53 protein-coding genes and 1 pseudogene (1 of these 54 running past the window's edge) are annotated in these 57671 nt (G+C 38.2%); 15 read left to right on the top strand and 39 right to left on the bottom strand.

Going from position 1 to position 57671, the window contains the following annotated elements; translation table 11 throughout:
- A protein-coding gene (locus RTR43_RS02740) for a hydrogenase small subunit (protein WP_312469482.1) crosses the window boundary here: on the bottom strand, positions 1-470 show its 5' portion. Its footprint begins 379 nt before the window's first position; 470 of the gene's 849 nt are visible here — the first part of the coding sequence; the start codon lies at positions 468-470; its stop codon lies beyond the left edge, outside the window.
- A gap of 497 nt (positions 471-967) precedes the next feature.
- On the opposite strand from RTR43_RS02740, the gene RTR43_RS02735 reads away from it, so the two are divergent.
- Both RTR43_RS02735 and RTR43_RS02730 read left to right on the top strand, forming a co-directional pair.
- Positions 968-1444 carry a hypothetical protein gene (locus tag RTR43_RS02735; protein ID WP_312469481.1) on the top strand — a complete coding sequence of 159 codons (477 nt, stop codon included), beginning with the start codon at positions 968-970 and terminating at the stop codon, positions 1442-1444.
- A gap of 28 nt (positions 1445-1472) precedes the next feature.
- Positions 1473-1970, top strand: coding sequence for a hypothetical protein (locus tag RTR43_RS02730; protein WP_312469480.1), 498 nt, complete (start codon positions 1473-1475; stop codon positions 1968-1970).
- Positions 1971-2027: 57 nt separating this feature from the next.
- Here the strand turns inward: RTR43_RS02730 and ftsZ are convergent, their stop codons facing one another.
- The 3 genes from ftsZ to RTR43_RS02715 form a co-directional block, all read right to left on the bottom strand.
- The gene (gene ftsZ / locus RTR43_RS02725) at positions 2028-3248 is read right to left on the bottom strand and encodes a cell division protein FtsZ (protein ID WP_312469478.1); all 1221 of its coding nucleotides are present in this window, start codon (positions 3246-3248) and stop codon (positions 2028-2030) included.
- Between the two features lie 202 nt (positions 3249-3450).
- A complete protein-coding gene (locus RTR43_RS02720) occupies positions 3451-4761 on the bottom strand; it encodes a DUF4139 domain-containing protein (protein ID WP_312469477.1) in 1311 nt (436 codons plus the stop codon).
- Positions 4762-4986: 225 nt separating this feature from the next.
- Positions 4987-6528: a DHA2 family efflux MFS transporter permease subunit gene (locus tag RTR43_RS02715; RefSeq protein ID WP_312469475.1), complete on the bottom strand. Its 1542-nt coding sequence runs from the start codon at positions 6526-6528 to the stop codon at positions 4987-4989.
- Positions 6529-7077: 549 nt separating this feature from the next.
- Here RTR43_RS02715 and RTR43_RS02710 point away from each other — a divergent pair.
- Positions 7078-7761, top strand: a complete 684-nt coding sequence (locus RTR43_RS02710) for a YdeI/OmpD-associated family protein (RefSeq protein WP_312469474.1) — start codon at positions 7078-7080, stop codon at positions 7759-7761.
- A 124-nt stretch (positions 7762-7885) separates the two neighbouring features.
- Here RTR43_RS02710 and RTR43_RS02705 read toward each other — a convergent pair whose 3' ends face one another.
- Positions 7886-9043: a glycerate kinase gene (locus RTR43_RS02705; protein ID WP_312469473.1), complete on the bottom strand. Its 1158-nt coding sequence runs from the start codon at positions 9041-9043 to the stop codon at positions 7886-7888.
- 234 nt (positions 9044-9277) lie between these two features.
- On the opposite strand from RTR43_RS02705, the gene RTR43_RS02700 reads away from it, so the two are divergent.
- Both RTR43_RS02700 and pabB read left to right on the top strand, forming a co-directional pair.
- Positions 9278-9901: an anthranilate synthase component II gene (locus RTR43_RS02700; RefSeq protein ID WP_312469472.1), complete on the top strand. Its 624-nt coding sequence runs from the start codon at positions 9278-9280 to the stop codon at positions 9899-9901.
- Entirely contained in the window at positions 9870-11612 is a 1743-nt protein-coding gene (gene pabB, locus RTR43_RS02695) for an aminodeoxychorismate synthase component I (RefSeq protein ID WP_312469470.1), read from the top strand. The genes RTR43_RS02700 and pabB overlap by 32 nt, the downstream gene beginning before the upstream one ends.
- 191 nt (positions 11613-11803) lie before the next feature.
- Here pabB and RTR43_RS02690 read toward each other — a convergent pair whose 3' ends face one another.
- The gene (locus tag RTR43_RS02690) at positions 11804-12628 is read right to left on the bottom strand and encodes a formate/nitrite transporter family protein (RefSeq protein WP_312469468.1); all 825 of its coding nucleotides are present in this window, start codon (positions 12626-12628) and stop codon (positions 11804-11806) included.
- A 450-nt stretch (positions 12629-13078) separates the two neighbouring features.
- Between RTR43_RS02690 and RTR43_RS02685 the strand changes: the two genes are divergently transcribed.
- From RTR43_RS02685 to RTR43_RS02675, 3 genes are all read left to right on the top strand, one after another.
- The gene (locus RTR43_RS02685) at positions 13079-13915 is read left to right on the top strand and encodes an SDR family oxidoreductase (RefSeq protein WP_312469467.1); all 837 of its coding nucleotides are present in this window, start codon (positions 13079-13081) and stop codon (positions 13913-13915) included.
- Positions 13916-14315: 400 nt separating this feature from the next.
- Positions 14316-15704 carry a TldD/PmbA family protein gene (locus RTR43_RS02680; RefSeq protein ID WP_312469466.1) on the top strand — a complete coding sequence of 463 codons (1389 nt, stop codon included), beginning with the start codon at positions 14316-14318 and terminating at the stop codon, positions 15702-15704.
- Positions 15705-15710: 6 nt separating this feature from the next.
- On the top strand, positions 15711-17051 hold the full coding sequence (locus RTR43_RS02675; protein ID WP_312469601.1) for a TldD/PmbA family protein: 1341 nt from the start codon (positions 15711-15713) through the stop codon (positions 17049-17051).
- 289 nt (positions 17052-17340) lie between these two features.
- On the opposite strand, the gene ftsH is transcribed toward RTR43_RS02675, so the two are convergent.
- The 26 genes and pseudogenes from ftsH to RTR43_RS02545 all read right to left on the bottom strand — a co-directional run bounded on the left by ftsH (position 17341) and on the right by RTR43_RS02545 (position 42912).
- Positions 17341-19164 carry an ATP-dependent zinc metalloprotease FtsH gene (ftsH, locus tag RTR43_RS02670; protein ID WP_312469465.1) on the bottom strand — a complete coding sequence of 608 codons (1824 nt, stop codon included), beginning with the start codon at positions 19162-19164 and terminating at the stop codon, positions 17341-17343.
- 80 nt (positions 19165-19244) lie between these two features.
- Positions 19245-19850, bottom strand: a complete 606-nt coding sequence (locus RTR43_RS02665) for a TetR/AcrR family transcriptional regulator (RefSeq protein ID WP_312469464.1) — start codon at positions 19848-19850, stop codon at positions 19245-19247.
- A gap of 236 nt (positions 19851-20086) precedes the next feature.
- The gene (locus tag RTR43_RS02660) at positions 20087-20848 is read right to left on the bottom strand and encodes an NAD-dependent protein deacylase (RefSeq protein ID WP_312469463.1); all 762 of its coding nucleotides are present in this window, start codon (positions 20846-20848) and stop codon (positions 20087-20089) included.
- Positions 20849-20912: 64 nt separating this feature from the next.
- A complete protein-coding gene (locus RTR43_RS02655) occupies positions 20913-22031 on the bottom strand; it encodes an NAD(P)/FAD-dependent oxidoreductase (protein ID WP_312469462.1) in 1119 nt (372 codons plus the stop codon).
- A 352-nt stretch (positions 22032-22383) separates the two neighbouring features.
- Complete coding sequence (locus RTR43_RS02650) at positions 22384-22878, bottom strand: aminodeoxychorismate lyase (RefSeq protein ID WP_312469460.1); 495 nt, start codon at positions 22876-22878, stop codon at positions 22384-22386.
- On the bottom strand, positions 22868-23251 hold the full coding sequence (locus RTR43_RS02645; RefSeq protein WP_312469459.1) for a hypothetical protein: 384 nt from the start codon (positions 23249-23251) through the stop codon (positions 22868-22870). The genes RTR43_RS02650 and RTR43_RS02645 overlap by 11 nt, the downstream gene beginning before the upstream one ends.
- Before the next feature lie 419 nt (positions 23252-23670).
- Complete coding sequence (gene mdh, locus RTR43_RS02640) at positions 23671-24621, bottom strand: malate dehydrogenase (protein WP_312469457.1); 951 nt, start codon at positions 24619-24621, stop codon at positions 23671-23673.
- A gap of 55 nt (positions 24622-24676) precedes the next feature.
- On the bottom strand, positions 24677-25084 hold the full coding sequence (locus RTR43_RS02635) for a BMC domain-containing protein (protein ID WP_312469456.1): 408 nt from the start codon (positions 25082-25084) through the stop codon (positions 24677-24679).
- Positions 25077-25367 carry a EutN/CcmL family microcompartment protein gene (locus RTR43_RS02630; RefSeq protein WP_248734125.1) on the bottom strand — a complete coding sequence of 97 codons (291 nt, stop codon included), beginning with the start codon at positions 25365-25367 and terminating at the stop codon, positions 25077-25079. Before RTR43_RS02630 ends, RTR43_RS02635 begins: the two co-directional genes overlap by 8 nt.
- A gap of 18 nt (positions 25368-25385) precedes the next feature.
- On the bottom strand, positions 25386-26045 hold the full coding sequence (locus tag RTR43_RS02625; RefSeq protein ID WP_312469455.1) for a hypothetical protein: 660 nt from the start codon (positions 26043-26045) through the stop codon (positions 25386-25388).
- The gene (locus tag RTR43_RS02620; RefSeq protein ID WP_312469453.1) at positions 26042-26695 is read right to left on the bottom strand and encodes a phosphate propanoyltransferase; all 654 of its coding nucleotides are present in this window, start codon (positions 26693-26695) and stop codon (positions 26042-26044) included. The genes RTR43_RS02625 and RTR43_RS02620 overlap by 4 nt, the downstream gene beginning before the upstream one ends.
- A 33-nt stretch (positions 26696-26728) precedes the next feature.
- Positions 26729-27022, bottom strand: coding sequence for a BMC domain-containing protein (locus RTR43_RS02615; protein WP_312469451.1), 294 nt, complete (start codon positions 27020-27022; stop codon positions 26729-26731).
- 17 nt (positions 27023-27039) lie between these two features.
- The gene (locus RTR43_RS02610) at positions 27040-28560 is read right to left on the bottom strand and encodes an acetaldehyde dehydrogenase (acetylating) (RefSeq protein ID WP_312469450.1); all 1521 of its coding nucleotides are present in this window, start codon (positions 28558-28560) and stop codon (positions 27040-27042) included.
- 30 nt (positions 28561-28590) lie between these two features.
- A complete protein-coding gene (eutL, locus tag RTR43_RS02605; RefSeq protein WP_312469449.1) occupies positions 28591-29241 on the bottom strand; it encodes an ethanolamine utilization microcompartment protein EutL in 651 nt (216 codons plus the stop codon).
- A gap of 12 nt (positions 29242-29253) precedes the next feature.
- Positions 29254-30288 carry an ethanolamine ammonia-lyase subunit EutC gene (eutC, locus tag RTR43_RS02600; protein WP_312469448.1) on the bottom strand — a complete coding sequence of 345 codons (1035 nt, stop codon included), beginning with the start codon at positions 30286-30288 and terminating at the stop codon, positions 29254-29256.
- Between the two features lie 12 nt (positions 30289-30300).
- Positions 30301-31665, bottom strand: coding sequence for an ethanolamine ammonia-lyase subunit EutB (locus RTR43_RS02595; protein ID WP_312469447.1), 1365 nt, complete (start codon positions 31663-31665; stop codon positions 30301-30303).
- A gap of 18 nt (positions 31666-31683) precedes the next feature.
- Positions 31684-33129, bottom strand: coding sequence for an ethanolamine ammonia-lyase reactivating factor EutA (locus RTR43_RS02590; protein ID WP_312469599.1), 1446 nt, complete (start codon positions 33127-33129; stop codon positions 31684-31686).
- A 181-nt stretch (positions 33130-33310) separates the two neighbouring features.
- Positions 33311-33811, bottom strand: coding sequence for a EutP/PduV family microcompartment system protein (locus tag RTR43_RS02585; RefSeq protein ID WP_312469446.1), 501 nt, complete (start codon positions 33809-33811; stop codon positions 33311-33313).
- A 15-nt stretch (positions 33812-33826) separates the two neighbouring features.
- Positions 33827-34168 carry an ethanolamine utilization microcompartment protein EutS gene (gene eutS, locus RTR43_RS02580; protein ID WP_248734133.1) on the bottom strand — a complete coding sequence of 114 codons (342 nt, stop codon included), beginning with the start codon at positions 34166-34168 and terminating at the stop codon, positions 33827-33829.
- A gap of 31 nt (positions 34169-34199) precedes the next feature.
- Positions 34200-35459 carry an ethanolamine utilization protein EutH gene (gene eutH, locus RTR43_RS02575; protein ID WP_312469440.1) on the bottom strand — a complete coding sequence of 420 codons (1260 nt, stop codon included), beginning with the start codon at positions 35457-35459 and terminating at the stop codon, positions 34200-34202.
- A gap of 262 nt (positions 35460-35721) precedes the next feature.
- The gene (locus tag RTR43_RS02570; RefSeq protein ID WP_312469438.1) at positions 35722-36294 is read right to left on the bottom strand and encodes an ANTAR domain-containing response regulator; all 573 of its coding nucleotides are present in this window, start codon (positions 36292-36294) and stop codon (positions 35722-35724) included.
- Complete coding sequence (locus RTR43_RS02565; protein ID WP_312469437.1) at positions 36291-37724, bottom strand: histidine kinase N-terminal domain-containing protein; 1434 nt, start codon at positions 37722-37724, stop codon at positions 36291-36293. The genes RTR43_RS02570 and RTR43_RS02565 overlap by 4 nt, the downstream gene beginning before the upstream one ends.
- Positions 37725-37854: 130 nt before the next feature.
- Positions 37855-38055, bottom strand: a pseudogene (gene eutB / locus RTR43_RS02560) (ethanolamine ammonia-lyase subunit EutB); the annotation flags it as partial.
- Positions 38056-38437: 382 nt separating this feature from the next.
- Complete coding sequence (locus RTR43_RS02555; protein ID WP_312469436.1) at positions 38438-39400, bottom strand: carbohydrate kinase family protein; 963 nt, start codon at positions 39398-39400, stop codon at positions 38438-38440.
- 530 nt (positions 39401-39930) lie between these two features.
- Entirely contained in the window at positions 39931-42534 is a 2604-nt protein-coding gene (gene adhE, locus RTR43_RS02550) for a bifunctional acetaldehyde-CoA/alcohol dehydrogenase (protein WP_312469434.1), read from the bottom strand.
- Between the two features lie 150 nt (positions 42535-42684).
- Positions 42685-42912, bottom strand: coding sequence for a hypothetical protein (locus RTR43_RS02545; RefSeq protein ID WP_312469433.1), 228 nt, complete (start codon positions 42910-42912; stop codon positions 42685-42687).
- Positions 42913-43511: 599 nt separating this feature from the next.
- Between RTR43_RS02545 and RTR43_RS02540 the strand changes: the two genes are divergently transcribed.
- The 3 genes from RTR43_RS02540 (at position 43512) to RTR43_RS02530 (ending at position 48171) form a co-directional block, all read left to right on the top strand.
- Entirely contained in the window at positions 43512-44522 is a 1011-nt protein-coding gene (locus tag RTR43_RS02540) for a 2-oxoacid:acceptor oxidoreductase family protein (protein ID WP_312469432.1), read from the top strand.
- 18 nt (positions 44523-44540) lie between these two features.
- Positions 44541-46853: a thiamine pyrophosphate-dependent enzyme gene (locus RTR43_RS02535; protein WP_312469431.1), complete on the top strand. Its 2313-nt coding sequence runs from the start codon at positions 44541-44543 to the stop codon at positions 46851-46853.
- Positions 46854-47316: 463 nt separating this feature from the next.
- Positions 47317-48171 (top strand): aldo/keto reductase, encoded by an 855-nt coding sequence (locus RTR43_RS02530; RefSeq protein WP_312469429.1) that lies wholly within the window; start codon positions 47317-47319, stop codon positions 48169-48171.
- 523 nt (positions 48172-48694) lie between these two features.
- Here RTR43_RS02530 and RTR43_RS02525 read toward each other — a convergent pair.
- The gene (locus RTR43_RS02525) at positions 48695-49030 is read right to left on the bottom strand and encodes a hypothetical protein (RefSeq protein WP_396954524.1); all 336 of its coding nucleotides are present in this window, start codon (positions 49028-49030) and stop codon (positions 48695-48697) included.
- A gap of 180 nt (positions 49031-49210) precedes the next feature.
- A complete protein-coding gene (locus RTR43_RS02520; RefSeq protein ID WP_312469426.1) occupies positions 49211-49369 on the bottom strand; it encodes a hypothetical protein in 159 nt (52 codons plus the stop codon).
- Positions 49370-49779: 410 nt separating this feature from the next.
- On the opposite strand from RTR43_RS02520, the gene RTR43_RS02515 reads away from it, so the two are divergent.
- A complete protein-coding gene (locus RTR43_RS02515; protein ID WP_312469424.1) occupies positions 49780-50100 on the top strand; it encodes a hypothetical protein in 321 nt (106 codons plus the stop codon).
- 344 nt (positions 50101-50444) lie between these two features.
- Here the strand turns inward: RTR43_RS02515 and RTR43_RS02510 are convergent, their stop codons facing one another.
- The 5 genes from RTR43_RS02510 to RTR43_RS02490 all read right to left on the bottom strand — a co-directional run bounded on the left by RTR43_RS02510 (position 50445) and on the right by RTR43_RS02490 (position 54079).
- Positions 50445-50948 (bottom strand): hypothetical protein, encoded by a 504-nt coding sequence (locus RTR43_RS02510; protein ID WP_312469423.1) that lies wholly within the window; start codon positions 50946-50948, stop codon positions 50445-50447.
- Positions 50949-51452: 504 nt separating this feature from the next.
- Positions 51453-51626: a hypothetical protein gene (locus RTR43_RS02505; RefSeq protein ID WP_312469422.1), complete on the bottom strand. Its 174-nt coding sequence runs from the start codon at positions 51624-51626 to the stop codon at positions 51453-51455.
- Between the two features lie 358 nt (positions 51627-51984).
- Entirely contained in the window at positions 51985-52395 is a 411-nt protein-coding gene (locus tag RTR43_RS02500; RefSeq protein WP_312469421.1) for a hypothetical protein, read from the bottom strand.
- Between the two features lie 257 nt (positions 52396-52652).
- Complete coding sequence (locus RTR43_RS02495) at positions 52653-53213, bottom strand: class I SAM-dependent methyltransferase (RefSeq protein ID WP_312469419.1); 561 nt, start codon at positions 53211-53213, stop codon at positions 52653-52655.
- Positions 53214-53278: 65 nt separating this feature from the next.
- The gene (locus RTR43_RS02490) at positions 53279-54079 is read right to left on the bottom strand and encodes an RQC-minor-1 family DNA-binding protein (RefSeq protein WP_312469418.1); all 801 of its coding nucleotides are present in this window, start codon (positions 54077-54079) and stop codon (positions 53279-53281) included.
- 283 nt (positions 54080-54362) lie between these two features.
- On the opposite strand from RTR43_RS02490, the gene kynU reads away from it, so the two are divergent.
- From kynU to kynB, 3 genes are all read left to right on the top strand, one after another.
- Positions 54363-55652, top strand: coding sequence for a kynureninase (gene kynU, locus RTR43_RS02485; protein ID WP_312469416.1), 1290 nt, complete (start codon positions 54363-54365; stop codon positions 55650-55652).
- Positions 55653-55922: 270 nt separating this feature from the next.
- A complete protein-coding gene (gene kynA, locus RTR43_RS02480) occupies positions 55923-56780 on the top strand; it encodes a tryptophan 2,3-dioxygenase (protein WP_312469414.1) in 858 nt (285 codons plus the stop codon).
- Positions 56781-56824: 44 nt separating this feature from the next.
- On the top strand, positions 56825-57451 hold the full coding sequence (gene kynB / locus RTR43_RS02475; protein ID WP_312469413.1) for an arylformamidase: 627 nt from the start codon (positions 56825-56827) through the stop codon (positions 57449-57451).
- The last annotated feature ends 220 nt before the right edge of the window (positions 57452-57671 follow it).

Here is a 57671-nt window from a genome sequence, read left to right as displayed (position 1 = left end):
ACATCTTCTGGAAGAACAGCCCTGATATCTACTGCATTTGTTGGATTAACACCTGCGGCAGGAATTCCACCCCAAGCAGAACAGCTTCCAAAAGCAATTACAGCTTTTGCATTTTTGGCAGCCTCGCTGATTTCATCGCGGACGGATTTACCTGCAATCATTAGGAATTCATCACTTCCGGGTATACCTCCCTCAACCGCAAGTACATATTCCCCCTGATACTTTGCAAAAATCGACTCCTTATGTTCTTCAGCTTGGTACCCACTTGCCACTGAGAGAAGTTCACTATACTCTAAGGAGATAAAATTTAGAATCGTATCCAATGTTGTTGGTTCAAAGGAACGGGTAAAAGCTTCTTTACAGCCTGTACAATCGAGAGCGCTTATCCAAATAACAGGAAGACGTTTGTCCGTTTTATCGAGCATATCTTCTGTAACGTTGATTGCTTCTAACCAATTGTATGTAGACATAGTTTTAATCTCCTTCATCGGGAATGTCTTTTTCGGATATATTGTTCAGCATTTCACAAATAGGCATTTATGCCAATCTCTTGTCCATGTTTCAAGTACCCATATCTGAAGTGTATTACTTAAATTAAGCTTTTGTCCATGTGTTTTAAAAACGTTTAAAAAATGTTCTTTAAACTGTTTTTAGCGTGTAAATGTAGAAATTAAGATGGTGTAAAAGGAAAAGAAAAGTATTTTGTCATTAATTAATGTTTACATCCAGGTGTGTTAAGGAGTTTATTAAATCATCCTTTCACAGTTTTCTTAATCCACTGCTTCCATCTTCCCTACTCGTTGCTTCAATTTTTATTTATTCTTCTATTAAGCTATCCATTTCGTGGGCTTAAACAAAACATTTGGTATGAGGACAGACTCTCATTGAATATTTTTAACTATGGCTAAATTCACTTAAAAAACATATAAAAAAATCTTCAAATGCAAAGGGGGGGCCAATTACAATTATGGGGATAGCCCACTATCTTGATCCCATTGAGATAGCGTTAGACAAAGGAATGGCAGCCAAAGAAGTCGTTTGCTCTATTACAACAGGATTTCGATCGATTCCATCCTTACGAAATGCACCAGGCCTTAATCCCTACCATGCTACTGTTGCGGATATAGGCTACGGATTTGATGCAGTACGCGGAACGATTCAACGGCTCCGTAATGGCGAATCCATTTCTCTTGTAAAAGAAATGCTTGTATTTGACCTTGATACACTGCGAATTAGTGAACAACAACTAAAACCAAATTTTTACCTAGTTGCAAAAGAGGCAGATGCAAAAACCCTCTATTTGATTAACACAAGTCAGAACCTCCACCAGGAAATGGCTGATAGGATCAACGAAGCCATCAAATATGGTAAGGTCTTCCTTGGAGCTGAATGGGTAACGATACTTAACCGGGTCCAAACCGTGCAAGCAATCCCTCGTCTATAGTAAATTTTAGGAAAGGGAGTGAATCACTATGCCGCAAATGAGTGAAGCTGAACAACAGCATTTGTTAGATTGGTGGACAGCCACGAAGTCTGGTACATTAGTGGTTCAACGGTTAGTTTCATTAATAACAGAACTGAGGTTACACCCTGAATCAAGTCGTGCTGATGGGATGATCCTATTTTATCGGGCTGCGTCAGAGATATCATACGGTTATGCAGGGATGCGGGGGTGTATCCGTCGAGCCTTTACAAATGAATATTCTGACTTTCTCAGGAACAATATGGTGAGGTGCCACGGCTTTGCCCAGAAATTTTCTGTTGATACGAAGGTACTCCTTGAACGTGTCGCCAAACAAATAACTGGACAAAACGCGTTACAATTAGTAGACCGTATTCGCGAGACATTAATCGAAAATGACGTACAGTTAAAGGAAATCGAGGAAAAAGCTAATTTTTTTTTTGGGAAAGATACCTTCCTTTCCATGCAAAAGAAGGTAATGCAATCTATCACACTACCAAATAAATAGTAGTGAAAAAAGGCTACCAAGTAGTCCTTGGCAGCCTAGAGCTTGAAATAAAAGTAATTATTTTGATCTTCTATTACGATTTCGCAAGAAGGTAGGGATTTCCAGAGAATTATCTGGCTGTTCCGAATCGCGGGCAGTCAAACCCATCAACCCTTTTGGCTTGTTCCATTGCAGACTATTATCAGACACCTGTTCCTCCAACGCTTGCCGCTGCCGGCCATAATGAACACTTGGTTCCCCAGAAATAATCCTTTCACGACTTGAGTTAGCTTGTGAGTTTGGACTTGACTTTCCTTCCCTTGAAGAAGGAGAAGATGAACTTTCCTTGTCTGTGAAGCCAGTGGCAATGACTGTAATCATAATTTCATCTTTTAAGCTTTCGTTAATAATGGAACCGAAAATCATGTTTAAATCCTTGTCTGCAGCAGATGCCACAATATCTGCTGCCTCTTGTACTTCAAACAGACTTAAATTGCTGCCGCCTGTAATATTCATTAACACCCCTTGAGCTCCGTCAATGGAGGTTTCAAGTAATGGACTAGAAATAGCTCTTTTGGCTGCCTCAACTGCACGTCTTTCACCCTTTGCGACCCCAATTCCCATTAAGGCAGTCCCTTGATTAGACATGATTGTTTTCACATCGGCAAAATCAAGGTTGATTAATCCTGGGATAGCAATTAGATCAGAGATGCCCTGTACTCCCTGACGAAGAACATTATCCGCTTCGCGAAATGCCTCTATCATAGGTGTTTTTTTATCAACAATCTGCAATAGACGATCATTAGGAACAATAATTAAGGTGTCGACCGCTTCCCTCATACACTCAATTCCGCTCGCTGCATTAACCCTGCGCTTATGCCCTTCAAATCCGAACGGGCGAGTAACAACACCAATCGTGAGTGCTCCCAACTTGCGAGAAATTTCTGCAATCGCAGGTGCTGCCCCTGTACCCGTACCGCCACCCATTCCAGCTGTAACAAAGACCATGTCTGCTCCTTTTAGTACTTCTTCAATCTGCCTTTTGCTCTCTTCCACTGCCTTCCTGCCTATTTCTGGATCGGCACCTGCTCCTAAACCTCTTGTTAATGTTGCCCCAATTTGCATCTTAATCGCTGCTTTTGATAGATTAAGTGCTTGGGCGTCGGTATTCACCGCAATAAATTCCACACCTTGAACTCCGCCTTCAATCATTCGGTTTACCGCATTATTCCCACCACCGCCAACACCGATTACCTTAATTTTAGCTACTTGATCTATGTCCATGTCAATTTCCCACATTTAATATCCCTCCTAAAGTCCGGTCACTATATTAAAACCCAATGACTTTTTCAAAATTAATAGTTTTACATAAAACACCTTTATCTAAATATTTTACCAATATAATAGAGTTTTTTATATAGTACTCTTGACATTCCTTTAAAAAAAATGCCAAGGAAGCTCCATCTAGCTAGTTGGATTTTTCCTGGCATTTCATTTCAAATTAATCCTCTGACTTCTTAATTTCCATATAAATGGAGCGATCGCTGGTTATTCCGAAGCTAATGGTTTTCTCTTCGCCCGCTGATACATCAGCCCAAAATTCGATATGATTTGTGTCAACTTCTTTAAATTCATCTGTTGACTCCTCAATCTTCCAAAACCTCTCACTGATATAATGGTTAATCTTAATCAGTGCGTTTTCACTTTTTCTGTTTTTCAAAATGTACTCATACTTCTCATATTCATAGTTTTTCATTTTATAGCGTTTAAGGATTTTGCTTTCACAAACAATATCGAAGGCATTTCCAATATATAATGAGACTTTTTCATCCTTCGCTGTGTGGGAAATGCGATCTTCGCCGATAAATTCGGTGTTGTTCTCATCTGTATCCTCTTGGTAGACTTTAATTTTTCCTTTAGGTAAGGGAATTCCCATATGATTAGCCACTGAATTCTTGATTTCGAGCATTACTTTTGGATGATCACTGTAAGAATCAAACTCATAATAACGTTTGAACACTCCATTTTCAACTTCGATAAACTTAATTTGCTTTTCCTGATTATCTTTTAAAGTAGTAGTTCCTCTTAACGTATAAATATGGTAGTCTGCAAAGGACTTTTCCTCAAAGTTTTCTTCCATCCTAGTGCGGCTATAAAGAACTGGTTCAATATCGTCATCTGCAACCTCTTCAACTCGGTTCACATCCCCTGCCAATACTTTCAACTTTGCTTCATGAAAAGCAGTCCCAGAATTATTTTCAATCTTTATCCAGCCAGCTAGGTCAAAGGTGTCATTTTTGAGGTTAAGCACATAATTCGATTCCCAGCTCATTCCTTTTGTTAAATATGAAACATTGATTGTTTTCGTATTTGAAGCTGCTACTTTCCATACTAGTGCAGGCTTAACAATTAATTCATCTGGGAGCTTTGGTAAAATAATCTCACCTGATGGGTCTAAAACAATCTCCTTTGTCGCTGCATTTTCTAAAACGATACCGCCACTTACACTTAGCAAGCGGTACTCTGTTTTCTCATTGGTCTTCAAATCCTGTAAAAAGACAGTCCGGTCAATATACTTTTCCATCAACTTGAACTTATCGACTAAATCAAAATCATAATTCAACTCTTTCACTTCAACACCAGACACAATGATGGAATCGGTTTCAATTTTTTTCGCAACATCTAAATAATGAACAATGGTCTCATTCTCCTGTGGTAGGAATTCTCTCGTTTCTTTCACAACAGCAAAGTTGTCATTATAAATCGTTATTGATAGGTTTTGAGTATTGGATAATGAAGATTTGTAAACCATTTTTATACCTCCATTTAATTGGATTTAGAATAAACAATTAAAAGCCCGTCCCTTGGAAATCTACCATTTCAAAAAATTTACTATTTTGATAAAAATTTTACCATATTTTTCATAGACATGAGGTGGTATTTTTGTACGGACATAAAAAAAAGCCCTCAGCAATTCGAGGACTTCTTTCGAAAACAATATCGTCACAAAATAGAAAATAGTGTCAGGCACCACACATTAATTCTCTACCAATTTCGATCCTATATTTTTCACAGAAGGTTTGGAAGGTGTACCTCCAATTGGATCTTCTGCTTGTTTTGCCCGTTTGATAAAGAAGGCAAGAGCTAGCGCAACGCCTGCAATAAAGGTAGCAATGAGGAAGGAATAGTTGATTCCATTTAACATTGCCTGTGCCATAATCTGCTGCTTCATTTCAGCAGGTGAAACAGAAGTAGTTGGATGCAGTGCCATTTGTTTCATCGCTGCCGCTCCAAGTTCTTTTGCCTGCGATGCTGTACGATTGGTCATAATTGTAACCAATAAAGCTGTTCCAATTGCACCCGAAACCTGGTTCATTGTATTGTTCATCGCTGTACCATGTGGATAAAAACGTCTTGGAAGCTGGTTTAGCCCATTTGTCGATACAGGCATCATAACCATCGACATTCCAAAACTTCTCACAGAGTATAAAATAATCAGGTGGGTATACGTTGTATGCAGTGTTAATTTGCTAAAGAAATAGGTTGTTACGACCATTATAGCTAAGCCAGTAACGGCTAAAATACGTCCGCCGATCTTGTCAAATAGTTTTCCTGTAACAGGTGACATGAAGGCCATCAAAATTGCTCCAGGCAGCAGCAATAGTCCGGCATCCATTGGTGAAATCCCGCGAAGGGTTTGTACATAAATTGGAAGTAGCAACATACCGGAAAACATCGCCATATTCACAATCATCGAAATGACAGATGATAAAGCAAACATTGGGTATTTATAGATTTTGAAATTAAGCATCGGCTGTTCTTGCTTTATCTGACGCAGGATAAACACGGTCAACGAAATGATTCCAACAATGATTGTCCCATAAACCTCAGGGCTGTCCCAGCCTTTTTTACCGGCAGAACTAAAGCCATATAGAATACCTCCAAAACCGATGCTTGATAAGCTTAATGAAAGTAAATCTAAGCGAATATCCACTTTATCCTTTTTATCTTTCAAGGTGAAGAATCCAATCAATACAACTAAAATGGCAATTGGTGTGACAAAGTGGAAAAGCATTCTCCAGTCGTAGTGTTCAATAATCCAGCCCGATAGCGTTGGACCTATTGCCGGTGCGAACATTAATATTAATCCGAAAACCCCCATGGCTGCTCCCCTTTTTTCGATCGGGAAGCTTACCAACATGACATTCATTAAGACTGGCATCAAGATCGCTGAACCAGAAGCCTGCAACATCCTTCCAGCTAATAAAATAGGAAAAATATGAGCAAACCCCGCAATAATCGTTCCAATTGTAAATAAACTCATCGCCAATAAAAATAGGTGGCGGACAGAAAACTTTTGAATTAAGAATGCGGTTGTTGGAATTAAAATCCCGTTCACCAACATGAAACCTGTGGTCAACCACTGCACGGTTGATGCTTCAATGTTTAAATCCTTCATTATTGAAGGAAGGGCAATATTTAATAATGTATTATTTAAAAATGCAATAAATGCTCCAATCATTAACACCGCAATAACTCCATACGGTGGACGATCAGTCTTTTTAACGGAATGATCCATTTTTGTTCCCCCTTAGACATGTTGTTCATTATCTTTTTCTGTAATCTCGATAGACAATAAAACATATCATATACCTTCAGTTCAAATTTTGCAATCAAAAAATATCGAGTTAATTAAAGGTTTTTTGAAATTTCTATGATAAATCCTATGAAATTTATACTTCAAGTCTAATGAAAAATCATAGGTAAAAATGGGCCTACAAGGCTGCTGCTATTCAGCAAATATTGATATTTGTGGAATTCTCTAAAGGGGCATATAATCATTATTCTTTATCTATAAACAATTTTTTAATCGCTTGATTTACAAAAAGCTAACACGACCCGATATAAATTACTAATTATGTGAACAGAAAAAAGCCCACATGTGAACTGGCTATCTCCAAAGTCTGGACCTAATTTGCCTATTTCATTGCTGACTACGGCAAAGGACATTTCAGATTGACAAATAAAAACGGCTAAGGTCTTATTCGTTCAATTGCTTTTTTCAAATACATAATCAATTGATATAATTTCACTGAAAATATAAAATAGGGGAAAAAGAATAGGAGTAATGAAAGTGAATTCACCGAAAAGCATTATCGAAAAACTAAATTTAAATAAATATCCTCGGAAGTTAATTCTTCAAAAGCCTGAAGAAATGGATGATTTCAATGGAATGGAATATGACTCAACGATCAAAAATGGAAAATATGATCTTATCTTTATTTTTATTTTTGGCCTAGAGGAATTTTCAAACCATTTGCTGTCAGTTATTGAAAAACAATTATTAGAGGAAAATGGATACTTATTCTTTGCCTATCCGAAAAAGAATAATCCTATCTATAAAGAATACATAGATCGTGACAGCTTCTTTCAAGCAGTTCCTATCGATGAGGAAGGTTATATGCTTGAAAGTAACATAAAATTTTCTCGAATGGTAAGTCTAAATGATGTTTTTACTGTGATCGGTTTGAAGTCCGCACCAAAGAAGACGAAAAAAGCGGCCAGCGCCAAAAATAGCCAATGTGTGGATGACTACATTGTCCATATAGATGATATTAAGAACTATTTGAACAAAAACGAGGATTTACTAAGAATCTACACCGAATTAACCTTCGGGTATCAAAAGGATTGGGCACGCTACGTTTACAGTGCCAAAAAGGTTGAAACTCAGGAAAAACGATTACTTGAAATGGAGACCATTTTAGGAGAAGGTTATAAATCCATGGAGTTGTTTAGGCGGCAAAGGAAATAGAATATAACATAGTTATAGTGCCAACAATTATTTAACAAATGGAAAAACACATGGGTTTTCTTACAATTCCCATGTGTTTTCATACTTTTATCATGTTAGAAAAGTAAAAAAAGCAGTCAAAAAATTAGTAGCATCCTCTATTTATGAATTTTTGTTCATTTTTTAAAATACGGCATATATTCTCTGCTGCAAATTCTAAATTGGTTGCACCAGCTTTAAGCGCTTCTTCTAAAGTAGAAACTCCAGGTAAGATTCCAACAATGGCAGTAAATCCGTGATCATATAATGAATCGACACCTTTTCCAATTCTACCAGCAAGCGCGATTACAGGTACTGAATGTTTCTTAGCAATCGTTGCTACTCCAAAAGGTGTCTTTCCAAATAATGTTTGTCCATCAATACTGCCCTCTCCAGTAAAAACATAATCTGCACCCTTTATCTGTTCCTCAAGTCCGGTATATTCGATGACCAGATCGATACCTTTTTTTAGATGAGCATTTAAAAAGGCGGTTAAACCTGCACCCATTCCCCCTGCAGCTCCTCCACCTACCAAATGGGTAATATCTTTGTTCAGGACTTGGTGGATTACGTCAGCAAAATGGGCTAAATTTTGATCTAGTAGTTTCACTACCTCTGGAGTTGCGCCTTTTTGCGGTCCAAATACCGCTGATGCACCGTTTTCACCAATTAATGGATTAGTTACATCACAGGCTACATCCATTTTGATCTTTTTAATTCTTTCATCTAATCCACTCAAATCAATCGTGTGCAATTGATGTAAAGCACCACCGCCGAATGGTAGTTCTTCACCGTTCTTATTTTTAAAGGTGACCCCAAGGGCTTGGAGCATTCCTGTCCCGCCATCATTGGTTGCACTTCCGCCAATTCCAATTAAAATTCGGCTCACACCCTTATCAAGTGCATGTTTGATTAATTCTCCCGTGCCATAAGTTGTTGTCAGTAATGGATTTCGATCCTCTGGTTTGATTAATTCTAGTCCACTTGCACTTGCCATTTCAATAACAGCTGTATGCCCTTCATTTAATAGACCATAGTCTGCAACCACCTTCTCACCTAATGGTCCAAGCACTTCGGTTTTAATAATTTCCCCATTCGTCATACTGACTAATGATTCAACGGTTCCTTCCCCACCATCTGCCATAGGAACAATTACACAATCCGCATCAGGAAAAACTTTCAGTATTCCTTTTTGCATTGCCAGGGCAGCATTTTTCGCCGTCATACTCTCTTTAAATGAATCTGGTGCTAAAACAAACTTCATAGCATTCTGTCCTTTACATGTATTAGAAATTAATAAACCCTTGAAAAGATTAGAGTTACCATCCAGCCATCCTATTGATTACAGATAACACCATTAATTATAATTATTTTTCCAACAATGGTAAATCACGCCTGAATCAGTTTTTTCTATACAAGTTCCTCAATAATAAGGTTTAATAAAAGAGATAAACTATTCACAAAACACATTCATACGAAATGGAGCCAGTGTAAAACCGTGATATTAGTAATTGATAACTATGACTCATTCACGTTCAATTTAGTCCAATACATCCGAAAAATTGGCGAAAAGGTCATTGTAATTCGTAATGATCAGCTCTCGCTAGACGATATAGAGAAGATGCAGCCAGATCATATTCTTATTTCTCCAGGACCAGGTAATCCTGATTCTGCCGGTCTATGCTTAGATGTGGTAAAAACGTATTATCAGAAAATCCCTATTTTAGGTGTCTGCCTCGGACAACAAATTATTGCGCAAGCCTTTGGTGGGATGATAAGAAAAGCATTAAAACCGATGCATGGAAAAGTCTCACTTATTAGACATGATCAAAATTATATTTTTAATGATATACCTACACCCATACAGGTAACCAGATATCATTCATTAATCGTGGATGAAGCTTCCCTTCCTCCATGTCTTGAAATTAGTGCGAGAAGTGAGGATGGTGAAATTATGGCAATCCGACATAAGCAATTTAGAGTTGAAGGAGTTCAATTCCACCCCGAATCCATCTTGACGGAAAAAGGATTACAAATGTTAGAGAATTTTTTTATCAAATCAAAGGTAGATCAGGAGGTATATAAAAAAAATGAAGCAGCAACAGCCTCACCTATCTTTTGAATTTGCCGATTCCAACGGTGAAATAAAGCCGCTTACATTTCAAAATCCAATCAAAGTGATCATTGCGCATACAATCGACGAAGTGATACCGAGCTTTCAACTTGTTCAGGATGCGGTTGATAACGGTTATTATGCTGCAGGATTTATTACATACGAAAGTGCGGCTGCATTCGATTCTGCCTATAGAGTTAAGGAGGGAACTAGCTTACCGCTGTTATGGTTTGGGATTTTTCTAGAGCCAACGCTTCAACCACTTAGCCATACTGGGACGTATTCACTCACAGAATGGAAACCAACCGTAAATATGGATGAGTACAATCAATCGATTTTATCGATTAAACAATCGATTGAAAATGGCGATACATACCAGACAAATTATACGATTCGTCTTAGCTCCGATTTCAAAGGAGACGATATTGCTTTTTTTGAGAAACTGAAAAGAGCACAAGCATCCAATTATTGTGCTTACATCAACACTGGCAATCATAGTATTTTGTCTGCGTCTCCTGAATTGTTTTTTCACTTGGATGGTGACAAAATTACCACTCGACCGATGAAAGGAACAATTAAAAGAGGAAAATCGGTTGCAGATGATGAAGCAAACGCTAAATGGCTTTATCATTCAGAAAAAAATCGCGCTGAAAATCTCATGATTGTGGATCTGCTGCGAAATGACTTAGGCATCATCGCCGAACCTGGTACAGTTAACGTTCCAAAGCTTTTTGAAATTGAACATTATCCTACTGTACATCAAATGACTTCAACGATTACAGCAAAGGTTTCTGCCAATACGAAACTCGTTGATATTTTTAAAGCACTTTTTCCTTGTGGATCCATTACAGGTGCTCCAAAGATTAGTACAATGAACATCATTTCAAACTTAGAAACGTCAGCACGGGAAGTTTATTGTGGGGCGATTGGTTTTATTTCACCAAATAAAGAAGCCATTTTTAATGTACCAATTAGAACCGTATTGATTGAACATCAATCTGGGATAGCCACCTATGGAGTTGGCGGAGGAATTACTTGGGATTCAACTACCGAAGATGAATATCAAGAAATCATGACGAAGGCAAGCTTACTTGAAGAAAACAGACCGGAGTTTCAATTATTGGAAAGTTTATTAGTAGACAGGGGGGAGTTTTTTTTATTACAAGAACATCTTAATCGCCTGAATAAGTCAGCCCAATATTTCGGTTTTTCATATAATTCAGAGGGCGTCAAAAAGGCCTTACTCGAGTTTTCAAGTCAAAATAATATTGGGGAGTTAAAAGTTCGACTCCTTTTGGAAAACGATGGGAACATCACCATAGAAGGAACTCCTAGCAACAAACCGCAGGCTCCTCTGAAGGTAATGCTCGCCGACAAACCAGTAGAAAAAAACAATCCCTTCTTATACCATAAAACCACGAACCGGGATGTATATGCTCAATTTCAAATGTGGAAGCCTTCAGCTGTTTTCGACGTGCTCCTATGGAATGAAGACGGTGAGTTGACTGAATTTACGAATGGAAACGTGGTCTTGGAAATAGATGGATCATTATGGACGCCACCTTTAAATAGTGGCTTATTAGCTGGCACCTTTCGAGAAATGTTACTTAAAAATGGAAAAATTCACGAAAAAACACTAACAGTTGTAGACTTACAAAAAACCACGAAAATCTGGTTTATTAATAGTGTTCGGAAATGGCTGCACGTTCAGTTAATATAGATGGAATATCAGAATACGCGAATTTACTTCTTACCCATGTGATAGACCCAACGAAAGACTATTTTAAGCATAAGATGGTGCCTGACACCCTTCAATAAAATAAGGCACCATCCAGTTTTGAATACGACATTAAATAGATGGAGTAAACATGCAATTGAACAAAAAAATGTGAAAGAAAAACGAAAAGAATTCTATCTTACTCGACTTTTTACCATTGGCTGAATAACCTTTTGTTTTGTGTAGTTGGAATCATTTTTCTTAAAAGCGTGCCAATAAGCCATAGCTATAAATGCTGTACCTCCTACTGCATTTCCTAAAAAGACTGGGATAAAATTGTGAAAATATTCAAACCAAGAAAAATGGCCGGCAAATATGGCAGCAGGGATGACAAACATATTTGCTACTACGTGCTGAAATCCAATCGCAACAAATGCCATTGTTGGAAACCAGATTCCGGTTATTTTCCCTACGATATCGTTTGCACCATAACAAAGCCATACGGCAGCAGCAACCAGCCAATTACAGCCAATACCGGAAATAAAGGCTTGGAGAAAAGACACTTCAAGTTTATGCTGGGCAATACTAATTGTCTTTTCTAAGTAAGGTCCCGTTTCAGTTAATCCAACAAGATGTCCGAAAAAATAGGCAACAAAAATAGCTCCGACGAAGTTACTGACCGTCACAAGAAACCAATTATAGAATACCTGCCCTGTGCTAATCTTATTCGCCATTCTTGCAAGTGGCACGGCCATCATATTCCCAGTCAATAACTCTCCACCTGCTAGTAAGGTAAGAATTAGCCCTACAGGAAAAACTGATGCTCCAATCAAATTGCTTAATCCTTCTAAATTTATTGATAGAGTTGAAGTAACCCGGATGGAAAGTAAGTATCCAAGTGCAATGAATGCACCTGCTTCAAAACCTAAGATCAGTATCTGTAATGGAGAGTACTTTGTTTTTTTGATGCCATTTTCCACGGTGATTTCCATAATTTTGTCTGGTTTACTGTATCCCATTAGATAGACTCCTTTTAAAATATCATCTGTTAATAGTTTGTGAAAGATTTAACATACTCTATTATACCGTAATTTCTCCCAAAATCCTGTGAATATTTCATTACTATTTTTACTTACAACCAGTATTTACATGTTTTATATAAAAATTAACGCTAATATATATACAACAAAATTTTCTTCCCAAAATAAAGAGCCGTATTTACACGTCTCAGACCTCATCTATATTTATGTCTTATCCAATCAAATGATTTCCAACAAAATAAAACACACGATAAATTTTTGTTGGGCTATTTTCCAGACATACTCAGCAGCAATTTTCTTTGTTTCTGCCATACAATTGCTTTCATTGAGGATGGTTGCTCTTCTTTATCTATAGGAAATATTATAACTAATCCAATTTTATTGAATATATGGTTTAATGATAGTTAAGGAATGTTGAAGGAGAAAATTATGAACAAAAAAACGGCAATAGTTACAGGTTCTTCAAGCGGCTTTGGCATGTTGTGCGCCCTCGAACTGGCAGTGAATGGTTTTACTGTCATTGCGACAATGAGAGATGTGAAAAAAGCAAAGCGATTGCTCGAAATTGCAAAAGAAAAGGATTTAGAAAAATTCATTCATATCCATTCACTTGATGTAACGTCTAGCAAATCTATAAATGAATTGAAATATTTACTTACAAACTATGTATCTGTAGATGTGTTAGTTAATAATGCCGGATTTGCACTTGGTGGGTTTAGCGAAGATCTTTCAATCGAGGAATATCGGCAGCAATTTGAAACCAACTTTTTCGGAGTAATTGCAGTAACCCAAGCAGTCCTTCCCTTTATGAGGGCTAGAAAGCAAGGCAGGATTATTAACATGAGTAGCATTAGTGGCAGAATGGGATTCCCGGGATTATCTGCTTATGTTTCATCCAAGCATGCACTTGAGGGATATAGTGAAAGCTTAAGGCTGGAGCTAAAACCATTTGGAATTGATGTTTCATTAATCGAGCCTGGATCGTATCAAACCAATATTTGGTCAAGCGTGGATTATATGGAAATCAATACTGAATCACCCTACTCATCCTATATGAAAAACATCTTAAAAGAGATTGAAAGTGGAAAGGCAGAACATGGCAATCCCACCGAAGTAGCTAAACTAGTAGCTCAAATTGCCTCTCAACGGAAATCTCCAAACTTCAGATATCCGATCGGTAAAAGTGTGAAGAAAAATCTGTTTCTTAAAACGATTCTTCCCTGGGAATTTATTGAAGCCGTTATTATTAAAAAACTACGGCATTAATCCGTTTTCCAAAAGAAGATTTCGTTAAAGGGCAGAATATGTAAAAAGGAAATTTCCCCGTTAATAAGGAGGCGGTGGTATTCTATTTCTATCGCTTCTTCCAATTGAACGATAGAACCGTCTTCCTTCTTACAAACTAAAAACCCTACTTCTTCAATGTATGCACAACTTTGAATTCACATTTCCTACCCTTTAAAAATCCTTATTTTAAATTAAGATATTGAGAAAGGTTTTACATTTTTTTTAATTAGGATTAGTAATATTGGGAATTATAACAAAAAGGTAAAATTAACCACACAATAGAAAAATGTTGTATGATATTAACGTGGGTTCTAATAAGGAAAATTCTAATTTAAAAATACAGAATTTTTCCATTATTAATAAAATTAAGGAGGAACATATGCTAAATCAATCTTTAATTGAAGACGTACTAACAGCGGCTTTATCAACTGGCGGAGATTTTTCTGAGATTTTCGTAGAGGACCGTTTTACCAATAATTTTACCTTGCAAAGTGGGAAAATCGAAACATGTCTTTCTGGCCGTGATTTTGGTATTGGCATCCGTGTATTTAAAGGATTGCAAAGTGTTTATGCTTATTCAACCGACTTTACCAAAGAAGGCCTTATTAAAGCAGCTAAAAATGCCGCACAAGCCATAAATGGAAATACCATAATACAACTGGTCCCTCTAGTTCAAGAATCATTCGAAACGATTAATCCCGTTCAATTCTTACCGAAAGAGGTGGATAAAACCCGCAAAGCAGCCATCATGAAAAATGCCTATGATACGGCAAAAAACTATCATTCTAGTATTTCACAGGTAACTGTTCGCTACATGGATGAAGAACAAAATGTCCTGATTGCCAATTCAGAAGGAAAATTGATCGAAGACAAACGAGTTCGCTCAAGGATGGCGATTCAGGCTGTGGCAGTGCGAGATAACAAAATGGAAACAGGCTTCTATGGACCAGGCGCCCATCAAGGTTTTGAGTTTTTCGAAAATTCAAATATGGATTATTTTGCAACTGAGGCAGCTCGCATTGCCGTGACGATGCTGGATGCTAGTCCATGTCCAAGTGGGAAATTCCCTGTCATTATTGATAATGAATTCGGCGGGGTTATTTTTCATGAAGCCTGTGGACATGGATTAGAAGCTACCGCTGTCGCGAAAAACCACTCTGTGTTTGCGAATCGCCTTGGTGAAATGGTCGCTCCGGAAATTGTTACCTATATCGATGACGGCACACTAAAAAACGAATGGGGATCTATCAATATAGACGATGAAGGCGAAAAGGCACGGACAAATGTTCTCATCGAAAATGGTATTCTAAAAGGCTATTTAATTGATAAATTTAATTCACGAAGAATGGGTATGGAATCAACCGGTTCTGGGAGAAGACAATCCTTCCGCTTTGCTCCAACCTCCAGGATGACCAATACATATATTGCACCTGGAAAATCAACACCTGAAGAAATTATCACCAATACCGAACATGGGATTTACACAAAATATATGGGCGGCGGCCAAGTGAACCCAGCTACAGGTGATTATAACTTTGCTGTAATGGAAGCGTATGAAGTGAACAATGGAAAGCTCGGAAAACCATTGAAAGGTGCTACTTTAATCGGTAATGGTCCAAAAACCTTACAGCTTGTCGATATGGTCGGAAATAATTTGGGTCATGGCGCGGGAATGTGCGGTTCACTAAGTGGAAGTATTCCAGTAAACGTAGGGCAACCGATGATCCGTGTCAGCGAAATCACCGTCGGTGGGACAAAGGGGGAATAAGCGTTGATGATACAAGAATTTCAAGCAAAACTATTTAACGAGGCACAAAGCAGCGGATTTACAGATGTGGAAATGTATTATGAAAAGAAGGAAGTTTTTGGTTGCCAAGTGTACAAAGGAGAAATTGATCAATATGAAATTGCAGAAGATGGTGGCGTATCCTTCCGTGGGATCATTAATGGGAAAATGGGCTATGCCTATTCTGAAAAAATCGATGATGCCTCTATTCCCTTTTTGTTAGATAACGCTAAAGAAAATACCCAAATAATGCATGATGAAGATATTGAAGAAATCTTTGCTGGAAGCAATCATTATAAACATGGAAATTTTTTCTCTCCATCCATAAATGAAATAACCATTCCTGAAAAAATTCAATTTATTAAAGATGTTGAACGTGAATTACTTACACTAGATCCTAGAATTGTTGGGACAGAATATTGCGGCATTCGGACAGAATCGGTCTCTAGAAATCTTGCAAATAATAAAGGTTTGTCATTAACTGATCAAATGAATTATTTGTATGTTATCGTGGAAGCTATCGTACGTGAAGGAGCCGAAACGAAAACATCCTTTGAATTTCAAGTGACAAAAGACTTCCACCGCTTAAATGCCATGGAAATTGCCAAAAAAGCCGCTGATGAGGCACTCTCACAATTAAGATCGAGAAATATACCGAGCAAGGAATATCCGATTCTTTTAAGAAATGATGCAGCAGCTAGTCTATTAGCAACATTCTCGTCTAATTTTTCTGCAGAAAACACGCAAGCAAGTATTTCATCATTGAAGGATAAGCTCGGAAAGCAAATTGCTAGCCAAAAGATTACGATTGTTGATGATCCATTCCTTGAGGAAGGCCTTGCCAGCAGAACTTTTGATAGTGAAGGAGTAGCGACTAAGAAACTTACATTAGTAAAATCAGGTGTCTTACAATCTTTGCTTCACAATCAAAAAACAGCGAAGAAAGAGCAAACGGAAACCACAGGACACGCTCATAAAGATTCTTATAAAAATGCTGTCAAGGTTGGTCCATCCAATCTTTATATCGAGCCTTCCTCTACCCCATTTGAAGCATTGCTTGCTTCCGTGGACGAAGGCATTTTAATTACGAATCTATCTGGCTTGCATTCAGGTGCTAACACAGTTTCGGGTGACTTTTCTCTTGCGGCTAATGGATTTTATCTGAAGGATGGTAAGGTTCAATATCCTGTTAACTTAATGACCATCGCGGGTAATTTTTATCAATTATTATTGAATGTCGAAGAAATATGCTCGGATTTAACTTTCCCACTATCACCAATTGGTTCTCCATCCGTTTTAGTAAAATCATTATCGGTTACGGTTGAGTAAGAGGAGTTTTTTCGGGTGGGTGTCCTAAAAGTAGAGCTTTGGGACACCCTTTTTTTGCGTCCATATAGCTATTTTGTCATTTCAAATTAATCGAAATGGAGTCTTATTACTTTGTTATTTGCGAATAAGTGCCTTTTATTTGTAAATAGACCATAAATTAATTTAATCACAAAATGAAAAATACCCTCATTGGAAATATAAATTGTCTTCCAAATGGGGTATTTTTATGGAAATTCAGTCATTTACACTCTATCTCTTCTGAACGAATAACCTCAACCTTTCGTTCTCATTAAGCCTCTTTTCCTAATATGGACATAAACTCCTCCCCGGAGATTGTCTCTTTCTCTAAAAGATACTTTGTTAATTCGTGCAATTTATCTTTATTATCCTCCAAAATTTGGATGGCTTTTTTATGGCAGGATTTGATAATTTTTAGGATCTCCGAATCTACTTTTGATGCAGTTTCTGCCGACACAATGAGGGAAGAGTCTCCTCCTAAATACGGGTTATTGACGGTTTCTAATGCCATCATATCGAATTCGTCACTCATTCCAAACCTTGTTACCATTGCTCTGGCAATCTTTGTTGCTTGTTCAATATCATTGGAAGCGCCTGAGGTGACCGTTTTAAAAATAATCTCCTCTGCAGCGCGTCCTCCCATATAGGTGGTTATTTTATCCAATGCCTGTTCTTTTGTCATAAGGACCGTTTCATGCTCATCCACTTGCATCGTATAGCCTAATGCTCCTGAAGTCCTAGGAATGATGGTGATTTTATGAACAGGGGCTGAATGACTTTGTTTTGCCGCAACTAAAGCATGGCCAATCTCATGATAGGAAATCGTTAATTTATCCTTCATCGAAATCACAGCATTTTTGCGTTGATATCCGGCAATAACCATTTCAACAGATTCTTCCAAATCATTTTGGACCACCTTACTGCGGCCAAGTCTCACGGCCCTAAGTGCCGCTTCATTGATAATATTGGCTAAGTCAGCTCCAGAAGCTCCAGATGTAGCTCTGGCAATCACATTAAAATTAACATCATCAGCTAATTTTACTTTTGTAGCATGTACTCTTAAAATCGACTCACGACCAGTCAAGTCAGGTAATTCAACCGGAACTCTTCGATCGAATCGACCTGGTCTTAAAAGTGCTTTATCAAGTGTTTCAGGTCGATTGGTTGCGGCTAGGATAACGATGCCCTTATCCGCATCAAATCCATCCATTTCTGTTAAAAGCTGATTTAATGTTTGTTCCCTTTCATCATTACCGCCGGCTATGCCTGAATTTCGGCTTTTACCGATTGCATCAATTTCATCAATAAACACAATACACGGTGCTTTTTCTTGAGCTTGTTTAAATAAATCTCGAACTCTTGCAGCACCCATACCAACAAACATCTCAACAAATTCAGAACCGGACATTGAAAAGAATGGAACCTTGGATTCCCCTGCCACCGCTTTTGCTAAAAGGGTTTTTCCTGTTCCTGGAGGTCCTACTAACAAAGCTCCCTTAGGAATATTTGCTCCGATTTCTTTGTATTTTTTCGGATTATGAAGGAAATCGACAATTTCCTGCAAAGCCTCCTTTGCTTCATCCTGACCTGCTACATCTTTAAAGGTAATACCTGTTTCGGTTTCCACATATACTTTTGCCTTACTTTTGCCAAAGGACATCGGTCCTCCTCCGCCCATCATCTTATTTTGCATCTTTTTCATCAGCCATTGACCGATAGCAATAAAGATTAGAAACGGTAGGATCCAAGTCAAAATGAAATTTATTAGTGGCGAAGTTTCTTTTGGTATCACCTTGGTAAATTTAACATTTGCCTTATGCAACCGATCAACTAATTTAGGATCGTCTATTTTTCCCGTCTTGAATAGCTTAGCCTTTTTTGTATCAACTGGCTTAAACATAATGGTGTTATCTTCAATTTCAACCTGTTTTACTTTACCTTTTTCAACCATTGTTAAAAATGTACCATAATCAACTTCTTTTACAGAGTGATTAGAAATGGCTGGAAAAATAAAAGAATTTAGCAGCAAAATAATTACTAATGTAACTCCATAGTAATATACGAGTGGTTTCTTTGGTGGCTTTATTGGTTTCATCTAAGTTCCTCCACGTTGACTAGTCTTAAATTAGTATGCTCTTTCTTAACCAATTTTACATGATGACCAAAGCATCGATTTTATTTACGAGCTAGTCCATTTTTTAACAGATTTATTTCTATTATATAATTACTCAAAGCTTCTTGCTGAGATAACTCTTTGCCAAATTTCTCCACAACATTACGAAAAGTGATGGTTGAAATTATTTGCATGATATGGCGCAAATCCCTGTCATTTGAAATATTCAAGCCGCTTGTATTGATTAAATCTGTAATTTCTTTAATATTTTCGTTACTTTCACAATCCCTAAAAATCTTTGAAAAGGTATATTCTATTTTATATGTCATGTTTAAGAAAGCATTTTCCAGAAAGGTAACATTTTCTTCTTCCTCGATAATCAATTGAAAAAAATCAATCATCGTATCAAATAAATCCCCATTATATTTTTTTAGCAGCAAAACAAAGTTTTCATTAATATTAATAACAAATTCATTTAATAAGAAAAAATAGGCATCCTCTTTGTCTTCAAAGTACTGATAAAAGCTGCCACGTGGTATTCGGGCTGTTTTAATAATATTCGAAATTGAAGCATCGTTTAATGGCACCCTAGAAAATTCCTTTTTGGCTGCATGAATTAACATTTTCTTTTTATTCTCTGGTAAATTATAAAAAGTTATTTTTGGCATTGGCCACTAACCCCTATCATTCAATCAGCTAATGTTACATTGCGGCATTATCTATTCATAATAAATGACAATATGTCACTTGTCAAAAAACAGAAAATGATTCCAGTCCCCAAGCGCTCAAAACCCTTAAATCGCTGAGGAACTGGAACCATCTATGAGGGTGCATATTAATAAATAATAGCTTTTTTTTATCTTTCGTAACCACTCAAATTTCTAACAATTTGTCCTTTGGATTTTTACACATTAATTTTGGACAGAGCATCTCCGATCGATTCTTGAATAACATATGTATTTGGTTCAAGGTCATAAGGTGTATCTCCTTTATTAATAATTATCAGAGGTATACCTGTCTTTCTGTATTGTGGAAAAGTGGAGAATGGCGTTACTTTTAAACTCGTACCTAAAACCAGTACACAATCTGCTTGCGAAATGGTGTTTATGATCGCGTTAAACCCTTCGATTGTAAACCATTCTCCAGAATCACCAAACAAGACCACATCCGGTTTAATGTAGCTGCTTTTTTTATCATTATTGACACAATGGTCACAGAGATAAAATTCATCCATCGTCTTCATCCTCTTGACCATTTCATCAGTCGAATAGGTTTTTCCACAATTTTGGCAAGTTGCTGTTTTCATTGTTCCATGGAACTCAATGACATTGTTACTTCCCGCTCTTTGATGTAATCCATCTATATTTTGGGTAATGATTTGGGTAACCTTGCCTTCTTTTTCCCATGTTGCAAGAATTTCATGGCCAATATTCGGAACCGCCTCTGGGTGATAAAGATGTTCGATTGCAAATTGGTAAAATTCTTTTGGATGTTTATAAAAATAATCAAGCGAGAGGATATACTCAGGTGCCAACTGATAAATCCCAGTTCTTGAACGGAAACCCTTTATCCCCGATTCCGTACTAATTCCTGCACCTGTAATAACGACGATGTTCTTTACCTCTTTAATGAGGTTTTTGCATGTATCTATCAAGTTGTTTTCCATTTGAATATGTCTCCTTCTGTCCTACTTGTCAGAATCCACAAGGACCAAATTGCAATCCTGTAAGTTATCCTCCAAGAGCACCTGACACGTTATAGAGGCTAAAGTCAATCTTTGTTTGTTTCCCTACCACATGCTTTGCTAGTTCTGCACCTAGATAGGGTCCGCTAGTTAGGCCAGATGCGCCTAGTCCATTTGCTATATAAATTCCTTCGTAATCAGGCAAGGCCCCTACCACTGGTAAAAAACCTGGGGTGAAGGGTCGAAATCCTACCCGTGTTTCTACGAACCTGCTATTTGATAGGCCTGGTGCCACCTCTAAGGCTTTGCCTAAAATTTCATTTATTCCCCCGGCAGTTACACGGTTATCGAATCCTGCCTCATCTTCATGTGTGGATCCAACGACAACCCGACCATTTTCAAAGGTAAGGATGTACTGGTTATGGAGCGGCATGACAACCGGCCATGAATTCGTATCGATTTCAGGCAATTCAAGATGAACAATTTGCGCTTTTTGAGGTTTAACTAAGAATTCAACACCTAATGGTTGCAATAGCTCTTTTGACCAAGCCCCTGCAGTTACAATTACCTGATCGGCAAACAAAATGGATTCCTCAAGCTTAATCCCAATAACACGGTTATTTTTATAAACAATGGAGGCATTTCCACTTAGAAAAGTAGTCCCATTCTTTATTGCAGAGCTAATCAAAGCCTTTCGTAAAGCTCTTCCATTCACTCGCGCTCCGCCACTGATATGAACAGAACCAAATTGTTCTGATAAGGGTGGAAATAGGGTCTTCGTTTCTGAAGGCAACAAAATCGTAATTTCACCAATTTCAGGGGCATCCTCTCTCCGTTTGCGGACTCGATCCGCCATCTGTTCCAGCTTATTCCTGTCTGCATGAAGACTAATGGCTCCAACACGTTTATAGCCTGTTTCTTTTTCTCCATCAGCTTCCAATTGAGCAATTAAATCAGGATAATATCGAGCTCCACCCTTTGCTAACTGATACCAGGATTTGTTCCGTCGTTGCGAAAGCCAGGGACAAACAATTCCTGCTGCAGCATCTGTAGCCTGACCCGGGTGGTGACGATCAATTAATATAACCTCTGCACCTAATTTGGCAAGGTGATAAGCGGTTGAGGCACCGAGAACCCCTGCTCCAATCACAATAAATTTCTGCATATAACACCTTTTCATTATCGTTTTATCGTACTCAAATAAGATTTTTGATATGTTCGTAAAAAATTCATTATCGCTTATTTTGAAGACAAATCACACATGTAATGATATCAAAAATGAGTGATGATGGAAAAATGATTGAGATTCCATAAAATCTTTATGTGACTATTGAAAAAAAACTGACTACAAGGGGGAAAAGGAGATACAATGAAAATCGTTGAAAAATATCTCATTGCTTTAGTTTACTAGTATAACCATTCTTGATGATTCCTGAATACTGCCAAAACAAAAAGTCGTTTTCCATCGAAAACGACCTCCATTATGACTGATGCCAAGCACCATTATTAAACTTAGATTATTTCTTAAAAATAGTGTCGATAACTTGATCGGAAGTCATTTCACTATCTACCACATATACACCAGGACGCAAATTACGGTCTAGTCCTTTTTTCTCTATATCTTGAGAAAAGTGAAGAGCATTCGGAATCAAATTTGCTTTTACCAGCATGTTTGCGACATCGATACTGGTCATTCCCTCTGACACATTAACGACTACCTTAGTTACGTTTTTATTAGACTTGCTGTTTTCAGCTGGTGCTTGTTTTTGTTCAGCAGCCTTGGCAGCTTTCATATTCTTGTCATATTCATCTTTCGTTTGAACAACATACCCTTTAGTTACAAGCTTTTTTTTCATATCCTTTTCAGATGGTTGAACCTTCACTATCTGGTTTTCCGATGTTTTGGCAGATGCGTTTGGGACATCTTTTTTATCAGAGAAGTATACAATGCTACAAATTGTTGTCGTTATTAGAATTCCTGCTGCAAAGCTGCTTAATAAGTTAATTCTCATTGGCAACTTTTCTCCCTTCATCCTTTAATTTTTGATAAGGAGCAAGCAGCAGTTCGATTTCACTTTCTGATACCTGTTTTTTCTCTGCAATACTCACAATAGAGTAATTGCGTTTATATAAGTCTAGTACTTCACGCAAGAACAGTTTTTTTTCAGAAGATAGCTGAACTCCCGCTTCTTCCAAAACCACTTCAATATCAAGCTCTAGATTTCGAATTGACTCTTGCATGCTATGGATCTCTTTCATATTAGCTACATGAACCATATCAATTTCATTACGAGTAACTTTAGAAGCTTGAACAGTTTTTAATATAGAGATGATTAGTAATATAGCTGAGATCCCAAACAATCCTGCTAACGTCCATTCCATCATAATCATTCCCTCCTTCGATTGAATACCAAGGTCTTATTATACATCCAAAAACTAATTTTTTCGATTTGAATCTCAAAAATACTCAAATAGTCGGAGGGAATTGACAAATTGCGGTGAAATAGGAATACATTCTCTCCGTTATCATTCATACATGAAAACAGGAGAATATCATATAAAAAAGCACTCTATAGAGTGCTTTCAAGGGTTTTCTGATCATTTGTTTGTTCACTTATAGTTAGAATAAAAATCTGATCTATTTTTTGAATTTATTCTTATGAGAAATAAACTTCTAACGCTTTTAATTGATGAAGCACTTGCTTTGCTCTTGGAATATTTACACCATGGCATCAAGTGTTAGTTTTAGTTCACTTGGAAAATGGCATCGTATTCGCAATTTATATAACTGTTAACCCAAATTGTTAAGCTTTAGCAGATACTAGGATGGCCATTACATTTTGGACGGATTGAACAGATTGATCTAGTGCAGTCTTTTCTTCATCCTCCAAGGGAATTTCTATTATACTTTCGATACCGTTACCGCCTAAGATCGTTGGTACACCTAAGTAAATATCGCTATAACCGTATTCACCCTCAAGATAGGCAATGGCAGGCAATATCCGCTTTTTATCCTTTAAGATCGCTTCTGCCATTTGCACCATTGAAGCCGCTGGTGCGTAATAGGCGCTTCCTTGACCAAGTAATTCGACGATTTCTCCGCCTCCCTTGCGCGTTCTTTCCACAATGGCTTTAATTTTTTCAGGTGAAAGAATTTTTTCAAGCGGGATTCCGCCTGCATAGGAGTAACGGACTAATGGGACCATATCATCTCCATGGCCACCTAATACAAATCCAGAAATGTCTTCAATCGAAACATTCAACTCCTGAGCAACAAATGTATTGAATCGTGCTGTATCCAATACACCTGATTGGCCGATAACGCGGTTTTTCGGAAAACCAGTCGTTTTATAACATACATATGTCATGGCATCAACAGGGTTACTTAGTACGATGATGTAACTATTAGGAGCGTATTTTTTTACATTCTCAGAAACTTCTTTGATAATCTTTTCATTTGTCACCACTAAGTCATCACGGCTCATTCCGGGCTTTCTTGGAAGACCAGCGGTGATTAATACTAAGTCAGCATCTTGGATGTCTTCATAGGTAGAAGTTCCGGTAATTTTCGCATTAAAGCCTTGAACTGGACTTGCCTCCAACATATCAAGTGCCTTCCCTTTCGTTGGATTGGCTTGTGAAGGAATGTCAACTAATACAACATCTCCTAGTTCCTTTTGAGCAAGCATAAGAGCAGCTGTTGCACCTGTAAATCCTGCCCCGATTACAGCTATTTTTCTACGGGTAAAAGCCATTATTTTCCTCCGTTCCGATGGCACCATCTAAATACTCAATAGATAAAATGTATGATTATTTTTCATCCTCAGGTTTGTTTCCTGCTTTTCCAGTTTCTTTCCCAGACTTCGGTGACTCCGCTTTCTTTTTAATAGAGCTTTTGTCATCGGAGGGGATTCCCTTTTTACTACTAGGACCTTTTATTTGATTTTCCTTCTTTAATAAAACTTCATTAATGGATTCATCGGGATGTGGAATGACATGGGCGGAAACCAGCTCACCAACTCTTGCTGCCGCTATTTTTCCAACTTCAATAGCAGCTTGGACAGCACTGACATCACCTTGCACCAAAACAGTAACAAGTGCAGCATCTACCTTTTCTTGCTTCACTAATGTTACATCAGCTGCTTTCAACATAGCATCAGCCGCTTCGATGGAACCGATTAATCCTCTTGTTTCAATCATTCCTAATGCTCTACTCACGTTCGTTCACCTCTTTCCTTTCAACATCGATGGAATCAACTATACCAATAATGAGAGCATCAATGGGCAAGTTTTGTTCAATGGACATATTAGCAGCTGCGCTCCCACGGGTAACGAGGACTCGATCGCCAAAACCTGCTCCAATTCGATCCACGGCAATAAACGGATCTCCAACAGAAGTTCGATCAGGTAATTCAGGTTGAACAAATAAAAATTTCAACCCCGTTAAATCATCCTCTTTCCTAGTAGCCCAAACATTACCAATTACTGTCCCCAATTGCATGTAACTTTTCGCCCCTTTTTATTTAATGACTTTGATGGTTTTCCCCAATTCCCGTGCTGTATCACGTGCTAAAGGGGTAATAATGGTAGATGGATCGACCACTATTCCAACTTCTTTACAATCTCTTACATCCCTTTGAGTCAACAACTTTTTCTTTTTCAAAATGGGATCTTTTGAAACAGCTGATGAAACTGTTACCGCCGAATTGCCAACAAAACCTTCGAAAGATTCGACTTCCACACCAAATTTCATTAATGTTTCCTTATATCCGAGCAATTGGGAAACATAGTCTCTGTTCTTAGGATTCACGTTAAATAGGTGTTCCTGCAAATAAACTGTCGGAATGATAGAGACTGGGACGGATTCTAATATGCACCGTGAAAGCAATTTACTATCAGGTGTATCGAATATACCGAGTACACCCTTCACAAGTAAATCCTGAGTAGCATGTAAGAAAATCACTTTGTCCACCATATCTAATTTTACGGTTTCATCTGCATTGCAACTTACAGCGTTCCATTTTGTCTTCATCAATTGCAATGGCTTTGGATCAATAAACGATGTGTCCCCAACAACGAGAAGAGTGGGTATGGATGATTCTAGAGGTTTCTCAACTGTTGAACTTAGTTGTTTGACTACCTCCAAAACAATTTGCTCGATCCAATTGCGATCTATCATACTGTTTCCTCGTATTTAATAAGTTTTCCTTTTGATTTTCCGGTAATAAAGCCGGCATTGGCTTCATCTGTATCGACATGCATTTCAAGCTTATACCTAGGGGAAACACGAATTAAAACCTTCCCAAGGGTAACGGGCCGCTCACCTTCAACCACTACTTTGACAAACTCTCCATTCTTAACTGCAAAATTGAGCGCATCCTCTGCTGTCATATGAATATGTGCCTGTGCAATAATGAGTCCTTCATTTTTGTAGAGGCTGCCTTTTGGGCCGACAAGTGTGATGGGGGCAGACCCACTAATATCACCTGATTCTCGTAACGGTGGTTTTACTCCTAACCGGACCGAATCAGTTTGACTTACTTCCACTTGGGTCATTGTACGCGCAGGACCAAGAACGCGCACTTTTTCAAGGCTCCCTCTTGGTCCCACAATCGTAATAGATTCGTTTGCAGCGAATTGACCTGGTTGAGATAAATCCGCTTTTTTCGTTAATTCATAGCTCTCACCAAAAAGGGCTTCTAGGTCGTTTTTACTTAAATGACAATGCCGGGCAGAAACAGCCATTGGGACGGAATGATTCCTTGCGGAGGCTTCTGTTAACCGTAAAACAACTTCCTCCACTATCGATTGAATGGCCTGGTGGTCCATGTTTCATGCTCCTAACCTATTATTCTGGAAAAATTAAAGTTCGATATCTAATTTTGGTAAAATGCTTTCCAATTCGTTGTGCGGACGTGGGATGACATGAACACTCATAAGCTCACCTACACGTTCAGCTGCAGCAGCACCCGCTTCTGTTGCTGCTTTAACGGCACCAACATCACCACGTACGAGAACAGTCACAATCCCTCCGCCTACATGAACCTTTCCAATTAAATGAACATTTGCTGCCTTAACCATTGCGTCAGCAGCTTCAACAGATGCTACTAATCCCTTCGTTTCAATCATTCCTAATGCAGTTAATTCTCTTGACATTTTACATTCCTCCTAAATTAGTTGGTTTGATATTTTTGAATAACTTGATTCACCATTTCAGCGATAACCTTTGCGTCGACTTCCCCTTTTGGTGCTACTTGCTTGAGTACTTGGTCAACGATATGTTCAACATCCTCTTTATCACCTGCACTTTTTTTAGTAGATGCAGATGGTTTTGGGATGGAAACTTCCTTGATTCCATAAGCCATTCTCTTTATGTTAATAAGATGGCGGGCTGTGACATTATCTGAAGTAATATTACCTCCAAACGAGCCACAGCCAAGTGTTAATGAAGGCATTAAGCCTGTTGTAGCTCCAACTGCCCCAATCGATGAAAGGGTATTGACCATTAATCTTGAAACAGGCATTTCAAGAACAAATTCTTTTGCGACAGCATCATCATTCGTATGGAGCGATAAGCTGTGACCTCTTCCTCCAAGATTCAGAAGCTTTAAACAATATTCCTTGGCCTCTTCGTAGTGTTCAGCCGTATACAGGGCAAAGACTGGTGACAGTTTTTCAATCGAGAACGGTACATCTTTTCCCACACGTGACTCTTCAGCAATTAGTACCCTTGTTTCAGCTGGGACATGAACTCCCGCCATTTCAGCAATCTTTATGGCTGTTTGTCCTACAATCGCTGGATTTAAATGTCCAGGCGTGAGAGTAATGACTTTTTCAACTAATGCTTTCTCTTTTGCATTCAGCATGTAAGCACCATTATTTTTTAACTCACGAATCACCATTTGCTGGATATTCCGATCAACAACTAGTGCTTGCTCTGTTGCACAGATAGTTCCATTATCAAATGATTTACTATCCACGATCATCGATACCGCTTTTGAAACATTTGCACTCTTTTCAATATAACAAGGGACATTTCCAGGTCCTACCCCATAGGCAGGTTTTCCGGAGCTATATGCAGCCCGAACTAAGGCACCACCGCCCGTTGCTAATATTACATTAACATCACGATGCTTCATTAATTCATTCGATGCAGCCATTGACGGCTTTGAAATCCAGCCAATCAGTCCATCAGGTGCCCCCGCTTGTACCGCAGCATCTTGACAAATTTTCAATGCTTCAACCGTACATTTAACCGCACGTGGGTGCGGGCTGACGACAATTGCATTTCTAGTTTTTAAAGAAATCAATGCTTTAAAAATCGCTGTTGATGTTGGGTTAGTTGTTGGGATAATCCCAGCAACCACACCATAGGGATATGCTACTTCCGTTATTTTATTAACCCGGTCTTCCAGAATGATTCCAACTGTTTTTTCATCTTTGATGGATTCAAAGACAGCCATTGAACCAACATCATTTTTTATTTTTTTATGTTCCACGATACCCATGCCAGTTTCTTCAACCGCCATTTGCGCAAGCTCAAGGGATTTTGCATAAGCGGCTTGTGCCACACGCTTAACAATTTCATCTACTTGTTCCTGAGAATAGGACATGTAGGTTAATTGAGCTTCTTTAGCACGCTTGACGGCATCCCGCATCTCTTGTATCGATTGGAGATCCTGATCAAATTGCACTATTACACACTCCTTTTGTAACTCTAATTCCTACTTAAGAGGATTTTTGGCGATATCCAAAATCGCATCCCTGAAAGCGTCTGCCGCAGCCTGACAAGCTGATTGTGTGCCAGTCAAAAATCCTCCGCCAAAATTTGTTTCAGACGGGGGCCCAAAAAACTTAACAAGCTTGACATCCGCTGCCTTCAAAGCAGCATCTAGCCCATAGACCGCTTCTAACGGAGGAGCAATTAGATAGGCCAAGGGCTCGCCTAGCTTGATTCCCGCTTCCTTCGAAAGGTAGGATCCTGTTCTTGAAACCACATGTGCATACAGCGCATGCGTTTTTTCCTGATTGATTGCTTCGAAAAAGGCATCAAACTTAGCTGTTTGGAGAACCGCTTCCATTCCACTTTTCACTTCGTCAGGCGACACACCAGCGATTATGCCTATCATCTCTCCCGACAATGGCCCGGAAGCATGGCCGGAACCAGCGTAAAAGGAACGAGCATAAACCACTTGGACATCTGCTCTTTTCGTTGCTTCATCCAGGGCGGTATATCCAATATCATCAACAGTTGAGGTAAAAATGGCCAAGCTTCTATGATGCGGCTCCAGATTAAATTGCTTCGCCAAATCAGGGTCAACATTTGGAATCACACGAACTGCTAATATATCAGCATGAATACGTTCTAAAGCCAAACTACTTACCTCCTAGTTTTCCTTTTGAACAAGCGACACTCCGCTAGCTTCATATTTTAATATTTTCTGAATAACCGTACCAAGGTAGGCTCCGGCCTCGACAGGCGGGATACCGCCCTTGTGAATATTCGAAATCACCATTCGTTCAGCCTCAATTGTTCCTATTCTCGGCTTAAAGCATAAATAGGCACTCAAGGATTCTGCACTAACAAGACCTGGACGCTCCCCAATCAATAATACAACTACCTTAGGCTGAAGCAACTCACCTACATCATCCATAACGGCAACCCGTCCCTTTTCGATATAAAAAGGGGTACCTATATCAAGTCCCAAACTTCTTAGTGATTGCATTAATGATAAGAAGACGTCCTCAACATTTTCTTCAACTGCACTTGAACTCAGTCCATCGGAAACAATAATTTGAACGGTGGGAGCTTTTCGGCATTTCTCGCTAATGATTTGCTTCGCTTCATCTGAAAGCTTTCTCCCTAAATCTGGACGGCGAATGTAAACCTCTTTATCACGAACCTTTGTACTAACCTTAAATAGATCAAGTCGTTTTAAAAGCTCCTCATTTACATCTCCATAAACAGCATCTACAGCAGCAGCATGATCAAAACGAAATTTTAGCCAAGTATTCGTTTTCGGACGTAAACCTGCTCTCCCGACTCCTATTCGGGCGGGTGTTTTGCTAATCAGCTCTTTTAATTCTTCCGGATTAAATGGATTTTCAATTCCTGAAATAGGATAAATTGCGTTAGTCCGTTGCTCTTCCATTACAATAGTTGACTCTTTCTTTTTAAGTGGCTTGGATTCAGAGTATTTCGGAAATTTTATTAATTCCTGTCCGTCTTCCACTTTCATGCTTGACAGATTTGGAGTTGGACGATTGGAACTTTCATGTTCAGTGCTAGATGAGTGATCCCAAAATTTCACTGTTGAAGCTGGCGAAACACTTTTTGCTTCCAAGTTTCCATCTGAACTATATTGGGTTTGTAATTTTTCGACAATCAGTTTTGTTACTTTCTCTATTAGCTCAGGATTCAATTCAATCAACTCCTATCTCGAAAAAATGGTCGGATCCCCAGCAATCTTACTTAGCTTGCCATTTTCAAAAATCCCCATTTTTTCGAGCCATTCAGTGAAGATTGGGGATGGTTGTTTGTTCATTGTTTGCCTTAGTGTTGCGACATCATGGTAGCTCAGTGATTGATAATTTAACATGCAATCATCCCCCATCGGTGCAGCGATTACAAAGTTCACACCTGCAGCAGTAAGTAGAACTCCGAGATCTTCAATATCATTTTGATCTGCTTTAATATGATTGGTATAGCAGATGTCAACACCCATCGGAATGCCATGCATTTTTCCCATAAAATGATCTTCTAGACCGGCACGAATAACTTGCTTATTGTTATACAAGTACTCTGGACCGATGAAGCCAACCACTGTATTAACAATATAGGGATCATAAAAACGCGCGAACCCATAATTTCTTGATTCAAGCGTCATTTGGTCGATTCCAAAATGAGCTTCAGCTGACAATTCAGAGCCTTGGCCCGTTTCAAAGTATAGACGCTGCGGCCCTGTTCCTGTTCCTAAAGTCTTAGCCATATCGTTAGCCTCCTGAAGCAGGGAAGCTGTAATCCCAAACGAGCGATTAGCTACTTCGGTCCCAGCGATACTTTGGAAAATCATATCTGCTGGTGCCCCTTGTTCTATCGCCTTCATCTGTGCCGTTACATGAGCAAGGACGCAATTTTGAGTCGGAATTTCCCATTCTTTAATAAAATTATAGGTCGCATGAAGCAGTCGCTTCACACTTTCTACAGAATCATCAACGGGATTTATTCCTATGACCGCATCTCCCATACCGTAGGACAAGCCTTCCTTAAGTGAGGCAATCATCCCTTCAACATTATCCGTAGGATGGTTAGGCTGGAGCCTGGAAGCCAGTGTGCCTTTATAACCGATGGTGATATTGCATTTTGTTAAAATTTCAATTTTGTTTGCGGAATGGACAAGGTCAAGGTTGGACATGATTTTCGCTACTGAAGCAATCATTTCACTATTTAACCCTCGGCTAAGCCTTTTTAAATCTTCACCAGTAGTTGTGTCACTCAAAATATACTCCCGAAGCTCTGCTACAGACCAGTTTTTAATGGATTGATAGACTGGTTCGTTTAGTTGACCTTCTATTATTCGGGAAACTTCATCCTCTTCTGGAGAAAGTAATGGATTTTCACGAATGTCTGAAAGAGTTAACTGACTAAGCACTTCTTTCGCTGCAATTCGTTCTTGGACCGTTTCAGCTGCTAATCCTGCTAAACGGTCACCAGATTTTTCTTCGTTCGCTTTTGCAAATAAGTCTTTTAAGGATGAAAATTGATAAACTGTTCCTAAATAATTGGTTTGAAGCTTCATTTGATTGATCCTCCTTTCTTAATGATGAAACGTTAGTGTTTTAATCACCACTGGTACAATACTTGTTTGTAATAAATGACCAATATCGATATAATCACCATGTTCAACTCGAATTTGATCAATACAGATAATGCTTTGAGAAGGATTTTGGACTTTTATCGTCTGCCCCAAGACCTTCGCATGGTCACTTTCAAGAACTATGACTAATGGTTGCTTACGGTTAGGTTTTAATTGCATCGATTCAAGAATCGATGCAGCCAATGCTTGAACATCACGAAAGCCAAGATAAGGGATTTCCGTTATATACAAGGCAAAGTTTTGACCTTCCCTCTGTGGGTCATAAATGTCCATTGCATTTTTAACAGCTTCAGACATTTTCATTATTCCTTCTTGTAGTTCATGCCCAAGTCGGACTTGATAGACAGGAAGATTCCGAATGGGGAGATCTTTACTTTCAGCATGAATGGTTGCGCCACTTATTTCGGTCGTCTGCGTCCCAGCTCCGAGAACGGTTGCTCGAACCGTTTCTTCCGGCTTCACCCATGTCCACGAAGATAATTCTCGACTTTCCCTAAGGGATGCTGCAAGTAATTCCCCAATATCGTCATAATGAGCTCCTCCAGCTGATAAGGTCTCATATTTATATATACATTCACTTATTCCACCGGAAAACATGATTGTCTCAATCTCATCCTGCCAATTCGGCTCATGTCCTAAAAGTAACGGGTGATCCGATACCAATAGTTCTCCCTTCAACATTCTCGCAATGACAGCTGCCATATAATCCGTGAGTTTTTTGATCTCTGGCAAATGACGGCTATCCCCTTCCCGGACTGTTGTCCCCCATTGTTGAAACAATTTCTTAATGGGTGGTGAGACACTTTGTATATGGTTACCGTTAAACTCAATTAGTCTGCCACCGATATGCAACGTGCAAGTACCACAAAGCTTTCCCGATTTATAGACAGCAACATTGGCGGTCCCCCCGCCGATATCAATATTAGCTATTACTTTTCCTGATTTTTTTGAATATTCATAGGCTCCCGAACCTTTTGCCGCAATAATTCCCTCTAAATCTGGGCCAGCAGTTGCGACTAAAAATTCACCCGCATGGTCCGATAAATAATGAACCATTTCTTGTGCGTTTTGTTTTGTTGCGGTTTCACCAGTTATGATGACTGCTCCAGTTTGAATATCATATGGTTCAATACCAGCCTGAAGATATTCTTTCTTTACTAGGGTTTCTACCGCCTTCATATCAATTGTAGTGGTTGATAGTAAAGGCGTTCTATATATGGGACTGCGATGTAATACTTCGGTATTAATAATCTCAATCCTAGGCATATGCATCCCACCCGCCATATTCATCAGGGAGAATTTGCTAATGACTACCTTTGTCGTACTTGTACCGATGTCGATCCCCGCACTAAGAATCTCCTCTTTTTGAGGTTCGTACCTTTTAATAACTATCACCTCACTCCAAACATGCAGAAGAGAGTTCACATCCACATTATTTTTGAAAGATAAAAAAGGCACCCCATTCGAACTATCTGTTTAATGATAGTTCGTAAAGAAGGCGCCTTTGCCAATTTCATTCATTTGTATAGTTTGAATATAGTCTATTTCTTCACTTTTGTAAAGGGTTTCATAAGAAAATAACTACCTCATCTGAGACACCTTCAGTATACTTTTTCATCTCTTGCATAGTGTTGCATTTTACAAGATCCCGAATTTCCTGTAAACCTTTTTCAGTAACAGAAGAGGAAATAACGATAGGTCCGCTTGGTATCACTCTTTTTAATTGGGTAATAGCTTCAGAGATATCTGCTATGTCAGAGTCGCTTTTTGTGACCACTCCAATTGGAAGCTTATTGATACCGGTACTGAAACCTGGAGGAAAAATCGTCTTTTTCTTCGTTGCATCCTGCAAATATAATACATGAGTTACCTCAAGTGCCGTTGCCATAATATTTTTATAGAAATATGGATTTTCCGTGTATTCGCCAGGTGTATCAACAATCCAGTCATAATAGGTAAGTGCTTGCGTTTTAACCGCTTCAGCCTCTCGTTCAAGCAACGCGTTGGTTAACGTTGATTTTCCAGCACCGATAGAGCCTATCAGCATCGCTCGATTTTTCTTCGTCATCTTAAGATCCCTCCACTACGACTTTGTAATTTGAGCAGGGGTGTACCTTAATATTTCAGACAAGAATCGGTTTATTTCTTCCATCGCCATTTGTACCGAGGATACACTACCGATAATAACAAGACTGCCTGTAAATCGGTCTAAAAAGCCAATTTGAACATCGGCCGCTTTTGTAGCTAAATCTCCAGCGATGATAACGGTTTCACTTGGTGTCAAGGTTAAAATGCCCATTGCACCAGCTTGTTGAATCCCTAATTTGTTAAACATATCAGGATCAGGATTTGCGATGATATGACTTAATGTCACTTGCTTTCCTGGTACGAATTCCTGGATGAATCGTTTTTTTTCTTCACTCATTATTACGGCCCCCCTAGGTGCCAACCTCTTATTATCCTACTTTTTTCACATTTTCCTGTTTCGGTAAATATTCATCCTTACCAATAATTCCTGCCTCACGATCCTTTTTCTCTAATTCAAGTGCCTTTGGTACCGATAACCAATAGGCTAAACCAATGCCAATGATACCAGCAGATATCTTTCCAACAATTATTGGTAATATCAAGGTCGGCTGAAAATTAGCTGTAAAAGATAAATGATCCCCTAATAAAAAGGCCGAACAAACAGCAAATGAAATATTTATTACCTTGTCTTTAGGTGGCATTGTTTTAACAAGCTTAAACATCGCTAGGATATTTGCTATGGTTGCAACAATCCCTGCACTTCCTTCTTTACTCAGGCCTACCTTGCGACCTAGTGCTTCAAGTGGGCCACCAGCATATTTTTGAAGCAAATAAACCATCGGGAATGCACCCGCTAGCATAATCCCAATATAACCAGCTGTTTCTAAGGCGCGGAATTGATCTGCTTTATCAGCCATAATTGGGTGGAAACCCCAGCTTCCAAACACGTTTGTAAATAGACCAGTAAAAATTTCCACAATGGAGAAAACAAGAACAAGCTTGATAGCAGCATCCATGATTCGTCCAAACCACATAAAGGCCTTGATCATAAAGTCTGGTAAGAAATATAATCCTACAGCAATTATAACAACAAACAGAAGAAGTGGACTTAAATTTAAGAGAATCTTTCCATAACCTAATGCAAATTGGTATTTTGCCTCACCTGAAGTGGAAATGAAATCACGAAATTTTGAGCTTGATAGTGTGATAATTGTACTTGAAATAAGTGCACCTATCGGAATGGTCAGTACTCCTGACATCACACCAAGGGCCATATACTTGTGATCACGCTTATCTAGCATTGCAAGTCCCATAGGGATTGAGAAAACGATGGTCGCACCAGCCATAAAGCCGACGATCATGGCCATTATCCATCCTTCTTGGGTTTGCTTTAACACTTCCGCTAATTGATAGCCACCCATGTCGGTTGCTAATATGGCCGTGGCAGCAATCGCTGGGTCTGCCCCAATTGCAGAAAAGAATGGACCACAAACCTTCCCAATAAACCATGAAAGATAAGGAATTGATGCCATGATCCCAGCAGCTGGTACGAAAATATGCCCGACCGAATGAAGCCCTTCCATAAATTGCTTTCCTAATCCATCATCACTGTTACGAATGGCTGCAATTGCCCCCAGCACAGCACAAGTCATGATTATGTAGATAACAATCTTTCCTACCATTTCCATTATTATCCCTCCAAAAAAGTATTTTCATAATATATTAAGTGGAAAATGTGCAAACCCATCATGAGATAGGATAAAACCATAAAGGGAATAAATCCCATATTTGACAATTTAAATCCTTCTAAAGAAAGACAGCTTGTTCAAAAAAATTCAATTTTGCTGCGCTCCGCCCCTTTTCCTCAAAAAAGACAAAAAGGTGCCGTGCGATTTTCATAAATAAAAACCACAGAGCACCTTTGCCCGGACTATTCACTTATTAAGTGTTTTAAGCGTTATACTTTAGAATAATTTTCTTCGCAACATTTTCCATTGTAACCTGCTTGTTCATACTGACTTTTCTCATTTTCCTGAAAGCTTCCTCTTCAGGCAGATTAAGTTTCTGCATGAGGATTCCTTTTGCTTTTTCAATCATTTTTCTTTCCATAAGTTGTTTGTTCATAACTTCTACTTGTTCTCGATATGCATTTGCATTTTCAGCTTGCCTTAACGCTATTTCAACCGCCGGTATTAAATTGTCTTCGTTAATCGGCTTCACTAAATAACCCATAATATTCGCTTGTTTCGCTTTATCCACATACTCGCGCTGGCTGTATGCAGTTAAAAGAAGGATTGGTGTGTTCATTCTTTTTGAAATAATTTCGCTTGCCTTTAGCCCATTCAATTTGGGCATTTTAATATCCATAATAATCAAATCAGGTTCCAATAATAAGGCCTGTTCTATGGCTTTTTCTCCATCTCCGGCTTGGGCGACCACCTCGTACCCAGCATCTTCTAGCATCATTGCAACATCTAAGCGGACGATAGACTCGTCCTCCACGACCATGATTCGCTTTTTCACTCCTCAACCACCTCCCTATCAATAGGGAATCTAACTAAGGCTATGGTCCCTGTTTCAGCAGGTTCAATCGAAAAATGACCGGATAAATCGTGCTCAATCATCATCCCTACTATTTCCAAACCTAATGAATCTTTCGATTTAGGTGAATATCCCTCACCGTTGTCAATTACCTGAACCTCAATTTCACTGCCATTTTGCGCAAATAGGACCGAAATCTGTCCTTCATTCATGGATTTAAAAGCATGTTTGACACAATTTTGAATTAATTCATTAATCACCAATGCCACGGAAACAGCCTTATTAGATTTAATCAAGAGGTGAGGTGGTCCAGAATACGAGATGTTGACCTTTTTATTTTCATGCTCTGCTTCAAATACGAGCATATTACCAATTCTCTCTATTAAACTATAAATATCAACATCATCAACACTTGAGTTAGAAAGGATAATTTCATATACTGATGCAATGCTGGCAATTCGATTCAGACTTTCCACAAAGTGGACTTTACTTTCCTCCGGCAGACCCTTCCGTATTTGCAGGCGTAACAAACTAGCCACTGTTTGCAAATTGTTTTTTACCCGGTGGTGAATTTCACGAATCACAACTGATTTAACAATTAACTCTCTTTCCTTTTCCCTTAATTCGGTAATATTTTTAAAAATCACAAATGTACCATTTGATTTCTCTTGCTGACCTAGTGTAATTTTTTTTATTTGAAAAACTTTATTCAATATATTTACTTCTCTAACTAATAGTTCTTCTGGATCACTGAGAATCTTTTTGATAATTGGGAAATAATGGACAAGCAAATCCCCCGGCTTAAAATTTCCTTCTCCTATTTCTTGGGTTAAATTTGTTGCTGCAAGGTTGCAATAAAGAACCTTCCCTTCATGATCAATAAAGAATAATGCTTCTTCAATTACCTCCGGAATAATGGATCTACCCTCGGTCATGCCAATGAGAATTTCACTCAACGTTTCTGTTGCTTCTGATAACGCTTCCATTTTTTGCTGATATCGAACCTGTTCACTTATATCCTTTTCCATAATAAGTGTCCCAATGATACGATTGTTGCTGGCTTTAATTGGGACCACACTTTGATCGACTGTCTTTCCTTCTTGAGTCAATGCCCGATTAAGAAACATCGGCTTACCTGTTCTTAATGTAAAGAGAACAGAAGGTTCAAAAGCCTCATAGACCAACTTTCCTACAACCGGTTTTTTATAGACTGACTTAGTTGTTGTAGGTGCAGCTTCTGCCACGACAATTGCATGCTTTCCCTCTTTTGTAGAGCAATCCACGAAAACATTTGCTTTATTTAAGTCAGCAATTAACGGCAATGTTACCACAATCTCATTAATTCTTTGAACTTCTTCCGCCGAAAGATTCGTATGAAGTGTGCATAATACCTCTACCATATTGTAGTGCATTTGTTAGATCTCTCCTAAAAGGTGTAGAAAGACAGAATATATGAAATATTATAGTAGACATTTGCGAATTTTGTCAATAATGTGACGGTCTGGACATTTTAAGAAGATGCTAGATTCTAAATGGTATCAGTTCATACGGAATAACAGGATTCTCATAAATCTCCTTTAATGTGAGCTCACTTAAAACGACTTTTGCTGCCATCCGTTCTAGATAAGACCGAGCACCAATAGCCGCCATTTTATCTCCTGATTTTTCTTTACTTGCCTTGGCTAAAACTTCACGAATCGAATGAAACTGGAACCTTTCATTTTTAACCGTACATGTAAACAAGTTTCTTCCCCCCTTCAGTCTTGAAAATCCTTTGTATCGCTTTGAATTAATTGTCTGGAAACCGGTTGCAATTATGGAAGTATTTCAAGACAAAAAGACGCACTACTCGTATAAGCCATTAGAATGACTTAACTAGTAAGGCGCCTTCACCTAGTATTTTCACTTGATATTAATTATAACAAGATGATGTTTGAAAAGATAGAATTTTTAATTATCTTCGACTGAATTGTCTGTTAATTTAAACAATAAAACTCCATAATTACGATCTTTTTTCATATTAACCACTTCAAAGATAAATACAAAATGTTTTTTTAAAAAAATTATCAATAAATTTGTCCATATATAAAGGGTAAGTACTGTTTTTTAAACTTAAGTAAACACCCTAAAGATTGCCTTTTTTTAAACTTCTTAGAAATTGTTTTTTCAATTCAACAATATCAAAATTAGCCGTTAGGGATCCGATTTCCGTTGTCGCAGCAGCTCCTACACTATTTGAAAACTGGAGATACTCTGTTAATTGAGTTAATTTGGAAGGCATCCCATTCTCGTGAAAGCAATACAAAAGTGCTGACATAAAAGCATCTCCAGCACCTGTTGTATCGATGGCATTTACCGTCGGAGCAGCAACGAAAACCTTGTTTCCATTCATAACAGCACATGCACCTTTGCTTCCCATCGTAACAAACAAATAGGGAATCTTCCATTTAGATAATATTGCTATCCCAGTTTCTATTGAATTTGTTTCCGTTAAAAAATTCAACTCATCTTCTGCGATCTTAACTATATCGGCATCTTTAAGGAATGAAGAAACTGTTTTGCGACAATGGTCCTCACTCTCCCAACGTTTTAGACGAAGGTTTGTGTCAAAGGCGATCATATTTTTGGAGTCCTTGGCATATTTTAGCGCTGTTTTTGTTGTCTTTTTTGCTTTTTCATGAAAGAGTGTTCCTGAACCATAATAAAAGATCTTTGCCTGTTCAAAAACTTCCCTTCTTATTTCGTCTTCCGTTAATAGTTCATCTGGAGTGGGATTTAGGTAAGAGTGAAAATATCGCTCGCCATTTGCATTAATATGAACATATACACCACAAATTTTTTTACTCGGAGTATGGATAGAAAATTCCGTACCGATCCTTTCTTTCCGTAATTCTTGTTTTACAAATTGACTAATTTCATCGGTACCTAATTTACACAAATAATAGGTAGGAATCCCGAGTCTCCTTGTGCCTACTGCTACGTTAACGGTAGCGCCTCCCAACAGCTGCTTGTATTTAGTATTCGACCTATCTATTGAAATATAATCTACAAATGCTTCTCCAAGAGAAATGACTCCAAGTTTTTCCAAGATGGCCCTCCTTCAAAAATGTATCTACCTAAAAATGAGAAATCCCTTTTTCATTCAGAAATAAGCGGTATATCTTTGCTAGTCTATAACCCTAGCCACTTCACGACCACATGTTTTGATTCTTTGACAATATATTTTCTATTTGAACGAAATCGGAACATGCACTACACCACATTTCATTCAAATCTTTCTTTTTTCTTTTTTATCCATTCTACCTGGTAAATTGGCAGTTAACTGACACTGGCCACAGGATTTATATATGATATTAACACCAATTTACCTTTTTGAGGTTATTTTCTATAAAAAATACACAATACACAAAAGAAGCCCTCAAAAGGAGGACTTCACTTAAAGTATAAATAATTCTGTCTTTCCTTAGGACTTAAAATCCGTAGTCCTTTCTAAATCCAAAAAAATAATGTCAGGTAACCACTTAATTATCGATGGTTACCTGACACCCTATTGTACCTAAGTTTTTTTAAAATTGTATGGTTAGTAAATTACTTACTTTTTCGTTTCAACCTCAAAAGTTAAACTCCTTTAAATGCTTGACGATATATTTCAGCTAATTCTGATATTAATGGAAGCTTTGGATTTGCAGTTGTACATTGGTCTTCAAATGCTCGCTCAGCGAGATAATCTACTTTGCTTTCGAATAGTTCTTTCTCCACATTATTTGCTTCAATGCTCATAGGGATTTCAAGCTCATGAGCTAGCTTAATAATGGCCTGAACGAGGCTCTCTACGCCTTCTTCCGTTGAACAAGCTGGGAGACCTAATGTTCTCGCAATTTCCGCATAGCGCTTGTCAGCGACAAAGTGGGCATATTTCGGGAACGCGGTAAACTTCTTCGGTTTGGTTGCATTATAGCGAATGACATGTGGAAGCAAAATTGTATTCGCTCTTCCGTGAGCGATATGGAATTCTGCCCCAAGCTTATGCGCCAGGCTGTGATTGATGCCAAGAAACGCATTGGCAAAGGCCATACCAGCAATCGTTGATGCATTATGCACTTTTTCGCGAGCTAATTCGTCACTTCCATTTCGATAGGCTCTTGGCAAATATTCAAATACGAGCTGAATGGCTTTCATGGCGAGTCCATCTGTATAATCATTGGCCATACAGGAAACATACGCTTCAATGGCGTGAGTTAGAACGTCCATTCCAGTATCTGCTGTAATCGTCTTAGGCACCGTCATAACAAACTGCGGATCAATAATTGCTACATCTGGTGTCAATTCATAATCGGCAAGCGGATATTTCATATTTGCTTCTTTATCGGTAATAACGGAAAATGACGTTACCTCAGATCCTGTTCCAGAAGTAGTCGGAATTGCCACGAATTGTGCTCTTTCACCTAAATGTGGATATTTCACAATACGTTTACGAATATCTAGGAATTTTTGTTTAAGTCCAAAGAATTCAGCATCAGGATGTTCATAAAACAACCACATTCCTTTAGCAGCATCCATTGCTGAACCCCCGCCAAGAGCAATGATGACATCAGGCTGGAATTTAGCCATCATTTCTGCCCCCTTCAAGACGGTTTCAATCGAAGGGTCAGGTTCCACCTCTGAAAAAATTTCGCAATGGACATAATCCGGACGCTTTCTTAAATAATAGAGAACTTTATCAACATATCCTAATTTCACCATTCCAGGATCCGTAACAATAAAGGCTTTGGATAACTTAGGCATTTTTGCTAAGTACTGAATGGAATTTTTTTCAAAATAAATTTTAGACGGAACCTTAAACCATTGCATATTGACATTCCTTTTAGCCACTTTTTTAACATTAATTAAATGAATCGCACCCACGTTAGTGGAAACAGAGTTTCCTCCATATGTGCCGCAGCCAAGTGTTAAGGAAGGCATATAGGCATTATAAATATCACCGATAGCACCTTGTGAGGATGGCGCGTTTACAATAATCCTCCCTGCTTTCATTCGTAAGCCAAACTTCTTAATCGCGGTTTGATCAGTAGAGTGAATAACCGCAGAATGCCCTAAACCTCCAAATTCTAGCATTTCTTCAGCTCTCTTTAATCCTTCCTCAAGACCACTAACCTTGTAACAAGCTAGTACGGGGCTTAATTTTTCTCTCGAAAGCGGGTAGCCAGGTCCTACTCCTTTTAATTCAGCAACAAGAATTTTTGTATCCTCAGGGACATTTACGCCTGCCATTGCCGCAATTTTTGAGGCAGCCATTCCAACAATATCAGGGTTTACAGCACAGGAATGTTCATTAATGACTAATTTTTCAACCTTTTCTATTTCTTCTTTATTTAAAAAATAACAATTGTTTGCAATCATTTCATTTTTTACATCATCATAAATTTCTTTATCCATAATAACAGCTTGTTCTGAGGCACAAATCATCCCATTGTCAAATGTTTTTGATAAGATTAAATCATTAACTGCTTGATACAGATTAGCTGTTTTATCAATATAACAAGGGACATTCCCTGGTCCGACTCCAAGGGCAGGTTTTCCTGAACTGTAGGCGGATTTAACCATGCCCGCACCACCTGTGGCAAGAATCATCGAAACCTTCATATGATTCATAAGAGCTTGTGTCGCCTCAAGTGAAGGCGTTTCAATCCATTGAATGCAATTTTCTGGCGCCCCAGCCATTATCGCTGCATCTCTAAGTACCCTAGCCGCTTCACTGCTGCATTTCTGTGCGGATGGATGGAAAGCAAAAACAATCGGATTTCTCGTTTTAATCGATATGAGTGCTTTAAACATCGTAGTTGAAGTTGGATTTGTGACAGGTGTCACCCCCGCTATAACTCCCACAGGCTCAGCAATTTCAATGATTCCTTCATGCTCATTCTCATTTATGATGCCAACGGTTTTATCATATTTGATATTATGATAGACATACTCCGTTGCAAACATGTTTTTGATGATTTTATCTTCATAAACGCCTCTGCCTGTTTCTTCAACCGCAAGTTTTGCAAGTGGCATATGCTGATCAAGCCCGGCCAAGGACATTTTCATGACAATTTCATCAATCAGTTCTTGGTCAAAGCTGCGGAATTCTTCCAATGCTTTTAGACCATTTTCCACTAAAACATCAACCATTTGTGTAACACTCTGCTTTTCTATCACTGCTTTTTCTGCCAAAGCCATGGTTATCCCTCCATTTGGTTAAAAGAAATGGTGAAGAACTTTACAAAAATACATATAAAACTAAGGATTAACATTTTAAAAAAGTTTGTGAAATATTTCACAAGTTGAAGTAAAAAAAATGGAATATTAAAATATATGTTTCACAAGTTGTTAATCGCAAACGGGATTTCTAGGAATTTTTTCAAATGAAATATCCGTTAGTACTTTTGAATATCTTTTTACTATGATCACGTAATTGATCGTCCAAATATATGCTGGAATATTTTCATTATCTTTAAACATCATTGCCTCAAATTCGTCACCCACTGTTTCTTCAAACACCTCAAGTGTATAAGTTTCAGAATCAGTAGAGAAGGTTTTCCATTCACAAACCATCATGACTTATCACTCCTTATTTCTTTATGAATTCATCATAACACGAGTTTAGCATAATAGTTTGTGAAATATTGAACAAACTATGAAATATGATGACATTTATCAAAAATAGTACAAACTCCTTCAATCCACCTTTACTGTAATTGTTAACATTTAAAAGATTGGTGCGGTGTGAACATTTCACACCTTTTTTTATTTCAATAATAATAAATACGTATTTTTTCTAGTTTAGAATAATCTGATATGAACTTCTCCAAACCATTAAAAAAATCTCTTTATGTAAAGGTCCCTCCATGCTTGTGAATCTTTAACTCCCTTTTTACCATTTTAATTCCTATAAAATACTCCCATTAGTTCTCATTTTGTTATATAACAAAATTTTTCTGTACTATATCAATACGTGTGTTTAATAGGTACTGATGCAAAAATTAATCTAATAACTGCAACTTTAAAAGCGTTATTACGCTATTTTTATTTCTTAACTTATTAATCTGTTGTAATTGATTTAGTATCTTGTTACAATTAAATTACATCATTTTTAGAAAATTCATAAAATTAAATCCTGGTAATATTGAGGCCTTTAACTGATGGGAGGAATACTTTTGTCAAAATTGCCGAAAAGCAATGAATTGGGTTTTTTTGAGATTCGCCTAGAATCAATTGGCGGGTTGGGAGCTAATTTAGCTGGAAAAATGCTTTCTGAGGATGGAGTTGTTGGAAACGGACTAAACGGAGTCGGTTTTTCATCTTACGGATCAGAGAAAAAAGGCTCCCCTGTAAAAGCGCATATTCGCTTTTGCGATCCTGTTACAAACATCAGAGACACCACACCAATTGAACGTCCACATGTAGTAGGCATTTTCCATGATGCCCTTTTTAAAACCATTGATTGTACAAGCGGGATTTATCCCGACAGCACCATCTTAGTGAATTCACAAAAATCCCCTTACGAACTGAAGAATGACATGAAAATCCCTGGCGGAACAATCGCCATCGTTGATGCAACAGGAATTGCATTAGAAGAACAAACAAAAGTCAATACCGCTATGCTGGGAGCGCTTTATCGGATCTTGGACTTCTTAGACCCTGATTCTATGAAACAAACAATTAGCCGGACGTTTGAGTCGAAGTATCCACACCTTGTCGAACCCAATATCCGGACGTTTGAACGCGGGTACAATGAAGTAAAATTCAAAACATATTCGTTTGATGATTTAATTGATCATAAACCATTTTCTAGAGCAGAACCACTGCTCGGTTATCAAACCCAGGCCATTGGCGGTACCATCACAAATCCAGGAAACAGCATATTAAAGGATTTAAGCATTTCACGTGCCGGGATGCTGCCGCATTTTCATGAAGAGAAATGTATTAATTGTGCAGCCTGTGATACCGCTTGCCCAGACTTTTGCTTTGTTTGGGAAGAACAAGAAGACAAACGGGGCCGACGGCAAATGTTCCTTCAAGGTATTGACTACCAATATTGCAAAGGCTGTTTGAAATGCGTCCATGCTTGTCCTGTTGATGCATTAACGGGAGAAAGAGAATATAATGACGGCTACGCAGACAAGAATCGTGTGCCACATCTATTTGATTTGGCCATTCAAAATTAAGGAAAGGACGGATTCTCCATGTCCATTGATTTAAGCCAAGAAAAGTTAACCATTCCAAATGGAACGTTTGAGCAAAGTGTCGTATTTGAATCCGGCAATGAAATGGCTGCCTATGCAGCACACCAAATTAATTATCATGTTATGGGGTATTTTCCGATTTCTCCTTCAACAGAAGTTGCTCAGTTCCTTGATGGGATGAAAGCCAAAGGCGAGCATGATATCGTGTTGATCCCTGCTGACGGAGAACACGGATCAGCCGGTATCTGCTACGGGGCTTCGACTGGCGGCGGACGTGTTTTTAACGCTACAAGTGCAAATGGGTTTCTCTATATGCTAGAGCAGTTGCCTGTTCAATCGGGAACTCGATTTCCAATGGTGTTAAATTTGGTCAACCGCTCCATATCCGGACCATTAAATATTCATGGAGATCACTCCGATTTATATTTCGCGTTAAATACCGGATGGCCGATCCTAATGGCCCGTGATCCGCAAATCGTCTATGATATGAACATTATCGCGATTAAACTAGCGGAAGATCCTGAAGTCCGACTACCCGTCATCGTCTCATTCGACGGTTATTTCACCTCCCATCAAAAGAGACGGGTCGAGGTGATGAAAAATAAAGAAGATGTACAGAAGTTTATCGGCGAGCCAAATGCGAACTTCCCTCATGCATTAGATCGCGAGAATCCAGTCACAATCGGTCCTTATATGAATGAACCCGACTACATTAATAACTGTTATCAACAATCGGAAGCCATGTATAAAGCAGAGCAGGTCTTCGAAAAAATTTCGAAAGAATATGCCGAATTAACCGGTCGGGAATACCCTATTCTTGATTTATATCGCATGGATGATGCAGACGTGGCAGTGTTTATGTTGAATTCGGCCGCCGAGGTTTGCAAGGATGTAGCCGACCGGCTCCGCATACAGGGGATAAAAGCCGGTGTCATCTCTCCAAATATGATTCGTCCCTTCCCGCAAAAACAATTAGTTGAAAGTTTGAGAAATGTAAAAGCGGTTACAGTTGGAGACCGTGCCGACTCATACGGAGCACATGGCGGAAACATGGCACTAGAATTAAAAGCGGCTTTGCAAACAGCGGGAAATGTTAGTACAAAGGTAATTAACCGGATCTACGGATTGGGCGGCAAAGATTTTTATGCTGACGACGCAGAACATTTTTTCCAATTAGCGCAAGAAGCGGCTGAAAAAAGCTGTGTTGAAAAGCCATTTGACTACTTCGGGCATAATCCCGGCAACTCGAAATTCGCGCCAAAACGTGTCTTGAATCCAATGAAAAAAGAAGACTTGAACACTGGTTTAATCACCGTCACGCCTGATGAAAATACTGGAGAACTAAAGGTTAAAATCCCTCCACTAAGGAGTTTAACAAAAAAGCCAAAACGGTTAGCTTCTGGACACGGTGCATGCCCAGGGTGCGGAATCTTCTCAGGACTAGAGCTGTTCTTTAAAGGAATTGAAGGAGACATTGTTGCTTTATTCCATACCGGATGTGCCATGGTTGTGACAACTGGCTTTCCATACAGTGCCCATAAAGCGACTTACATCCACAATCTCTTTCAAAATGGCTCAGCAACGTTATCGGGTCTTGTGGAAATGTTTCATGAAAGAAAACGGCGCGGTGAATTATCTGACTTAGGACTGAGCAATGACTTTACCTTTGTCATGGTGACGGGTGACGGTGGCATGGATATTGGCATGGGTCCTGCCATCGGAACCGCATTAAGAAACCATAAAATGATCATCCTTGAATATGATAACGAAGGATACATGAATACGGGTAGCCAGCTCTCCTATTCGACACCAATGGGACATATGACAAGCACCTCAAATGTTGGCTCCTTCCAAAATGGAAAACCATTCCATCATAAGGATACGGCGCAAATCATGGCTGCTACTCATATTCCTTATGTATTTACAGGAACAGAAGCGTTTGACAGGGATCTTTTAAAGAAGGCAGCTAAGGCCCAGTGGTATGCTAAAAATGAAGGCTTGGTTTACGGTAAAATTTTGATTACTTGTCCATTGAACTGGAAATCGAAGGATGAATTAGGTCAAACGATTGTAGAGGCTGCTGTCAACTCCTGCTTCTTCCCGCTTTATGAGGTGGAACGTGGAATCACGACAGTTACCTATGATCCTGAGAATAAAAACAAACGGATCGCGGTATCAGAGTGGCTGAAGCTAATGGGGAAAACGAAACATTTACTTAAAGAAAACAGCAAAGACATGCTTAAACTGTTTGATGATGAGGTAGAGCGCCGTTGGATTAGGCTCAAAGCGAAACACGAAAGCCCTTACCTATAGAGGTAAATATAACATTATCTATGAACCCCTTTAACTACACAAAAAGGGAAATAAATCGAGTAAAAAAAGATTACTAACAAATTTATATCTTACACAATAACAGATGAAAGGCATTGGTACCGATCCAATGCCTTTTGCATTTCCAATAGTTCGTCAGCAAAGGTATCCTGTTTCATCCCCGCATGTTTTTATCAAATGGTAATAAGCAAGCTTGATCTCCTCTTCATATTGTTGAATTTGAGTAGAGTCAATTTTATATAAATTTATGAATGTGGCAGCATCATGTTAGGAAAAGAGTTTACTTTATAGCTACCATCAATGTCGATTATTTTCCATAATGGGTAAAAAAATGGATACTCCCACCAGATTTGTTTGCTTAGACAACAATATTCAGGAAGTCTTTTATCCTCATTTCAATTCATTCAATTGATTCTGCAGAACAGAAGGTACTATACTTATAGTTATGATAATCAAAAAGGAGGAGTATAGTTTGAAAAGCCTACATGATACAACCACTTTACATAATGGAGTCAAAATGCCTTGGTTTGGACTTGGCGTTTATAAAGTTCAAGAAGGTGAAGAGGCGCTTCAATCCGTTAAATCTGCAATTAAAGCTGGTTATAGAAGCATTGATACCGCAGCCCTTTATGAAAATGAAGATAGTGTTGGGCAGGCCATTAAAGAATCCGGGGTTCCCCGTGAAGAACTATTCATTACAACAAAAGTATGGAATTCGGATCAGCGAAATGATTCAGTATTAGAAGCCTTTGAAACGAGCTTAGTAAAGCTTGGGCTTGATTACGTCGATTTATATTTAGTCCACTGGCCCGTAAAAGGAGAGTATAAACAAACATGGAAGGTTCTCGAAAAACTATATAAAGATGGCCGCATTCGGGCAATTGGTGTTAGTAATTTTAATATCCACCATCTAGAAGACCTAATGTCAATGGCAGAGATTAAACCAATGGTCAATCAAGTGGAATTACATCCCCTTTTAGCTCAGCCTGAACTTCGCGATTTTTGCAGAAAGCAGGAAATCCAAATAGAAGCTTGGGCTCCACTTGGGCAAGGTAGGCTCCTTGAACATCCTGTTTTAAAAGAAATTGCCGCAAGTCACAATAAATCAACAGCCCAAATCATTTTGCGCTGGGATCTGCAAAATGAAATTGTCACCATTCCAAAATCGGTTAAAGAAAGCCGTATTATTGAAAATGGGAATATCTTTGATTTTGTCCTTAGTGAAAGTGATATGGAGAAAATAAATGCACTGAACGAAAACAAGCGATATGGAGCAGATCCGGACAATTTTAATTTTTAAAATATGCTGTTTTGGCAAATACTGTTGCTTTACCTACTAAATTTCCCTAATACCTTTGATTAGGATGGGGATTTTTTTCCTCTCTTTTTTCAGTGTAAGCCTACGTAGAACACTTCTACATCGGCTTTTCCTCTCTTTTTTCGGGAGAATATCTACGTAGAACCCTTCTACCTCAGCGAATTTTATGATATATCAGCGAATCGAAGAGTAAATGTCAAATTGTCCTTAAATTTCAATAAAAACAACATTCTATAAAAAAAGAAACTTAACATAAAATGATAACGGGTTCAGTTAGAAGGTGGAAAATCTAATTTGACAGATATTTTGATATTAAAATTGGCAGGTATTAGGAACAAATAAAATAAGAAAAAGGATGTCATTTGACATCCTTTTTAGCTTATTATCGGCTATTTCTTTTTTTAAAGAACAAATAAATGATGCCAAACAACAAAATTACTCCAACAAAATATAGTAATAAATTATTCCAATTATATTCGCTATCACCCTGTTCACCGCTACCAGCTTATTTACCTTCATAGTTAGCTTTTATAAATGATTTTTCGCTTTCCTTAACTGCAATTGCGTCATTTATGTTAACACCTTTGATTGCATAGTATTCAGTGCCTTTGGGAAATTTATTTGAAAAATTACCACTATAAGTACCTTCGTTGTCTGAATACTTAGTAACCTCACCTATCTTCTTATCGATTTCTTTGGTTTCAAAATGAGTTTCCGAAACAATATAAGTATTACCATCATAGACAACAAAAGCATATGCCCATTTCGCATAAGCTGTACTAATAAGGAAAATACACCCGATTATGAAAACGAAAAACAGACTTATTATGTTTCGCAACACTATCTCTCCTTTAAAAATCAGACGATTTCGCACTATTATCGTTACATCTTTTAATCTATACTGGACTTTTTTTAAACCATATCAAGTTCTTTTTAAAGTTTATTTACTATTTATTTCAATTTAAACATTATTATTCCTTATTAAAGAATAGCCACAAATTATTCTGTGGCTTATCGTTATTTAAAATAAATAATATCCTTCAAACTCAACCGTTTCCGGAACCGCAGTTTGTTGCGCTGAGATAGTAGGAAATCTTAAATATTGTTTTAATATTTCAACCGCATGTTCAACTGATTCTGTTGTTTCATTTCTTAACTCCATTAGATTTTTATGACTCATGTATGTACCCTTTCTAAATGTAGATAACTTACCATTTCGATAGACGAAGGAAAATCCCTTTATTTTTTCTAAATATTCCGATAAATTTTGATATGCAGCACCTTAATTGCTCAAGAAGAAAATAAAACAGTTTATCAAAACTTCTGAGGGAGTATAGGATGTTTTGTTATTATAGACATTTAATTGTGTATTGCTTGAGGATTTTCCGATATTTTCCTTTCGTATTACTTGAAATTTATTTATATTATGGTAATATTATAAATAAATTTATAATATTCAGTATATTCTTAAAGGTTGATTCCGTTGTGTTCCTTTGCCTTCCATAACTTGTGTTGTAATACCCCTTCTTATTTAAATTATTTCTGTCATTGTCACGAAAAATTAAGAAATGATGAAATGGAGTGATTCAAATGTATAATTCACAAAGTGGTTCTTACGAAGTTGTAAACACTAATGTTTGTCATAATTGCGGTGGATTAACCATTAAAAATGAAGAACTTTCTTCAGACAAAAAACTGGGAATTGCCTATCCTATGTTTGGATGGCTATTCTCCGTTATTTCCCTTCTTTTTATTCCACTTCTGTTTGGAGCAGGAGCATTAATCCTGGGGTTTTTGACTTATCATGATAGAAATAAAATCCACGGTGCAATATTAATGTTTTTTGCAGCTGCTGGTTTAATCATAGGTTCAATTTTCAGTTTTATGGTTTCAGGAACTTTATTTATTTAGTGCAAATAAAATAAATTAAATTAAATATCATTATTGGTTGTTAGATTTAATTCAAATTGTAACTACTGTATAAATGCGGGGTGCCTGTACACCCCGTATTTTCTTGTTCCATATAATGTTTACCCGGTATTAAACTAAATGAACACTTAGACGAGATTTTCTATACTCGAATGAATTTCTTTTTAATTATTTCCTATATTATTCGAACAATAGACTTTTGAATCACATGCTTATCAGAACGATAAGTGTGTAAAGCACAGTTTTCCTTATTAGAAGCACTATTATATGAATAGGTTTTTTATCTGATGCATACTACATTTCAAAGTTTGAAAAAAGCGTCAAATTCATTTAGTATTCTCTTTTTTCCAATAGTCATAAATAATTTCTTTGAACATTTCATTTAAAGCTTTGCTTTTTTGATTTTTCAGCCAATCGACCTGGTCGATTGGAAGTTTTAATTTTAACCTAACTTCTTCATTAGGCATTTCCACTTTTCTTATTTCATCTAATGTGATGCCCTCTTCTATATTCGGAAACCATGAATCATTTTCGTTCACCCTATCGAAATCTTCATACTCTTGGGGGTCATCAAGCACACATAATAAATTTAGCTGTGGCAATCCACCTTGCAAGATTTTTACATTCATAATGGAATTGATGATTCTACCATCTTCTAATTCTATTTCAACAATGAGGTTATCTTCCTTTTTATATTTTTTCACCACAACCTCACTGACAATCATATCCAATTCTAAAGTGAAACCCGAACTTGATTCAAAGATATAGATCGCGTTTTTAAATACATGGATACTCTCACCATCAATTTTCACTGATTTTACAACTACCATATACCGTTCCCCCATAAAGTTGTTTCATCTATTCGCTAACAGACAGTTAATGGATATAAGGCCGATCCCTTTATGAGTTTTCGACAGATTGACCCCTTTTTATATAAATATCACATTTTTCCTCTCATTATATAACCAAATCCCATCTTTCTTCTATTAAAATATACAAAACTATTTAAGCTGTTGTTTAATATTCGGTGGTAAATCGGCTATTTTAAGAATTGTAACCCACAAATCGCAAACTATTTCTGAAACACAATTTCCTATAACTACAGTAGTACTGGTTTCACCTCCTAATTCTGGGTAAGCCTATCGTTTTCTTCCAAGATTTTTTCTATGGCAACAAGTATTTTCTTCCAATATCTTCATATTCAGATAGTTAAATATTTGGCTGACTGACCAAATAGAAGCAAGTGGATTTGCTATCCCTTTTCTCGCTATGTCCGCTGCTGCTGAACCATTTTATTAACAGACCCTCATCTATGTAACAAATATGAATCTCAATTAGTAACAATTAGTATTATTGATTTCAGTCTCTGCTTCAATCATCCTGCCAAATCGGTATCCTTCAATAAGAACATGTCGTTCGTGGTCACTTAATCGACGCTCCCATTTGGTTTCTAAATATAAAACGACTTCGTTATAGTAAATTTCCGGATAATCAAAAGGTTTATTCATAAATATGTCTCCTCCTTATCATAATCACCCCTACCTTAAAAGTCTTGTCCAAACCTTCCAATTTTAAAAGAAAATGTTAAAAACATTCTCTATTTGAGGCCCAGAAAGGATGATCAATAATGAATCTGAGGAAGAAACAATATTATTAGGGTAGATTTTCGAAAATATCGTAAAGAAAAAAGGACAACATTTTCAAGTAGCACCTATTTTATTTGCTTCATCAACAAAATGTGTTCCTTCAGAACCCATCCACGACATCATTGTCATGAGCAATTGGCTTTCTGCATGTAATAATAATTCTTATTGGCAATAATCTTAAAAAGCCAAAACGGAGTGGTACCCGTGCAGGCACTGGACCTTATGGAACGATTCTAGGAATTTTGAGTGTTTCCTCTTCAAGTACATGAATTCCTCCGATTACTTCATAAGCGGAACCTATTGAAACAAGCAAATCACCAGTGATAGCAAGTTTTTGTTCTTGGAGAAGTTTTAATAAATCCGTTTCTCCTATTTGCCTTGTTACAGATACGGCCTCTAATATTTGCCCAATCGTCCTAATCCAAACCCCTGTCAATATTTGTTGTTCACCGATTCTATTGGCATCTTCCTCTAACTTAAATAGCGACGATAAAGCTTTAAGTTCAAGGATTTGACCCAATACTTGAATCCAAAGCCCTAATAGTACCTCTTTTTCCAGTTCTAAAATTTTATTGCTTTTTTTATTGCTGGAATTTTTTTGGTTATGATTCTTTTGTTTTGGATAATCCATGCCTACCAACCCCGGAACTAAATTTTTCTTTATTTTATGTGATACAAATACAATTGTGTATTCCGTTTTAGAAAACCCAAAAAGCCAGGATAGCTTAAATCCTAGCTTTCTAGTTAATGTTCTTATGCAAATTAAATAAACCAAAATTCAAAGTCTTCACCATTTGCCTATAAATTCCCTGTGAAAAAATATTAACTGCAAAAAGATGTCTCAGGAATGGTTCTAGTTTCCTTCCTGTTCCTGAATAGGAATCAAAGCTAACATTTCTGACAAAATATCGTTTGTCGTCCCTCTTGCTCATTTTCTTCAAAAAAGTGAACTGTCCAATCTCCAAATTCAACTAACAACTCTTTAGGCAGCAGCTTATATTGATTAGATACTCCCAGATTCTCGGTCTGCGGTGACTGATAAAAGGTTTCCATAAAAAAATAACCATTCTCTTTTATCATGTTTTTTACTTTAGGAAAAAGTGAGCGATCAAGGTAATAAGTAATGACAACTAAGTTAAATGAACTGTTTTGCCAATTAAGATCATTCCATTTTGTTAGATCGTATACTCTTGGGTGGATTTTAAGTTTATTGTTAGTTGCCAGTTCCTGAACATAGTTTATAGCGACATCCGAAATATCAATGGACTGGACTTGATAGTTCATGCGCGCAAGAAATAAACTGTTTCCGCCCAGTCCACAAGCAAGATCCAGTGCTGTCCCTCCCTTAAGAAAATCAAATAGTTTTTCTAACCTAGGATTCGGTACAGGGTCCTTCTGTTCACACACACGTTCTTTATGTTTCGAATTCCATTTCATTCTAGTGTTCATTTGAAAATTCCCTGTGATAGTTTGTTCATAATAATCCACTCCTATTTCGAGCTGTTCTGTTATTTTTAATCAATAACTCTTGCCACATCACGGCCGCATTTTTTACATTTTCCTTCTAAAACAATGCCAGTTGATAAATCTTTAACAGTGTATCTTTCAATTTGTACGACATCTCCACAAGAAACGCACCAAACATTTCGTTCAAGCTTTCTACGGGTTTCTATGGGAATAGAAAGCCATTTCTTATTTGCGGAAAAAGAGATCACTTCTTGATTATCGTTTATATTGGGTTCATCTTCTACTTTCTCCAATAAAGCAATCACTTCATGGATGTTTGTCCTGACTTTTTTAACTTCAATCATTTGCCATGCATCCAATATGGTAATGAGCTCTTTATTGCCTGATTCAGCAATCTTATCTAATAAAAGAAGAATCAAGCCGCGGTTCCGGTCTTTTAATGTTTCAACAAATTCATATGTTCTATTTTCAGCAGCAGTTAGAAGCTTTTCCATTAATTCATTAGCATAAGTCTCGCGTTCAATGTCCCAGCCCTTATCGGTAAAGACAAGTAGTGGAAGTCTACCATTATATTCGATTGCCAAATAATGATGAATAATCATCCAGTCTATTTTTGCGAGAATCTCTTTTTGCGAAACCCCATTAAATGCTCCATATACAGGACTGTAGTTCAATTCTAGCTCTAATAGCTTTTTATCTTTCGAGCCCGCCAAGATTTTGGCAAGCATAGCACGGCCGCCACTCATGATCAAATCATCTGCCCCTCGCAAAATGACTTTTATTTCATTGGTTGGCAAAGACTTAATCCCGTTTGCATTAAGCTCATATGTTACTCGATTTTTACCCATCACTTCTCCCCCATTTATAAAAACAATTCGTCATACCTCAACCTATTACAAGTATAGCCATGAATAAATTTTTATAAAAGGATTATGTATATTACCCTATAATTTCTATTCTCTATATTCCACAAAAGCTTTCTACCCCATCAAAAGTTATAGTATTTGGCATAATATACTGAATAATATATCCACAAGAATTGCAAGAGTTTTCTGAATTAAATTATTGACGCGAAGTCATATTCCTTGTTATGATTTCCCTTGAAAATATATCCAAAAGAAAGGGATGATAATGGTGGGCTCAGAAAATTTTCTTCCAACACTGGATTTTGCCAAACAACTGGACAAGAATGATTCACTTGCGCGGTTTCGTAAAGAGTTTTATATAAATCCTAATTCCATCTATATGGACGGGAATTCCTTAGGACTACTTTCAAAACGAGCGGAACGGACACTGTTAAATACCCTTCAAGATTGGAAGGATTATGGAATCGACGGCTGGACAAAAGGAGAGCAGCCTTGGTTTTTCCTGTCAGAAAAATTAGCGAAAATGATGGCGCCGCTCGTGGGAGCTTCTGCTGAAGAGGTAATTGCAAGCGGTTCCACAACCATCAATCTTCATCAACTTGTTGCGACTTTTTATAGTCCAAAAGGATCGCAGACAAAAATTTTAGCAGATGAATTAAACTTCCCCAGTGATATCTATGCCCTAAAAAGCCAACTGCACACCCATGGACTTGATCCCGATGTTCATCTTATTCGTGTAAAAAGTCAGGATGGGAGATTAATAGAAGAGAATGATATTATCGAAGCAATGACCGAAGACGTAGCAATGATTATCCTGCCAACCGTACTGTACCGCAGCGGGCAAATACTAGATATCAGGCGATTGACCGAGGAGGCACATAAGCGAAATATCTTAATCGGCTTTGACGCCTGCCATTCGATTGGCGCCATTCCTCATTCATTCACAGATTGGGACGTTGACTTTGCTTATTGGTGTAATTACAAATATTTAAACGGCGGGCCTGGGGCAGTCGGTGGGTTGTATGTTAATCGTAAACATTTCGGAAGGTCCCCTGGTTTAGCTGGATGGTTTGGATCGAGCAAAGATAAACAGTTTGACCTTGAGCATGCCTTTACACCGGCGGATACAGCTGCGGCTTATCAAATTGGCACACCGCATGTATTAAGTCTTGCCCCGTTAATTGGGTCTTTAGAAATATTTGCAGAAGCCGGCATTGAAAATATTCGGCAAAAGTCCCTGCACATCAATCAATATTTGATGGATCTTATTAAACATGAGTTAGTGGATATGGGTTTTGTTATCGGGAATCCTAGCGAGAATATCCGCCGCGGCGGGCATGTCAGTCTTGAACATAATGAAGCCGCACGCATTTGCAAGTCCTTGAAAGAAAACGGGATTATTCCTGACTTCCGGGCACCAAACATCATCCGCCTGGCCCCTGTAGCCCTTTATAGTACCTACGAAGAGGTTTGGAAGGTAGTCCAAACTCTTAAAGTCATTATGACGGAAAAGCAGTTTGAGAAGTTTGCCAATGAACGTGAGGTCGTTGCGTGACATTTATTTTTAGAAATGCATAAGCCGGAAAGCAGCCGGGAAAAATGATTGGTTTTACTTATTTAACAATCATCGGGGCCCTTCATCTCGTTAGGTTAATGCTTACGGCTTGGGTTTCCAATTTTAAGATATTGCTTTTAGTTCGGAATCCCATGGTTAACCTTTTTATCGGTTTCTTACTTTTTCATGAATATAAGAAAGCTTCGAATCCAGGATTCTGCAAACCAATGAGACAAATATTATTGACTTATAAAATAGGAGGATGGATTTATGGGGAACTTAGACAACAGTCCGCAAAACAAGGCTTCAGGGCTGGAAAAAGAGATTCAAACCGATTTTCAAAAAGAGATGTCATATGGAGATTATCTTCACCTTGATAAAATTTTATCAAGTCAGCATCGACTTTCGAATCATCACGATGAAATGCTGTTTATCATCATCCATCAAACGAACGAGTTATGGATGAAACTAATCCTGCATGAATTGAATGCTGCCATTCAGTGTATTCTTCATAACGATTTGGAACCATCATTTAAAATGTTATCGCGTGTTTCAAGAATTCAACAGCAGTTAATCCAGTCATGGAACGTTCTTACTACCTTGACCCCAGCTGATTATATGCAATTTCGTCATAAGCTTGGGCATTCATCCGGATTCCAATCCTATCAAAACCGCCAAATTGAGTTTGCTTTAGGACAAAAAAATGCTCACACCCTAGCGGTTTATAAACATCAGGTTGATCTATTTGAATCCTTGAAGAAGTCCCTTCATGAACCAAGTATTTATGATGCAGCCATCTCAGCACTCGCCGCCCATGGATTACCTGTTGATGAAAAAGTTCTTTTACGGGATTGGTCGCAAGGCTATGAGGCAAATCTTAGTGTCGAGGATGCGTGGCTGACCGTTTATCGAAACACCGAGAAATACTGGGATTTATATGAACTAGCAGAAAAACTGGTAGACATAGGGAATCAACAGCAGCTCTGGCGCTTTAATCACATGTCCACGGTAGAAAGAATCATCGGGAATAAGCAAGGGACAGGCGGCTCTTCCGGGGTAAACTATCTAAAAAGAGTTCTAGACCACCATTTTTTCCCTGAGCTCTTAAGTCTTCGAACAAAGCTTTAATAACTTAAGTCACAAACACTAGAGGAGTAGGAGGCTGTTGACCAATGAATAAATGGATGGATATTTCGCAGCGGCTGGACAATCAGATTCCTGTCTGGCCGGGAGATACACCTTTCAGCTACAAAGTGAGCTGGAGCAAAGAAGATAGCGGATCAGTCAATGTGGGTCAGATGACGATGAGTACTCATACGGGCACCCACATTGATGCGCCGTTTCATTTTGATAATGATGGAAAAAGAGTCATTGAACTTGATATAAATCTGTATATCGGGCCGGCGCAAGTTGTTCATGTACCAAATGTGACGAGCATCGGTGTTAAGGAATTAGCCGGGATGGATTTAGACAACGTAACTCGACTAATTATTCGCACGGATGCATGGCAGGAGCGACAAGTGTTTCCTGATTCAATCCCTCCGATTGAACCAGAATTAGCGGCGTATCTTGCTGAGCTTGGAGTTAGGCTGCTTGGCCTTGATTTACCCTCAGTTGATCCATTAGATAGTAAAGAGCTTTCAGCCCATCATGAACTTAATCGTTTCGGCATTCATATTTTAGAAGGATTAGTATTAGACGATGTTGCGCCAGGAGATTATGAATTAGCTGCCCTCCCACTCCCATTAGTGGAGGCGGATGGAAGTCCAGTCCGTGCCGTGATAAGGAAATTAAAATAGGCCTTAACAAATTTGTTAAGGTCTTATTTCATGCTAGCATGCTGTGAGGAAAAATGGGGTAAGTCCCCAGGAAAATGTGATCATTATCCGAGAACATTAAAACTTTACTTCTCTGAGGGACTGGCCCGGTTTGCTACAATACCTACACTCTCAAGATTACGAACACTTACCTTTCTCGTAATTTGAGAGAGTTTAAGATTTTAAAGTACATGGTTTAAGA

Source organism: Neobacillus sp. (assembly GCF_031988165.1).
In the GTDB taxonomy this organism is placed as follows: Bacteria; Bacillota; Bacilli; order Bacillales; family Cytobacillaceae; genus Neobacillus; species Neobacillus rhizosphaerae.
Note: the sequence above shows the minus strand (reverse complement) of the source record. Positions and strands in the feature narration are given on the sequence as shown.

What these genes read in the sequence shown, in the direction of transcription:
- RTR43_RS02735 (WP_312469481.1), top strand. Translation starts at nt 968, where the DNA reads ATGGGGATAGCCCACTATCTTGATCCCATTGAGATAGCGTTAGACAAA.
- RTR43_RS02730 (WP_312469480.1), top strand. Translation starts at nt 1,473, where the DNA reads ATGCCGCAAATGAGTGAAGCTGAACAACAGCATTTGTTAGATTGGTGG.
- ftsZ (WP_312469478.1), bottom strand. Translation starts at nt 3,248, where the DNA reads ATGTGGGAAATTGACATGGACATAGATCAAGTAGCTAAAATTAAGGTA.
- RTR43_RS02720 (WP_312469477.1), bottom strand. Translation starts at nt 4,761, where the DNA reads ATGGTTTACAAATCTTCATTATCCAATACTCAAAACCTATCAATAACG.
- RTR43_RS02715 (WP_312469475.1), bottom strand. Translation starts at nt 6,528, where the DNA reads ATGGATCATTCCGTTAAAAAGACTGATCGTCCACCGTATGGAGTTATT.
- RTR43_RS02710 (WP_312469474.1), top strand. Translation starts at nt 7,078, where the DNA reads ATGAAAGTGAATTCACCGAAAAGCATTATCGAAAAACTAAATTTAAAT.
- RTR43_RS02705 (WP_312469473.1), bottom strand. Translation starts at nt 9,043, where the DNA reads ATGAAGTTTGTTTTAGCACCAGATTCATTTAAAGAGAGTATGACGGCG.
- pabB (WP_312469470.1), top strand. Translation starts at nt 9,870, where the DNA reads ATGAAGCAGCAACAGCCTCACCTATCTTTTGAATTTGCCGATTCCAAC.
- RTR43_RS02690 (WP_312469468.1), bottom strand. Translation starts at nt 12,628, where the DNA reads ATGGGATACAGTAAACCAGACAAAATTATGGAAATCACCGTGGAAAAT.
- RTR43_RS02685 (WP_312469467.1), top strand. Translation starts at nt 13,079, where the DNA reads ATGAACAAAAAAACGGCAATAGTTACAGGTTCTTCAAGCGGCTTTGGC.
- RTR43_RS02680 (WP_312469466.1), top strand. Translation starts at nt 14,316, where the DNA reads ATGCTAAATCAATCTTTAATTGAAGACGTACTAACAGCGGCTTTATCA.
- RTR43_RS02675 (WP_312469601.1), top strand. Translation starts at nt 15,711, where the DNA reads ATGATACAAGAATTTCAAGCAAAACTATTTAACGAGGCACAAAGCAGC.
- ftsH (WP_312469465.1), bottom strand. Translation starts at nt 19,164, where the DNA reads ATGAAACCAATAAAGCCACCAAAGAAACCACTCGTATATTACTATGGA.
- RTR43_RS02665 (WP_312469464.1), bottom strand. Translation starts at nt 19,850, where the DNA reads ATGCCAAAAATAACTTTTTATAATTTACCAGAGAATAAAAAGAAAATG.
- RTR43_RS02660 (WP_312469463.1), bottom strand. Translation starts at nt 20,848, where the DNA reads ATGGAAAACAACTTGATAGATACATGCAAAAACCTCATTAAAGAGGTA.
- RTR43_RS02655 (WP_312469462.1), bottom strand. Translation starts at nt 22,031, where the DNA reads ATGCAGAAATTTATTGTGATTGGAGCAGGGGTTCTCGGTGCCTCAACC.
- RTR43_RS02650 (WP_312469460.1), bottom strand. Translation starts at nt 22,878, where the DNA reads ATGAGAATTAACTTATTAAGCAGCTTTGCAGCAGGAATTCTAATAACG.
- RTR43_RS02645 (WP_312469459.1), bottom strand. Translation starts at nt 23,251, where the DNA reads ATGATGGAATGGACGTTAGCAGGATTGTTTGGGATCTCAGCTATATTA.
- mdh (WP_312469457.1), bottom strand. Translation starts at nt 24,621, where the DNA reads ATGGCTTTTACCCGTAGAAAAATAGCTGTAATCGGGGCAGGATTTACA.
- RTR43_RS02630 (WP_248734125.1), bottom strand. Translation starts at nt 25,367, where the DNA reads ATGCAATTGGGGACAGTAATTGGTAATGTTTGGGCTACTAGGAAAGAG.
- RTR43_RS02625 (WP_312469455.1), bottom strand. Translation starts at nt 26,045, where the DNA reads ATGATAGATCGCAATTGGATCGAGCAAATTGTTTTGGAGGTAGTCAAA.
- RTR43_RS02620 (WP_312469453.1), bottom strand. Translation starts at nt 26,695, where the DNA reads ATGGACCACCAGGCCATTCAATCGATAGTGGAGGAAGTTGTTTTACGG.
- RTR43_RS02615 (WP_312469451.1), bottom strand. Translation starts at nt 27,022, where the DNA reads ATGTCAAGAGAATTAACTGCATTAGGAATGATTGAAACGAAGGGATTA.
- RTR43_RS02595 (WP_312469447.1), bottom strand. Translation starts at nt 31,665, where the DNA reads ATGAAGCTTCAAACCAATTATTTAGGAACAGTTTATCAATTTTCATCC.
- RTR43_RS02585 (WP_312469446.1), bottom strand. Translation starts at nt 33,811, where the DNA reads ATGACGAAGAAAAATCGAGCGATGCTGATAGGCTCTATCGGTGCTGGA.
- eutS (WP_248734133.1), bottom strand. Translation starts at nt 34,168, where the DNA reads ATGAGTGAAGAAAAAAAACGATTCATCCAGGAATTCGTACCAGGAAAG.
- eutH (WP_312469440.1), bottom strand. Translation starts at nt 35,459, where the DNA reads ATGGAAATGGTAGGAAAGATTGTTATCTACATAATCATGACTTGTGCT.
- RTR43_RS02565 (WP_312469437.1), bottom strand. Translation starts at nt 37,724, where the DNA reads ATGCACTACAATATGGTAGAGGTATTATGCACACTTCATACGAATCTT.
- adhE (WP_312469434.1), bottom strand. Translation starts at nt 42,534, where the DNA reads ATGGCTTTGGCAGAAAAAGCAGTGATAGAAAAGCAGAGTGTTACACAA.
- RTR43_RS02545 (WP_312469433.1), bottom strand. Translation starts at nt 42,912, where the DNA reads ATGATGGTTTGTGAATGGAAAACCTTCTCTACTGATTCTGAAACTTAT.
- RTR43_RS02535 (WP_312469431.1), top strand. Translation starts at nt 44,541, where the DNA reads ATGTCCATTGATTTAAGCCAAGAAAAGTTAACCATTCCAAATGGAACG.
- RTR43_RS02530 (WP_312469429.1), top strand. Translation starts at nt 47,317, where the DNA reads ATGATAATCAAAAAGGAGGAGTATAGTTTGAAAAGCCTACATGATACA.
- RTR43_RS02520 (WP_312469426.1), bottom strand. Translation starts at nt 49,369, where the DNA reads ATGAGTCATAAAAATCTAATGGAGTTAAGAAATGAAACAACAGAATCA.
- RTR43_RS02515 (WP_312469424.1), top strand. Translation starts at nt 49,780, where the DNA reads ATGTATAATTCACAAAGTGGTTCTTACGAAGTTGTAAACACTAATGTT.
- RTR43_RS02510 (WP_312469423.1), bottom strand. Translation starts at nt 50,948, where the DNA reads ATGGTAGTTGTAAAATCAGTGAAAATTGATGGTGAGAGTATCCATGTA.
- RTR43_RS02505 (WP_312469422.1), bottom strand. Translation starts at nt 51,626, where the DNA reads ATGAATAAACCTTTTGATTATCCGGAAATTTACTATAACGAAGTCGTT.
- RTR43_RS02500 (WP_312469421.1), bottom strand. Translation starts at nt 52,395, where the DNA reads ATGGATTATCCAAAACAAAAGAATCATAACCAAAAAAATTCCAGCAAT.
- RTR43_RS02495 (WP_312469419.1), bottom strand. Translation starts at nt 53,213, where the DNA reads ATGAACACTAGAATGAAATGGAATTCGAAACATAAAGAACGTGTGTGT.
- RTR43_RS02490 (WP_312469418.1), bottom strand. Translation starts at nt 54,079, where the DNA reads ATGGGTAAAAATCGAGTAACATATGAGCTTAATGCAAACGGGATTAAG.
- kynU (WP_312469416.1), top strand. Translation starts at nt 54,363, where the DNA reads ATGGTGGGCTCAGAAAATTTTCTTCCAACACTGGATTTTGCCAAACAA.
- kynA (WP_312469414.1), top strand. Translation starts at nt 55,923, where the DNA reads ATGGGGAACTTAGACAACAGTCCGCAAAACAAGGCTTCAGGGCTGGAA.
- kynB (WP_312469413.1), top strand. Translation starts at nt 56,825, where the DNA reads ATGAATAAATGGATGGATATTTCGCAGCGGCTGGACAATCAGATTCCT.